Below are 57,671 nucleotides of genomic sequence, written 5' to 3'. Positions count from 1 at the left end.
TTTTACCGGAGGTGAGGATGACATCATCAAGAAGATAGAAGCGGGGAATGTTAGCTTGCCCTTAAATACCGCACTGATCACCGGAACTCAAGCGCTGTTCGGTATCAAAACACAGCTACAGTTTGGTAAACTTACCGCAACCAGCGTTTTTTCACAACAGAAATCGCAATCCCGGGAAATTCGCATTGCGAATGGTGCGCAGCAGAACGAGTTCAGGATTAGCGGCGACAATTACGAAGCAAACAAACATTACTTCTTAGCACAATATTTCAGGAACAACTATAACAAAACACTGGCGAACCCGCCGACCATCAATTCGGCGATCAACATCACCAAGTTAGAGGTTTGGATTACCAACAAAACTGGCACCACCACCGACTCCAGGGATGTGTTGGCGTTTATGGATCTGGGAGAGAACAGTCCATATAACACCGCCTTAATTCAAGGAGGCCCTGGCTACTCGACGGTGCCATCGGGTTTCATTGCACCTAATTTTCCACGGGCTTCCAACAATTTGTTGGAAAGGTTACCTGCTGGTGCCCGTTCTACAAATTCGAATGATGTGATTTCATTTTTCCAGGCCAATGGAGCTACCGACAACTTCGCTAAACTGACCTATGCGAGGAAGCTTACCGACCGGGAATATACTTTCCATCCGCAACTGGGTTATATTTCATTAAACAATGCTTTAAATGCAGACGAAGTCCTGGCTGTGGCCTATCGGTACACGTTCAATGGTGTAGAGTACCAGGTGGGTGAGTTCTCAACAGACCTCGCCTTCAATCAGGGTACGCCAAATGTCCTTTATGCCAAGTTGCTGAAGAACGAAACCACGAAGACGAACCTGCCAACCTGGGACCTGATGATGAAAAACATTTATTCCATTGGCGGCTATCAGATATCACGGCAAAATTTCAAACTGGACATTTTCAGGATTGATGAAAACTCCGGGATTGAACGCCCAGCGATTACGGAAGGCCAGCGAACACAAAACAGGCTTTGGATAGACATTACCGGACTAGACCGGCTAAACCAGCAGGAGGAGAAAAAACCGGACGGTTTCTTTGACTTTCAAGCTGAGGAAATGCCTTTTGGCAGCAACAGCTCAACAACATCTAATGCATCACTAACGGATTTCGCATCAAACAATCGTAAAGGGTACATCACCATAGATCCTTTAAACGGGCGCATCATCTTCCCGGTGATTGAGCCTTTTGGAAATGATCTTGCAGCGCAGTTTAGTCCTGCGGAAGCCCAGCTCGCAACACAATACACCTTCCCAGCACTATACGATTCCACACAAGTTGTTGCACGTCAATTGTTCACCCGACAGAACAGGTACATCATCAAAGGCGGTTATCAGAGTGAAGTTTCCTCTGATTTCAATCTGAATTCTATCAATGTACCTGAAGGCTCAGTAAAAGTATTTGCGGGAAATATTCCCCTGCAGGAAGGTAACGACTACACGGTAGACTATATGGCCGGTCGGGTTAAGATCTTGAACACGGCGATCTTGAATTCGGGGCAGCCGATACGGATCACCACCGAGAACAGTGAGCTTTTTGGCTTGCAGCAGCGTTCACTTTTTGGAACAAGGTTAGATTATCGTGCAAACAACAAGCTTAATCTCGGGGCAACGATCATGAACCTTTCCGAGAAGCCACTAACGGCAAAGGTGAACTTCGGCGAGGAGCCGATCAACAATACCATCTGGGGTATGGACTTCAACTACAGCAGTCCTTCGCGGTTCCTGACACGGATGGTGGATAAACTCCCGTTCATCTCCACGAAGGCACCCTCTGCGGTAACGTTTTTTGGTGAGTTTGCACAGTTGATTCCCGGACATCCGAAAGCCTTGAATGCGGATGGTAGTAAGGGAGGCACCAGCTACCTGGATGATTTTGAAGCTGCACGCTCGGTCATTGACTTAAAAGGGGCGATTTCCTGGCAGCTATCCGGAACGCCGCAGATGTTCCCGGAATCCCAACTTATAGACAATCTGACCTATGGTTATAACCGCGCTAAGATTGCATTTTATAACATCGACCCGAGCTTCTATAATCGTACTGCATCCACCTTGCCATCATACCTGAGGGCGGATCGTAACGAACTGTCAAATCATTATGTACGCGAGATCATTGAGCAGGAAGTTTTTCCCTTCAAGGAGACGGCCACCGGCCTTGCTGTAAACCTGCCGACGCTGGATGTTGCCTTCTATCCAAATTTGCGTGGGCCATATAATTATACACCGACCGGTTTTGGTGCTGATGGCAAACTAAACAATCCACGTTCGCGCTGGGGCGGTTTATTCCGGAAAATTGAAAGTAATGACTTTGAATCCCTGAACATTGAATACCTGGAATTGTGGGTGATGGATCCCAACATCTACAAGCCAAATAATCCGAATGCCGGTGACCTGTATTTTAACCTGGGCAATATCTCGGAGGATATTCTGAAGGATGGCCGGAAATCATTGGAAAATGGGCTTCCTGCAGATAATGATCCATCGAAGTTCGATGAAACGAACTGGGGCAGGGTGCCGAAGCTACAGCCCGTAGTTCAGGCTTTTGACAATAACCCTGATGTTCGACGCGCGCAGGATGTAGGTCTTGATGGTTTATCGGATCTTCAGGAGCAGCAGAAGTTTAATGCGGCATTGAACCAGATCAAGGCACAGCTAAATCCCGATGCATCTGCGGCTTTGACGGCAGATCCATCTTCGGATAACTTTTCTTTTTACCGTGGGCCAGCATTAGACCAGGCACGTGCAGGGATATTGAAACGTTATGAGAACTATAATGGTCCGGACGGGAACTCTAAAACCGCCCAGCAATCGATGGCTGATCTGGGACTGGAGAATTCGGCTTCAACCTCCTTGCCTGATGGCGAAGACGTGAACCGGGATAATAACATGACGCAGTCTGACGAGTATTTTCAATACAAGGTTTCCATGCGGCCCGGTGATCTTGAAGTGGGCAGGAACTATGTGACCGATAAAGTGGTTTCGCAGGTTAAACTTGCGAATGGGCAGACGCAACCCGTAACCTGGTACCAGCTTCGTATTCCGCTGGCGAACTACGATCAGAAGTATGGAAATATTCAGGACTTCAAGTCCATCCGCTTTATACGGATGTTCCTGACCGATTTTGCAGATACCACCGTATTGAGATTTGCGAAGATCCAGCTGGTGCGGGGCGACTGGCGCCAGTATAATGCGAACAACACCGGCATGGAGCTGATTGTAGATCCTGCACTTATCCCAGCGGCGCCGGATAATTCCACTGTAGAGCTGGCAACGGTGAACATTGAGGAGAATGGTAAACGGACGCCTATTCCGTACGTGGTACCCCCAGGCATTGAGCGTGAACGTGACTATAACAACTATCGCGGTGATACCCGTCAAAACGAGCAGTCGCTGTCGCTGAACGTCCGAAACTTGCGTGACGGTTATGGACGGGCAGCTTTCAAGACCGGAACCAATGATTTCAGATCTTACAAGCGGCTGGAGATGTATGTGCATTTGGAAGCGCTTGGTAGCAGGGTGTTGAATGATCAGGACGTAAGCGCCTTTATCCGCATTGGTACGGACAATCAGGACAACTATTACGAATATTCGCAGCCGCTATACGTGACTCAGCCAAATACCAGTGACCCCAACGCGATCTGGCCCGAGCGGAACAAGCTGGATATTGAACTGGAACTATTTCAAAAAGCTAAGATTGCGAGAAACAATGCTAAGCTACCAAATGGGCAGGTATGGCCAGTGAACGTGCCGTTCGACTACACAGATGGCAACAGCACCATCACGGTAAAGGGGCAACCAGACATGAGTAAGGTGCGGCTCTATATGCTTGGCCTAAAGAATCCACTTCGCAATGTGGATCTGCGCCCCGGTGATGATGGGTTGGAAAAAGATGCACAGGTATGGTTCAATGAGCTGCGTTTAACGGAGTTCGACGAACGTGGCGGATGGGCGGCTACAGCGGGTATGTCGGCTAAACTGGCTGACTTTGGAGATATAAACATTTCCGCGAGTAAGTCGACCGTGGGTTTTGGTTCTATAGAGAAGCGGGTTTCGGAACGTAACCGCGCAGATAACACGTTTTTTGATGTGTCCTCGAACCTGGAACTCGGTAAGTTCTTTCCGAAGAAGAGCGGACTGGTAATTCCGATGTTTGTAAGCTCCTCTGCGCAGATCAGCACGCCGCAGTATGACCCAAGAACACCGGATATCGAGCTAAAGAATGCCCTGGATGTTGCATCTAAGGCGGAGAAAAAAGCAATACTGAATTACGCACAAGATTATACGACCCGCAACAGTATTAACTTCAGCAATGTGCATAAGGAGCGTACCGACCCGGATAAAAAGGTTCGGTTATGGGATATTGAAAACTTGAACCTCAGCTATGCCTATACGAAATATTTCCACCGGGATTTTATCAATGAAAATAATATTCAGCAAAGCTACCGTGCTTCACTGGAATACCGCTACGCGGCACAGGCAAAGTCTTATCAGCCCTTTGAAAAGCTGATTAAGTCGAACACACTGGCGCTGCTTAGGGACATTAACTTTAGCTTGCTGCCAAGCGCCATTAATTTCCGGATTGACTTCGATCGCTATTACTCTGAAAACAGTTTACGCAACAATGATCCGGCGAACTCTATTCCGGTGAATACGACTTATAACAAGAACTTTTTGGTGACGCGGGTGTATGGTATTTCCTGGAATCTTACCCGGTCGCTGACGCTGGATTTCGATGCAACCAATTACTCCATTATCGATGAGCCGGAAGGCCGCATCAACGGGCTGAAGACAGACACCCTTTGGCAGAACCTGAAGCGCCTGGGTAGAACAACGGATTACAATCACGATGTGAACATCACCTACAACCTGCCGATCAACAAGATCCCTGGATTGAACTGGGTCAATGTGGCAACGAGGTATGGTACGAACTTCAACTGGCAGACTGAACCTTTGTCGACCTTAAGAGACCCAAATATCAGCCTTGGTAACACCATTCAGAATTCGAGGAACATACAGGTAAATCCGACATTAAACCTGAACACCTTGTACAACAAGTTCGGCTTTATCAAACGGGCCGTTGCGGCAAAGGAAAACACGGGAACAAAGTTTTTTGTAGGACTGCTGACCAGTATCAAGACGGTGAATGCGGCGTTTACACAGACAAAGGGAACCTTCTTGCCGGGCTATTTACCGGAGGCAGATTACCTGGGTATCGACGATGTGACGGGCGCGCCGGGGCTTGGCTTCGTACTGGGAAGCCAGCGGGACCTGCGGGCAAGTGCATTGGCTAAAGGTTGGTTGACCCGGGATACACTGCAGTCGCAATTGTATGTAAACACCTTACGGGAAGATCTGAGCCTCACCAGTACGGTAGAGCCTTTCCGGGATCTGCGGATCACCTTAACGGCGAACCGCAACCGTACCATGAACTACTCCAGTAATTTCCGCTACAGCAATGAACTTGGAGGCTTCGAAAACCTAAGCCCTTATACTACGGGTGACTTCAACATCTCTTTCATTTCCCTGAGAACCGCCTTCTCCGATAAGAATGGCAGCACAGCTTCCGGACTGTATCAAAAGTTTATGGCGAACCGGGCGGTTATATCGCAACGTCTGGGTGCTGAAAATGTAAACTCGGCGGGGCGGAATGGGGCTTTTGCCGATGGCTATAATGAGCATGCACAGGATGTTATCGTGGCATCCTTCCTGGCGGCATATACCGGAAAAGATGCATCGGGGGTGCGGCTGCATGGCTTTCCAAAGATTCCATTGCCAAACTGGCGGATCAACTACGGTGGGCTGTCAAGGCTGGCCTTCATGCAGGAGACCTTCAAGTCCATCGATATCAGGCATTCTTACCGATCCACCTATGCGGTAAACAGCTTTAATTCTTTGCAGCAATACCAGGAAAGTAATGGCTCGGTAAGCAGCAGGGATCTGAATGATAACTTCCTTCCGCAGTATCAGTACAGTCAGGTGACGATCACGGAACAGTTCGCTCCGCTGATCGGGGTAGATACACGTCTGAAGAATAACCTCACGGCAAACTTCGAGATCGGCAAAAACCGCTTGCTGGGGCTAAGTCTCGCGAACAATCAGTTGGCGCAGCTGTCGGAGAACAACATGGTATTTGGTCTGGGCTATCGTACCAATAAGTTCCGCTTCCCGTTCGGGCTGTTTCAGCAGATCCGCATGGACAACAATATGGACATTAAACTGGATGTTGCGGTTCGTGATAATAAAACGGTGATCTACCGCGCAGATGTGGATGAGGCGGAAGTATCCGCTGGAGCGAAAAACATCGCCCTGCGTCCAAGCGTGGATTACATGTTGAACCAGCGTTTTAATGTGCGCCTGTTCTATGATTCTAACATTACTAAACCCTATACTTCGCTGAGCTATAATACGGCATACAGCAACTTTGGATTTAGCCTTCGGGTGACCTTAAACTAGCATTTGCAGAATGAATTAACATTTGCAGAAAGGACCAGATTAATTACCTTTGACAAAAACAAAACACGATATGAATTTTCCAGCAGAGTTGAAATACACAAAAGACCATGAATGGGTTAAGGTTGATGGCGAACAGGCTATTATTGGAATTACGGATTTTGCACAACGTGAGCTTGGCGACATCGTCTATGTTGACATCAACACCGTTGGTGATGAAGTAACTAAGGATGATGTTTTCGGTACTGTAGAGGCTGTAAAAACTGTTTCTGACCTTTTCATGCCGGTTACCGGAACGATTTTGGAAACCAATCCTGCGTTAAACGACAATCCTGAGCTGGTAAACACTGACGCTTATGGCGAAGGCTGGATGGTAAAGGTTTCAATTTCAAACCCTGCAGAACTTGATGGTTTATTAGATGCTGAAGCATATCAGGCTTTAGTTGGCGCTTAATAAATGCAGCTGATAAAAGAATTAAAGTACCAGGCATGGGCAATTGCCTGGACTGTTCTTATTTTGATCTTCTGCTGCATGCGAACTGACGGTGCATCAAGCAGCGGCCTGTTCTTTGAGGGCTTCGATAAACTTGTACACCTCGGCTTTTTTTATGTGCTTACCGTGCTGATGTTTTATGGAAAGATAAACTATCAGCATAATTACCGCTTTCGCTCTTTAACCATCTTCAAGATCATCCTGATCACAGCAGGTATAGGTGCCGGAATCGAGTTCTTACAAGCCACTTTCTTTACTTATCGCTCTGCCGAATGGTGGGATTTTGGTTGTGATATGATTGGCGTGATGATGGGCGTATTCAGTTATGTCCTTTTGCATAAAATGGATTATGAAAAATAGTATCAAAATTTTCCTGGCCTGCTGCTTATTAAGCAGTTTAACGGCCTGCAGAATTTTTAAGTCCGGCTGCGATTGTCCTAAGGTGAGCAGCAGCAAAACCAAGGCACATAGCGCCCATAGCTAAACAGCTTCTGTGGCAGTTATTTACTGCTGTGCTGTGAAATTCGCTTCACAGTGTTTGCGCAGCTAAGTACATTGTATTTTAAATGTTACTTATTAATTTAATCGTCTATAGTAAACCTTAAAGGGTTTGTGCAGTCCTAATGGGGTACTTTTACATTAGGTCATACATGAAAACTTTTACGAAACCCTTTACACTATTTCTCTTATTACTTATTGGCTTTTGTGCCCGTGCCCAGGACCGCAATGGTTCTGTGACCGGAAAGGTTAACAACGCTAAAGACAAGTCTGCGGTAGAATATGCGACCGTTGCGGTCAAAAGTCTCCAGGATTCCAGTGTGGTTGGCACCACGACCACCAATGCACAAGGTGTATTTACCATCAATGGATTGGCGCCAGGGGCATACCGGTTATATGTAGCCTTCCTTGGGCTGCAAAATGTAAACAAAGATTTCAGCATCACCACAACATCAGCTAACGTGAATCTGGGCGAGCTTTCCATGGGAGATGATGGTTTAAACCTCAATACTGTTGAAATTAAAGGGGATGCGCCGCCTGTGATTGTTAAAAAGGATACCCTGGAGTTTAATGCGGGTTCATTTAAGGTTCGTGAGAATGCCGTTGTAGAAGACGTACTGAAGAAGGTACCTGGAATGGAGGTGGATAAGGATGGCTCTGTGAAGGCGCAAGGTGAAAGGGTGACCCGGGTAAAGGTAGACGGCAAGGAGTTCTTCGGAAATGATCCGCTATTGGCTACCAAGAACCTTCCCGCAGACATGATTGATAAGATCCAGGTCATTGATCAGCTATCTGACCAGGCACAGTTTACGGGTATCGATGATGGTAACCGGGAGAAGATCATCAACATCACCACCAGAAAAGATAAAAAGAAAGGTTATTTCGGGAACTCCAGTGTGGGCTATGGCACGGATGAACGTTATGACGCAAACATCAATGTGAACAAGTTTGATGGTGATCAGCAGATGTCTGTTGTAGCCCAGTTTAACAACGTCAACAAGCAAAGCTTCGGTGGTGGTGGTGGCGGTTTCGGTGGAGGCGGTGGTCGCGGCGGCATGATGGGCGGCGGAGGCGGTACACAGCAAGGTATCACCACGACCAATGCAGCGGGTTTTAACTTTGCGGATGTTTACAACGAGGGTAAAACCCAGTTTAATGGTAGTTACTTCTTTAACAATACTTCCCTTTTTAATGAGCAAAACAGCTTCCGTCAGAACTTACTTGGAAACACGGTAACCACTTTTGATGAAGATCTTACCAGTACGACGGAGCGTCTAAATCACCGTTTGAATTTTCTTTTTGATACAAAACTTGATTCTTTAACTTCCATAAGGATTCAACCGAATCTAAGCTACACCAACATAGACCTGGTTCGTAGTAATGCTTACATCAACAACTATAATGAGTACACCACGGTAGGTACACAGAACTTTGAGAACAAGGGAACAACGCCGTCACTTTCCAACAACCTACTATTGAGAAGAAAGTTCATGCGCCCTGGAAGAACACTCTCTCTGAATGTAAATACCAGTGTAAATAACAGTGACTCTGAAAACTACAACAGCATAGAGAACAATACCACCAATGAGACCGGTACCTCCCAGGAATTTACCAATCAGTTCAATGATCAGAATGGTAAGTCTTTCGGAAATACCTCCAGATTGGTGTATACAGAGCCCTTATCTAAAACGATGAGCCTGGAGGTAAACTATGAGAACCGTTACAACTACGACAACTCGGAACGGTTTACCTACAACTTCAACGAGGTAACCTCCAGGTATGACCTGCTTGATCCAACTTATACCAACGCCTATGAAAATACAACCTTCACCAATGCGCTGGGCTTTAGCTTCAACCAGACAGCGAAGAAGTACACCTGGAACGCGGGGTTAGCAGTACAAAACACCGATAGGAAGAATGAGAACCTGAGCACTGGAAACATCATCAATCAGAACTTCTATAATCTTACGCCAAGTGCGCAGTTCCGTTATACTTTCAGCAACAGCAAACGCTTAAGAATTAACTATCGCGGTAGGACTCAACAGCCTTCAATTTCACAGATTCAGCCAGTGTTGGATAACTCTAATACACAGACCATTGCAATTGGTAACCCCGAACTGAAGCCTTCTTTTACCAATAACCTCAGTATATTCTATAATAACTTTGACTTTAAGAACTATCGTTCATTGTTCATCTTTGCGAACATCAATCAGACGGTAAATGCCTTTGGTAACAACAGCTCCATCATTACCGATGAAAATGATGAGAACTTTGGTAAGATTGCCGTTCGTCCGGTTAACGTTGATGGTGTTTATCAAGGTAACTTGTTCGGTAGCTTAGGCGTCCCAATTATTCCGGGAAACAAGTTAAACCTGAACATTAATCTTGGTGGTGCTTATGCAAGAGGGGTAAACATTACCCGCGGGCTGGAGAACATCACCAATGATGTTAGTCTAACCAATGGTTATAAGCTTGTAGCAACGTTCGACAAGTTCGACTTTACTGCCGGAATCAATGGTTCCCTGAACCGAGCAACATACTCTGCACAACCTGAACAAAACACAACTTACTACACGCTAAATCCAACCTTGGATATCAGCTATGTATTTCCAGGTAACATCCGCCTTGCGGCAGATGTGGACTACTTCCAGAATACTGGTCGAGGAGAAGCGTTTGATACGAAGTTCACCCTGCTGAACGGTTACATAAGTAAGCAGTTCTTCAAGAATAGAGGAACGTTCAAGCTTGCGGTTAATGATGCCTTGAACCAGAACAAAGGGATACTGAGAACGAGCAGCGACAACACGATCACTGATTTGAATTTTAACGTACTTAAAAGATACTACATGCTTTCCTTTACTTACTCGCTAAATAGAATGGGGGGTAAAGACATGCCGCCAATGGATGGTCCGGGCAGACGAGGTCCAGGTGGCCCAGGCGGCGGTGGCAGGATGCGCATGTAATCCGCTAGCCTAATATCTTGTTTAAAAAGCCACTTCATGTGGCTTTTTGCATTTATACCACTATTGTAATATTCATGGTAGATGGCTGATTACACTGGCTTTATTTGGAATTATTATAGATAAAGGCTAAATTGCCCACTAATTCACGATATGAAACTATCACAGCTAAACCCAGGACAAAGCGGTACAATAGTAGAATTTACAGACCTAGAAATGTCGGTAAAATTGATTGAAATGGGCTGCCTTCCGGGAGAAGTTGTAGAAGTTGAGCGCATCGCACCTCTTGGAGATCCTATCGCCATTCGCGTTGCAGGATATCAACTTTGTTTACGCAAAACTGAAGCTTCAGTTATAATAATCGAATAGAATCTTGACGTCCACTATTAAAATTGCCTTAGTTGGTAATCCTAATACGGGAAAATCAACGTTATTCAACATACTTACAGGTTTAAACCAGAAGATTGGAAACTTTCCCGGTATAACTGTAGATAAAAAACTAGGATATTGTAAGTTACCTGGTGGCCAACAGGCGGAAATTATTGATCTTCCAGGAACCTATAGCCTGTATCCAAAGAGCCGCGATGAGCGTATTGCTTTTCAGGTACTCGCAGACAGCCGTAATCCGAGTTATCCGGATATGGTTGTGGTCATTGCAGACGCAACCAACTTAAGACGTAATTTATTGCTGTATACCCAGGTTGCTGACCTTGGTTTACCTGTGCTGCTTGCCTTGAACATGACCGACATGGCCAAGAAGGAGGGCATAGACATCAATGTAGACAAGCTATCGGAACGTTTGGGGGTTCAGGTGGTACCCATTTCCGCAAGAAGCAACCAAGGTATTGACAAGCTGAAAGCCGCCATGGCTAACACCAGCATGGCAACCCAACTACCTGGTGCTGACATGGACCATTTGGCACCTGAAGCACTGCAACATACCCGGGAATTACTAAGTACGGATAATACCTACCTGTGCCTGCAGGTGCTGCACCAGCATGAACATTTGTCCATGTACACGGAGATTGAGCACGAGGCTTTGGAGGAAATTAAACGTACCAACGACTTTGATGCGAGTAAATTACAAGCTGCTGAAACCATTGCACGCTACCGCTACTTAAGTGGTGTACTCAGCGGGGTAGTGGTAGATACCGGTGCAACAAGGAAATTCGCTTTCAGCGATAAGATTGATGCGGTATTAACCAACAGATTCTGGGGTTTTATCATCTTTTTCCTGATCCTATTTTTCATATTCAATGCCATATTCTCCTGGTCAACTTTCCCGATGGACCTCATTGAAGGTGGATTTGGCTGGTTAACCGAGTACGGACATGAACACCTGCCGGAAGGCCTTCTAACAGATCTATTCCTTGATGGTATTCTGGCTGGATTGGGTGGTATTGTGATCTTTATTCCACAGATCGCCATTCTTTTTGCCTTTATCTCCATTTTGGAGGATACGGGATATATGGCCCGGGTGACCTTCATGATGGACAAGATCATGCGGAAGTTCGGTTTAAGTGGTAAATCCGTGGTGCCAATGATCGGTAGTTTGGCCTGTGCGGTACCATCGATTATGAGTGCCAGGAATATTGAGAACTGGAAGGACAGGATCATCACCATCATGGTTTCTCCATTGGTGAGCTGTTCTGCGCGTTTGCCCGTTTACACCTTGCTGATCTCGTTGATCATCCCGGAGAAGATGCTGTTCGGATTCATCAATCTACAGGGGCTTACCCTGATGGGGATGTACCTGATTAGTATTGTTGCTGCTATTTTAGTTGCCTGGGTGATGAAGATTATCATCAAAGCTAAAGAGAAGTCCTACTTCATCATGGAGCTCCCGGTTTACCGGATGCCGAGGTGGAAGAATGTGATCTTTACCATGTACGAGAAATCGAGGACCTTCGTGTTTGAAGCAGGTAAAGTGATTATTGCGATTTCCATCGTACTTTGGGTGCTTGCCACCTATGGTCCACCTGCACGTTTCGCCGAAATTGACCGTAAGTACGAGCAGATAGAAGCACAGGAGATAGAGACTGAAATCGCCACACTGGAACGTGACCGCTCCGCGGAAAAGCTGGAAAACTCCTACGCGGGTATTTTAGGCCATGTGCTGGAGCCGGTGATCAAACCACTGGGCTTCGACTGGAAGATCGGGATTGCGCTGGTAACCTCCTTTGCGGCGCGGGAAGCCTTTGTCGGTACGATGGCCACCATCTACAGTGTAGAAGGCGGTGAGGAGGGCTCAACCATTCGTAGTAAGATGCTTGCTGCCCGCAACCCGGATACCGGCTTACCAGTATTTACCTTCGCTACAGGCTTCTCTCTGATGTTGTTCTACGCCTTTGCCATGCAATGTATGAGCACCGTGGCGGTGGTATTCAGAGAGACGAAAACCTGGCGCTGGCCGATCATTCAAATCGTGTACATGACGGCATTAGCCTACGTAGCCAGCCTAATTGCCTACCAACTGCTGAAATAAAACCTGGAGGAACATTCAAGGTAAATCAAATGACAGACAAAGTTGAGGTATTAGCGCGTTACATGCCACTTTCGGCTGCGCCGATTATTGCAAAGTGGATCGATTACTTTCAATGCGAGTTCAAGATCTCTAAAACACGTACAACCAAACTCGGTGACTACCGGCATCCGTTCAAAGAAGCCGGGCATAAGATCTCGGTGAACAATAACCTGAATGCTTATGCTTTTCTGGTTACCACGGTACATGAATTTGCGCATCTGGTTACCTGGAACGATCATAAGAACAAAGTGAAACCACATGGGTTGGAATGGAAAAGGAATTATCAAAAGATGATGAGTCCTTTTCTGGAGTCGAAGCTTTTCCCCCAGGATATTGAACATGCGATAACAAACTACCTTCAAAACCCTGCAGCGTCCAGCTGTACAGACCTGAACCTTTCCAGGGCACTACGTGCCTACGATAAACCGCACAAGTATGTACGCCTGGAAGAAATCCCACAGGATACGGTATTTAGCATCAAAGACGGCAGGAAGTTTAAGAAAGGACCGCGACTAAGAAAGCGCTTCCGCTGTGTGCTGCTCAGTAATGGGCATGTTTACCTGTTCAATCCGCTCGCAGAAGTCGAAGTGCTTCCAGAAGGCACATAGATGGCCTGCATATCTTCAACTTTCCAGTTGAAGTTGATCCTGTTATTTCGGAAATGTCCAGGGTCACGTAGCAGACTGTCTACAAAGACATCTGCATCTTGCAGCTCAACTTGCGCCGTGTAGCCATTTGGATTTACACTCTTTAAAGATATAAAACTTGCATCCGGAAAGCGGGTAATCTTGTCGAACACCAACTCAAATTCGTGCTTCCGTTGTAGTGCATCAAATAAGCGTTCAACAGAGGCTTTATAATCTTCCAGCGGGCCGGTGCCCACAGGCTCAAAGGGAGCTGTGTTTAATTCAGCAGCACTATTCGCTACCTTACTTTCCCTTTTGAAGACCGTGTAGTTACGTAGATAGGTACGACTTTCTTCATAGGACTTCTCGTTACCTTCTATGTGCTGTGCACTTGTCGTAACCAGTATCAGACTATCGTTTTTGAAGTAATACCTTTTACTCGACTCCGCCATTGAAGGTAAGGCTTGTTCGTGTGCGATCAGCACCTGATCACCATGATCATTAAAGTACTGCTCTACGAAGAAGTTCTCCTGCCCGCGTTTATACACCAGGCTGGACAACTTCTTCAGGTTATTTTTACCATGTTCGATGTCTTCAGCAAATGCAATTACACCTTGTTCATCCAACCCGGTAGCAGAAGATTGGTTAATCAATCCCGCTTGCGGGTGCTTCGGCTTCTGCTGGCAGCTGCTCAGTAGCAGCATTAAGCAAATTAAGCTGTAAAGATTTGTTTTGAAGTTCATCGATAGTTTTTGTTTTTATATTCCAGCATGTACCGCTATCTCTAACAGCCATTCAAGTGTACAACTTGTTCTGCCTAGTAAGACACTACTAGGGTACCTTTAACCACTTGCAGATTTTAGTCCTTACCCTTGTTCTGCTCGTCCCAAAGTTTTGCAAAAGACTTCGGTGCAACCTCTGGTCTGGCGCGGTGTTTACCCCATATATTACGGAACAAGTTTTTCAGAAAGAAGTTCTTGATTTTTCCGCCAACCATATCCATGCGACTTCTTTTAGACATGCCTGTCTTCCAGGCTTTCCAACCCAGGTCTTCCGATTTGCTATTGTCATGTTCTGCAGTAGCGTCCCTGCGGTTTAACAGTAACATCTTGTGGATGTCGATTTTCACCGGGCAAACTTCCGAACATTTACCGCAGAGGGTAGAGGCATAACTCAGGTGTTTAAACTCCTTCATGCCCTGCATATGCGGAGTAATCAAAGAACCAATTGGTCCGCTGTAAGTTGTCTCGTAAGTATGGCCACCCACGTTCTTGTACACGGGGCAGGCGTTCAAACACGCGCCACAACGGATGCAGTACAAGCCCTGACGCTGGTCTTTTTGCGCCAGCAGATTGGTCCTGCCGTTATCCAGCAGAATTACATACATCTCCTCGGGGCCATCAGTTTCATCCGCCTCACGAGGGCCACTGATCAGACTGTTGTACACCGTCAGGTTTTGGCCGGTACCATGACTGGCAAGCAATGGCCAGAAAAGGTCCAGATCTGCCATAGAAGGAATGATCTTCTCTATTCCGGCTATAGCGATGTGAATTTTAGGAAAGGTCGTACAAAGCCTCGCATTGCCTTCATTTTCTGTTAACGCTATACTTCCCGTATCCGCAACCAGAAAATTGGCTCCCGAGATACCAACGTCTGCTTTAAGGTATTTTTCGCGTAGCAACTCACGGGCTTTTTGAGTGAGTTGTGCCGGTGTGGCATCAATGGGAGTGCCGAATTTCTCGTGGAAGAGTTTTGCAATTTCTTCCTTGCTCAAGTGCATGGCGGGGGTAACGATGTGATATGGTGGTTGCCCAAGCAATTGTACGATGTACTCCCCCAAATCACTTTCCAGTGACTCAATATCATTCTTCTCCAGAAAGTCGTTCAGGTGCAGCTCTTCCGTGGTCATGGATTTGGATTTGATCACAGTTTTACCGCCAGCCTTTTTGATGATGTTCAGGATCTCCCGCTGGGCTTCCGCTGCATCATTGGCCCAGATCACCTTACCACCACGCTTTTGGAAGTTTGTTTCAAATTCCGGCAGGAACTTATCCAAATTCTCCATCACACGCCACTTAATGACATGTGCTTTCTTCTTAGACTGCTCCAGGTTTTCAAACTTTGATAAACCTCTTTCTACGGCAACATTGTACTTGCCAATATTATGATTGATGGTTTTTCTGTGGTCTAAGTCAAACACCTTTTCGTCCGACTTCTCCAAAAACGCTTCAGCACTTTTCGTCATGTTCAAATATAAATATATATAAAGAGATTTGGCATTAATTAACCTGCCTGCTCTATAACAAAAAAACCTGCCTTTAGGGGGCAGGTTTCTATAACGTTTTAGAATGCAATTATCGTGCAGGTGTAGTATCAGTTTTGTCTACCACTGGTCTTGTTGCTCTGTTTGCAAGTTCCCATGCAGTGTAGTAAGCCAACTGCGCACGTTTCGCCAATAACGGGAAGTTAATTTTACTTACCTCATCACTTGGCTTGTGGTAATCCTCATGTACACCATTAAAGTAGAAAATGATTGGAATACCATGTTTAGCGAAGTTATAGTGATCAGAACGGTAGTAGATACGCTCGGTATCATTCGGATCGTCAAATTTGTAATCTAAGTGCAGCTTGGTGTATGTCTTATTAGCAGCCTCACTGATCTGACGTAGTTCAGTACTTAATTTATCAGAACCAATCACATAGATGTAGTTTGTAGAATCTGGTCTGGTTTGATATTCTGTACCTGTACGACCAATCATGTCGATGTTTAAATCCGCAATGGTGTTCTTCAATGGGAAAATAGGATTTTCAGAATACCAGTCTGAACCCAAAAGACCTTTTTCTTCACCAACAACAGCTAAGAATAAGATACTTCTTTTCGGACCTTTACCCGCCTTTTTAGCTTTTGCAAAAGCCTCTGCCATCATGATTACGCCGGTGGTTCCAGAACCATCATCATCCGCACCATTGAAAACTTTATCGTCGCCAGAAGTAGTCAGACCTTCGTGGTCATAATGTGCAGAAATCACAAGAACCTCAGACTTCAGTTTAGGATCAGAACCTTCAAGGAAACCAAGTACGTTATCTGCACGCAGTTTTTCCTCTTTTTTCATTGCACTAGCAGAAACATCAGCTTTGATTACTTTAGTCGCTGGTTTTCCTGCAGCGGTGATTTGCTTTTGCAAAGCATCTACCGTTAAGCCTGAAGCCTTAAGAATCTGGTTTGCAGTAGCAGTATTTACACTAACTACATTAGGCAGTTTCTGGTTCTGCATGCGTTCCACGTTTGCAGCTTTTAATAACACCATCTGACCAGCACCTTCATATCTTGCTTTCATTTCGGGGCTGATATTATCCAAAGCTGGATCGATCAGAATGATACCTGCAGCATTGTTATCCATTAAATAGCTCAACTTAGCCTGACGCTCTGCCATTGCTTTACGCATTGCAGCACGGTCTGCCGGAGCAGCAGCATCTTTTTGGGTCGGATCGCCAGAAGCGAAGATCATAACCACTTTGCCATTTACATTTTGTCCTGCATAGTCATTGTATTCGCCTTTGTTCAGGCCGTAACCTGCAAAAAGTACTTCAGCAGCATTGAATGTAAAACCTTTAAGCCCTACATAGTTTGGCTGGATAACGAAATCCTTCATAGATTCCATCGGCGTACCGTTAATGGTAAACACAGTCTGCGAAAGGCTGTATGTTGCCAATCCAACAGGCTGGAAATAGCTGCCATTTACTGGCGCGGTTAATCCTAAGCTCTTAAACTGTGTGCGGATATAATCGGCTGCCATCCAGGCACCCTTTTTACCTGTCTCCCGGCCTTCATACTCGTCTGAAGCCAATACGGATAGATGCTTATATGCATTATCCTTTGAAATGCTTTGGCTGAATTTTATTGCGTTTCTGTCCTGAGCACAAGCCCCGAAACCAAGCAATAAAGCCAAGCTGGTGTAAACAATCTGTTTTTTCATTTATCTGTTTTTGTAGTTCTTTTGATGAAGCTCTCCCGGTTATTGAAAGTCCGGGATCAGCTGCGGGTATTTTAGTTTAACAAGCAATTTTATCAACGCGGTTCCCATGTCTGCCACCTTCAAAGGCGGTGTTTAAAAAGGTCTTCACCATGTCTTTTGCCAATTCCGGCGAAACAAACCTTGCTGGTATACAAATCACGTTTGCATTGTTGTGTTGCCTGGCCAATGCGGCAATTTCATTCTCCCAACAAATGGCTGCACGGATCTGCTGGTGTTTATTTGCGGTAATTGCAACACCATTTGCGCTACCACAAACCAGGATGCCGAAATCAGCAGTAAGGCTTTCTACGGCTTCTGCCACTGGATGTGCAAAGTCGGGATAGTCTACTGAAGCTGCGGAATGGGTGCCATAATCCTTAACCTCGTAGGCCAAGCTGGTGAGCATTTCCTTAAGCATTTCCTTGTACTCAAATCCGGCGTGATCCGCACCAATGGCAATCTTTGTTGTCGAAGACATTTTCAAATCTAATTAGAATATAACAGTTGGGTCGTAAAATATTTGTTAGACATTCGGAGTTGTCGTTCCGAAGATTTCTTTGTTCTTCTTCTTCTCAATCGCTGCGGAGATATAAATACTTAGCTCATAAAGCAGGAACAATGGCGCTGCAACAATAAGCATGGTATATGGATCTGCGGTTGGTGTTACCACTGCGGCAACGATCAGGATCAATACCGTTGCATACCTTCTGCTTGCACGCATGAAAGCAGGTGTCATCACACCCAGTTTAGAGAGGATGTAAATGATCACAGGTAACTGGAAAATCACACCTGCACCTAAGGTCAGGGTCATGACCGAAGACAAATACGAATCTATGGTGAATGTGTTTTCAATATCCGGACTCACGGTGAAGTTGGTCAGGAAGTTGATTGATAGGGGGCAGATCAGGTAGTACCCGAACATAATGCCCAGGAAGAACAAGCTGGATGCGAAGATCACAAAACCACTTGCTGACCTACGTTCATGCTCATGCAAAGCAGGTTTTACAAACAGCCAGATTTCAAACAACAGGTAGGGAATACCCAGAATAATGCCGACCATCACACAGGAGTTCAGTTGTAAGGTAAACTGACCCGCCATTTGGGTGTTGATGATCTTGGCGTCTATCTTCGTGATACAAAATTCAGGGCCAAAAATGGAAGGGTAATTCTCCACCAGTTTACACATCATGCGGTAGGTCCAGAAATCTGGATTCTTCGGGCCCATGATGATCTCATTGAATATAAAGTCTGTAAAATAGAACGCACCAATTGTAAGTACTAAAACTACTGCCACGACGCGTAACAGGTGTTTTCTCAAAACATCAATGTGGTCAAAAAAAGACATTTCTGCTTCCAGCGTTTTGCCTTTCTCCTTTATAGAATCTATTAGTTTTTGCGTCTTATTTTCACTCATGTAGGTAACTTGAAAAACAAAAATACCATTCTAATCGAGATTTAGAATGGTATTTACGTTTAATTATAGTCAATAGTTTGTCTATTCAGAAAATTGAAAAGTTTCCATGAACTTGGTGGTAAAATTACCTGCACGGAAGTTCGGATCTTTCATCAATTTCAGGTGGAAAGGGATCGTTGTTTTAACCCCTTCAATCACAAATTCACTTAATGCACGCTCCATGGTGCTGATGGCTTCTTCCCTGGTTTGTGCAACACAGATCAGTTTAGCGATCATGGAATCGTAGTTCGGTGGAATCTGGTAACCTGCATATACATGTGTATCTACACGTACCCCATGCCCACCCGGAGAGTGGAAGTTGGTGATCTTACCTGGTGAAGGTCTGAAGTTATTGAATGGATCTTCCGCATTAATCCTGCACTCGATCGCGTGCATATCCGGATGATAGTTTTTACCACTGATAGGAACACCAGCAGCAACCTTGATTTGCTCTTTGATTAAATCGTAGTTGATAACTTCTTCCGTAACCGGATGCTCTACCTGGATCCTGGTGTTCATCTCCATAAAATAGAAGTTACGGTGTTTGTCAACCAGAAACTCAATGGTACCTGCGCCTTCGTAACCTACCGCTACAGCACCTTTGATGGCCGCTTCACCCATTCTTTCGCGCAGCTCTGGCGTCATGAAAGGAGATGGTGCCTCTTCAACAAGCTTTTGATGGCGACGTTGAATCGAGCAGTCACGCTCAGAAAGGTGACAAGCTTTTCCATATTGATCGCCAATCACCTGGATCTCAATGTGACGTGGATCTTCGATGTATTTCTCCAGATAAAGGCCGTCATTACCGAAGGCTGCACCAGACTCTTGTCTTGCGCTATCCCAGGCATTCTCAAACTCTTCATCTTTCCATACTACACGCATTCCACGGCCACCACCACCGGCAGTTGCTTTAAGAATAACCGGGTAGCCCATTTCATTAGCAATAGCGATACCTTCTTTAACACTTTCCAAAAGTCCTTCAGAACCTGGAATGGTTGGTACACCAGCTTTTTTCATGGTTTCTTTGGCAGAAGATTTATCTCCCATGGAGTTGATCTGCTCAGGTGTTGCACCTATGAATTTAATCCCGTAATCACGGCAAACAGAAGAGAACTTCGCATTTTCCGACAAGAAGCCATAACCAGGGTGGATTGCATCCGCATTGGTTAGTTCAGCTGCAGAAATGATATTAGGAATACTTAAGTACGAGTCTTTACTTGGAGGTGGACCGATGCACACCGCTTCATCTGCGAACCTGACATGTAAGCTTTCCCTGTCCGCAGTTGAATAAACAGCAACGGTTTTAATGCCCATTTCTTTACAGGTACGGATGATACGCAAAGCGATTTCGCCCCTGTTGGCAATTAGTATTTTTTTAAACATAGAATGGTTAAGATGATAAGATTGCTGTTAAGCAAAATTACATGGGTTCAACTAAAAATAACGGTTGGTCATATTCTACTGGCGATGCATTCTCTACCAATACTTTAACAATTCTACCAGACACTTCACTTTCAATCTCGTTGAATAACTTCATTGCTTCAATAATGCAGATGATTTTTCCGCTGCTCACTTCATCACCAACATTAACGAAAGATGGTTTATCCGGGCTTGAAGAACGGTAGAACGTACCAATCATCGGAGACTTAATGGTAATGTATTTAGATGCATCTGCTGCTTCTTTAGACTCTGCTGGAGTTGTAACCGGCTGTGGCGCTGGCGCAGGTGCTGCTGGCAATACTGCTGCTGCAGGCGCTGGAGCTGGAACAGTCGTGTTGATCACCGTCGGCGTCTGATTGGTTTTAATCGTAATTTTGAAGTTTTCCTGCTCAATAGCAACTTCATTCACGCCAGAACGAGAAACAAATTTAATGAGTTCCTGAATTTGTTTGATATCCATTTTCTAGATGTTATTTTTTTGAAAAAATTATGTCTTAGAACAAACTAAGTTAAGATTAATTATGGTATTAAATTAATATGCCCACTTTAAGTAAACGGATCCCCAGGTAAAACCACCGCCAAATGCAGCAAGGATCAGGGTATCACCTTTGTTAAGCTGGCTTTCCCATTCCCATAGGCACAAAGGTATCGTACCATTGGTGGTATTGCCATACCGGTCAATGTTTACCATCACTTTTTCACTGCCTACGCCCATGCGGGAGGAGGTGGCATCGATGATTCTTTTATTTGCCTGATGTGGTACCAGCCAGGTTACATCATCAGCGGTCAGGCCATTTCTGTCCATGATCTCTGCAGCAACGTTAGCCATATTGGTCACCGCAAATTTGAATACCGCCTGACCTTCCTGGTACACCACGTGTTCATTGGCATCTACCGTTTCATGCGATGCAGGTCTTGCCGAACCACCTGCTTTTTGGTGCAGGTAAGGCATACCATTGCCATCACTTCTCAGGATGGAGTCCATCACGCCGTTACCTTCTTCGTTCGGTTCCAACAACACGGCACCACAGCCATCACCAAAGATGATGCAGGTGGTGCGGTCCTTGTAGTTTACGATAGAAGACATCTTATCACCACCAACAACCAGTACTTTCTGATGTTTTCCGGCTTCGATAAATTGTGCAGCTGTAGAAAGTCCGTAGATGAATCCGGAGCAAGCGGCATTAAGGTCGTAACCCCAGGCGTTCTTCGCGCCAATCTTTGCGCCTAATATATTTGCGGATGCAGGGAAGGGCAGATCTGGTGTGGTGGTGCAGAAGATGATCAGGTCGATCTCCTCTGCAGAAATGCCTCTTTTTTCCAATAAGCCATTAACGGCATGCACCGCCATGTCGGAAACACCTAGCCCTTCACCTTTTAATATTCTTCGCTCTTTAATACCCGTTCTAGATACGATCCACTCGTCAGTTGTTTCAACGATGGATTCGAGTTCCTTATTTGTTAAAATATAATCAGGAACATAACCATGTACTGCGGTAATGGCAGCGTGAATTTTACTCATTTTAATGTTTTTATTTGAACGCGGCTTGTATTTTTTCTACCAAGCCGGTAGCAATCATATCTCTGGATTGCATGATCATGTTTTTTACAGCAAGAGGGCTGGAAATTCCATGGCCGATGATTACAGGCGCATTAACACCCAAAACAGGGCTGCCACCGTAGTTTTCATAATTAAAGCGGTCAAAAAACTCGTCCTTTATGCCTTTTTTCAAGGTAACGATATAAAAAGACTCAGCAAGCTTTAACAGTACATTCCCCGTAAATCCATCGCAAACAATAACATCTGCTTTATCATTGAATAGATCGCGTCCTTCAACATTTCCAACGAATTGGAACAGACAGGTATCTTTCATTAACGGGAAAGTCGCCAGGCTTAACATATTTCCTTTTTCATCTTCCTCGCCGATATTCATCAAAGCGACTTTAGGACTGTTGATCTGCATCACGTGTTCGGCATACAGACTTCCTAAAGCACCAAATTGAAGCAAGGTGTCTGGTTTGCAGTCCGCATTAGCACCTACGTCGAGCATTACGCCCACGCCACCACTAAGTTTTGGAACATGCGTACACAAACATGGCCGAATGATGCCAGGAACCGTTTTTACACTAAAAACAGCACCGACAAGCATAGCGCCAGAGTTACCTGCACTTGCAAATGAATCGAGTTTACCTTCTTTTAAGAGATTATAGCCGACAGCTATACTAGAATTAGGCTTTTGAAATATAGCCTTAGTGGGGTGTTCGCCCATACCAATCACTTCGTCGGTATGAACATATTCGAACTTATCCGGATCGAAGCCGGCTTCAACGATTAGGGGCTTGAACTGCGCTGTGTCACCAATCAAAACAAGTTGTTCATCCGGGGACAGTAATTCATGGGCAGCTATTGCTCCCAAAACATTTGCTTTGGGAGCATAGTCTCCACCCATTATATCGAGACCTATTTTCATAGTAAAAATCAGTATGTGTTAAGCAGCTTTATTGCGCCAATTAAAAGGGTCTAAGTTAAACTTAAAGCCTGTTAAAACACAAACTATTTTTTAAGAAAATTACCCTATAGAGGTGTTTTCAATAACCAATTTACCGTTGTAGTATAAGTTACCATCAACGTTGTATGCATGGTGAGGTACATGTATCGCACCAGTAGTTTGACAAGTAGCTAAAGAAGGCGCTACTGCTTTATAGTGGGTTCTTCTTTTGTCTCTTCTACTTTTAGAGATCTTGCGTTTTGGATGTGCCATTGCTTATTTTATTTAATTATTATTTTAATTTTTTTAAGGCTTCCCACCGTGGGTCGTCAACTGTTTTCTCTTCTTCTGCTTGATTACTTATCGAAAGCTTGTTTAACCGTTCAATCATTTCCTGGTCGCACTGCACTCCCGTACCGTTCTCTTCACAAATCTTTATATATGGAACCGAAACTGTGATGAATTCATATATCATTGTTGAAACATCAATTTCGCTTTCACTTCTATTCAGCATAATGATCTCCAGATCATCACTCTCTAATTCGTCCTCCGCAAACTTTACAATCTGGCGCTCCTTAACGTCTATTGGGGCAGCAAATTCCGATAAACACTTGTCACAATCCAATTCAATCGTTCCAAAAATATGAAACTGAAGAATCAGCATGGTCTCCTGCTTATCCATTTCAAGCGCAACCTTTAAGTTCCCTTTCTTTACTAAAGAGTACTCAAAAGCGTCAAAAAAGCTGTTATCAATTTCAAATTCAAACTGATGTTTGCCAATTTTTAAGCCTGTGAAGGGGATTGAAAATTGTTTTAGCGGTTTCAATTTTACTTAAATTTTAGCCCGCAAATGTATGAATAATTTTGTTAGATAAAAACTAATGTTTGTTAATTAACAAACTATTTAGAAAAATTTAAGATCCTAGTTCCCATCATCTTTAATGTCCGCAGCGGTCTCAATCAATCGGCCTCCCGGACGTAATCTGTTATCGAACAAGGCCTGTTGCTCCCGTCTGCTTTTTACGATGTGAACCGCAGCGAACAGCGCTTCTGTAAAGGATGATGGATCGGCTACATTTTTCCCGGCAATGTCGTACCCGGTGCCATGATCTGGCGAGGTGCGCACAAACTTCAGTCCTGCGGTAAAATTCACCCCGGTTCCAAAGGCAATGGTTTTAAATGGTATTAAACCCTGATCGTGGTACATGCCCAGCACGGCGTCAAACTGCTTGTAAGTGCCATTGCCGAAGAAACCATCAGCAGGGTAGGGTCCAAAGCAGATCACGCCTTTATCAAAGGCCGCCTGAATGGCCGGTGCAATGATCTCCTGATCTTCTTTGCCCAATAAGCCATTATCGCCGGCATGTGGGTTCAATCCCAATACAGCGATCTTTGGTTTCTCAATCCAGAAATCCTTCTTTAAGCTGTCGTTCATCATGGTCAGCTTGCGGATAATCTTTTCCGCAGTGACCTGCGAAGGTACTGCGCTTACCGGAATGTGTCCCGTAACCACACCTACACGTAGGTTCTCACTTACCATAAACATAAGTACTTCCGAGCTGCCGCTTTTTTGCTGCAGGTACTCGGTATGCCCTGGAAAGTTAAAGGTTTCCGATTGGATGTTATGTTTGTTGATCGGTGCCGTAACCAAAGCGTCGATTTCACCATTGGTCAGGTCTTCCGTTGCTTTCTCCAGGGATAGTAAAGCATATTTTCCACCTGTTGGCGTCGACTGCCCAAGTTCAATCTTCACATCTTCTTCCCAGCAGTTGATCAGGTTCACGCGCTTCGGATTTGCCGCCGCAGCGTTTGGAATCACGTTGAAGGTCAAGTCGCCCAAGCGTAAAGCCTTGCGGTGGAAGGAGGTTACCTTAGTGTGTCCATATACAATTGGAGTGCAGTAGTTCAGAATTCCAGGCTCTATAAGTGTCTTCAAAATCACTTCCAACCCAATACCATTAATATCGCCTATGCTTATTCCTATTTTTACTTTCTCACTCATTGTAATGCTTTAGAATTTAGCGCAAATTACAGAATTTGGCTTAATCTTACGATGATACTGGCAAAACTTTAGTTATTTTGCGGTTTAATCAGGAGATATGAGTTTGGTAAAGGCGAAGAAACATTTAGGGCAACATTTTTTAACCGATAAAAAGATTGCCGCTAAGATTGTTGAGGGCTTAATTCATACAGATCAATATCAAAAGGTGCTTGAAGTTGGTCCCGGAATGGGGATCCTGTCCGATATTCTGCTGGAGAAGGAGAACTTCGAAACCTACCTGATCGACATCGACCGCGAGTCCTATCAGTTCCTGGAAGAAAAATATCCGCAGCTTGGCGAACGTCTAATCCTGGGCGATTTCCTCGCACTCGACCTTCGCACCATCTTCCCGGAAAAGTTTGCCATCATCGGGAACTTCCCTTATAACATCTCTTCACAGATTCTTTTCAAAGTGCTGGAGCACCGCGATAATGTCGTCGAGATGGTCGGCATGTTCCAAAAGGAAGTGGCAGAACGTTGTGCTTCGAAAAGCGGCACCAAAGAGTATGGCATTTTAAGTGTGCTGATCCAGGCATATTATAATATAGATTACTTGTTCACGGTGAAGCCGGGGACCTTTAATCCGCCACCCAAAGTAAACTCCGGCGTGATCCGCCTGAGCCGCAATGATGTCGCGGAACTACCATGTGACGAAAAGCTCTTCTGGAGGGTTGTAAAAGCAGGATTCAACCAACGCCGCAAAACCTTACGCAATGCGCTTTCTGGCACCATCCCTAAAGAGAAAATGGATGATCATGCCTTTTTTGATAAAAGGGCAGAGCAACTCAGTGTGGCCGACTTCATCAGCCTCACCCAACATTTAACCATGCTAAACCAATAAATAATGAAAGGAAAGATTCTAATTGTCGACGATCTGCATCCAGTGTTCAAAGAACGCGCAACTGCTCTGGGTTTCGAAGTAGATGATCTTCCCAACATTACCCGCCAGGAAACCCTGGATGCGATAGGAAACTATACCGGCATTGCCGTGCGTACAAAGTTTAGAATCGATGCGGAGCTTTTTGATGCAGCACCAAATCTGAAGTTCGTGGCAAGAGCAGGAGCGGGTCTGGATAACATCGATGAGGCCTATGCCGCTGCACGCAACATCAGTCTGATCAATGCGCCCGAAGGAAACTGCGATGCGGTAGGGGAGCATGCCATCGGTATGCTCTTGAGCCTGGCCAATAACTTCAGGCAAGCAGATATGCAGGTGCGTACCGGTATCTGGGACCGTGAAGGCAATCGTGGCTGGGAGCTAAAAGGTAAAACCGTCGGCATCATTGGCTACGGCTTTATGGGCAGCAGCTTCGCCAGAAAGCTCTCAGGCTTCGGCGTAAAGGTGATTGCCTATGATAAATATAAAACCGGTTTCTCCGATGCATACGCTACTGAGGTAAGCATGGAAGAGATCGTTAAACACAGCGATGTTTTAAGTTTACACATTCCTCTAACTGCAGAAACACGGCAGATGGTGGATGATGAGTACTTCTTCCACTTCAAAAAACCTATTTTCTTCATCAGCACCGCAAGGGGAGAAGTGACCAATACCAAGGCGGTTTTGAACGCCATTCAAAGCGGTAAGATCATGGGGGCAGGACTGGATGTATTAGAAGTGGAGAAATTCCCTAAGCTGGCCGAACAGGCCTGGTATCAGGAACTGGTGAATTCCGGTAAAGTATTGTTGACGCCACATGTGGCGGGCTGGACCTTCGAATCTTATCGGAAGATATCGGGAGTGCTGGCTGATAAGCTTGCAGCACTCCCGATCAGCTAGAATCGATAGGCCTTATCTCAGGCCTAGACGTCTTGATATAGTTTAATATAGGCACCGACAACTTTACTTACAGAGAAGTTGTCCCTTGACTGAATACGAGCTTTTTCACAATAGACTTCATATTGCGCTGGATCTGAAATCAACTTTAGCATACCTGCGGCAAGGTCGTTTGCATCGTTGATGTTAACCAAAACCCCACCTTCCTGATTCTCCCCAATCACCCAGGGTACAGCACCACTAGATTCGCCCCCTACTACAGGGACACCAAGTCCCATGCTTTCTGTTAAAATGTTTCCAAATGTTTCTTCTTTAGAGGGGTGCACAAGCATGGTGTATTCTCTTAGTTCCATCATGAGATCGGTGAAGTTTCGATAACCCATGAACCTCACATTTTCGGACATGCCCTTTTCATCCGCCCAGGCCTGTGCAATTTCGCCTTCTTTGTAACCATGTCCAAATAAATGCAATTCAGCACTAGGATAGGTCTGTCTGAAAATTTGAAAAGCACGGATGCCCGTTGTAACATTCTTTCTATCGTCAAATCCATTATTGATCATAATGATCTTTGGATTTTTAAGATCTTTGTTGCGTATTATTTCAGTTTCAAAAATCCAGTCGGGCTCGAAGTTTGGAATTACGTGAATTGGCACGCCCACTCCAAATTTCTTGAGTTCATCTGCCAGGTATTTTGAGGTGGCAGTAACCGTCTTCGCTTTCTTCAAGACAATGTAAGCTATGATCAATCTCAAAAAGCGGAGTAAGTTTTTGTAGTAGAATAGAACTTTAACGGGACTGTCGCGGCAGGTAACGATTGTCCTTATTCCACTGTCAATTGCAGCCCAGGCATACTCATATTGCCAATGTGCATGTATTAAATCAGGCTTTACTGCCTGCATTTTTTCCTTCAAATACCTCCGTTCTTTACTGTAAAAGTCAGAAGTATAGTGCCTGGCACGTAAACGTTTAGGGAAGTAGTGTATCGTCAGGTTTTTACCCCTCACCGTTACTTCTTGGGTTATATCCCTAGATAAGGAGAAAACGGTGATCTTATATCCCAGTTTGAGTAACTCAATAATCAACAAATTTGGAGCAGTTGCACCTTCTGTTCCATCTGGTTCACCACCTGTTAAATCAAGGTGCTCAGCAAGCTGAAGGGTTGATACAGGACTTGAGAATCCGATATGGCTATATTTCATAAATTTTTTAAAAATTGGAACGATCTAGTAATTTCAAGTGATGTCAGCCGTCTGCTCCGCTAAGTGCACAAATTATGCCACCTGGCATAGGTCAGCCACACTGCAATATAAATATGCATGAAACTGTGTATACAACACAGTATTTTGTTCCTATTTTTCCCAGGTATTATCTGCAGGGGTAGCATCCATAAACAAGCCTCCTTCAATGCTGATGGATCTCAAGTTTGCTGCGCCGTTTACGCTAAAGCTTGCCGCTTTCATATTTTCCTTCCAGATGGCCGGTGTTTTATGAACCACGGTTTGTTTGCCATCTTCAAAGCGTAAGATCACATCAAAGGGCACAGCAAAGCCACCAACATTCTTCAGGTTGATGTTATAACTGTTGCCTTTGATCGATACCTTATCAATGGCAAGGTCTATATAGTTGTTGCTGAAAAACCAGTTGTTCCAATACCAGTTCAGATCCTGCTTTAAAGCATCATTGAAGCTGTTGAAGAAATCCCATGGCAATGGGTGTTTACCATTCCATCGTGCCATATACTCATGTAGCGCTTTCATGAATTGCGCTTCACCAAGCAGGTCCCGTAATCCAAGGTAGGCCAGGGACGGTTTTACATAAGCATTATTGCCGTAACCTGAACCGGAAACCTGTGTACCCAGTGAGATGATCGGCTGATCCTGCTCTGCCGAAGGATCCAGGATCCAGCGTTTTACCCGAAACGCTTTATACAGGCTGTCGGCCGCAGCTTTGCCAAATTGGTGGGTATTAATGAAATATTCCATCGTGGTTACCCAGCCTTCATCCATAAACGGATAATTGGTCTCGTTGGTGCCCATGTAAAAAGGGAAGTAGGTATGCGCTACCTCATGGTTCAGCACAAACTGGGAGAATTGCAGATCCGGTGTGGAAGTGTCGTTCACCATCATCGGGAACTCCATATCTGCATAACCCTGAAAGGCGGTCATCTTCGAATATGGATAAGGTACCGCTGGCATCTTGTTGGAGAAGAAATCAAGTGCCTGCTGTGTCCACTTCGCCGCATGTGGGAAGTCTTTCGCTTTAGCATCATAGGCAGCCTGTACACTGGCTCTTCTTGCAGTTTTCTTATCTACAATTACACTCCCGGCATCCCAAACATAATGATTACTCAAGCCGAAAGTCACATCGGTAATGTTGTTTACCGCAAACTTCCAGGTGTTCCATTCCTGCTGTTTGGTGACCTGCCCCTTTTTCATTTCTTCCGCAGATGCGATGTTCGTGATCTCATTAGAGGCATAAGAACGGGTAAGCTTGGCCGCGTATGCGGGTTGCAGCACTTCATTGGGGTTCAGCAGATCGCCGGTACCCCATACCACATAGTTCTTGGGTACTTTCACTGCGAATTTATAGTCGTTGAAGTCGTTGTAGAATTCGTTTCGGCCAAGGTGCGGCAACCAATCCCAGCCATCGGCATCATCGTAAACGGAAATACGTGGGTAGGCATAAGCCACGAAGAAGGTGGTGCTATCGATCTGACCTTCGCGACCGCTTTCCTTCGATAAAGGATAGCTCCAGCCAATGGCGAAGGTGGCAGATTGGCCGGGGAGTAATGGCTTTTTCAAGGGCACGCTGGCAACGGTACCCCAGTTTTTACCATCGATCTTAATTGCCTCTCCATCTACTGCAAAGTAGTTGATCACCAATCCAGAGGTTAGGAAGTCCTTGCCGGCATAACTTGCCCGCGGTGCCTCGGTTTTATGAACGTTATTTACGAAGCGGATCATCACCCGTTTCAGCGTGTCTTTACTGTTGTTGCTGTATACAATGGTTTCTTGCCCATCAACCATGCGTGTCTGCGGGGTCACTTTGATGGTCATGTCGTATTTACCACGATTTTGCCAATAGCCTTTAGCCGGACGGCCATCCATTGCTCTGGTGCCGGCCTGGTAAGCATTCTTAATGTTCCTTGGCATATAAAGCTCCTGCGCCTTCAGGTCTGTAAGTCCCAGTAAACACAAAGCTATAAGAGAGATACTTTTTAATTGCATCGAAATTCTGGTTGGTGTATAAAAATGTAAGGAAGCTAACTTACATAAAATATTAAAATATCAGAATAGCAGCGCTTTCAGCCTGGCTTCGGATCAAAGGCACATGAAACGCAGATCAAACCCAGATGAACCGCACATGAACCACATTGCGAAAGTGTGTTTGATCTGGATCTGATGTGTTTTGCAACTGGTGTTTATCCTTGTTTGTAGACAACCGGTTTTATGTAGATTTACAATTTACTTTGGTGCAATGAAAAAACTTCTAACGCTCTTCCTCTTTAGCGCGATGCTGATTATAAAATTTGACAGGTTACACGCTCAACCCAGAAGTGGGCTGGGCCTTGGCGTCGGATTTAATACCTCGAACGAAGGGCAGGGTTATGGGGGCATTTTCTATGGCGAAATTAAGGTGGCCTCCTCCGTTTCAATTGTGCCGGCAATTGGACTCGAAATTCCGCATGGCGCTTATTTCTCGCTGAATGGGCGATACTATCCCAAACACGAAGTCTATGTAAATGCAGGTCCTTTAATCCACTTGGGGAGTCTGGAAACTGGCGATAGTGGTGTAGGTGGCTCAATAGGTTTGGGTTTATACATATGAGTAATGTTTTAAGGCCGGTTGTTGGATTGCGCATTGCTTTTCAGGGTATATTTTAGGGCATGTTAACCTGGACTTGCACTTCCCTTGTTTGCCGGCGCTTCACTAAAAAGATTTGCATTTGTAAATACAGGCTGTTATCTTCGTTTTCATTGAAGCAAGACTATGTAGGCGAAGAGCCGATGTAGTCTTGTTTGTTTTTTATAGGAATCATAAAATAAATTGAGCTATGACAGAGGTTACTTATTATACCCAAGATGGTTTAGATAAACTAAAGCAGGAATTACAGTATATGAAGACGAAGGGGAGGCAGATGATATCTAAGCAAATAGCTGAAGCACGAGATAAAGGTGACCTTTCCGAGAATGCGGAATACGACGCAGCCAAAGAAGCGCAAGGCTTGCATGAAGCAAAAATTGCAAAGCTCGAGGGCACGCTTGCCAATGCACGTCTGATTGATGAGTCCAAACTGGACACTTCAAAGGTGCTTGCATTATCTATCGTAAAGATTAAGAATGTAAAAAACGGCGCAACCATGACCTATCAGTTGGTAGCGGAAACCGAAGCGGATCTAAAGACCGGAAAGATCTCCGTGAAATCACCTATCGCACAGGGACTGCTTGGTAAATCTGTAGGCGATAAGGCAGAAATTCAGGTTCCTGCAGGTAAAATGGAGTTTGAAATATTAGAAATCAGCAGGTAAACAAAGACATATGGCAACCATCTTTTCAAAAATTGTAGACGGCGAAATTCCCGCACATGTTGTTGCAGAAACGACAGAATTCCTGGCATTCCTGGACATCAACCCTTTAACGATGGGGCATGTGCTGGTGATTCCGAAGAAAGAAATAGATTACATTTTTGATATGGACGAGGAAAGCTATTTCGGCTTAACCTTGTTTGCAAAGATTGTAGCTGGCGGTATCAAAAAGGCATTTCCTTGTATCAAGGTTGGTATGGCGGTAATTGGCCTGGAAGTGCCACATACGCATATTCACCTGATTCCAATGAATTATGTAAGTGATATGAACTTTAGCAAGCCGAAGCTTAATCCTACACAGGAAGAGCTGGAGGAAGCTGCACAAAAGATCAAAGCAGCGTTGACTTTGTAAAAGTTTGCTGTAGAAATATAAAGGAAAGCGCCTGATCGATGATGATCAGGCGCTTTTTTTTTACCATTCTTCCAGGATTAGCATCGAAAGAAGTCAGTAGTTTGGTGAATCATCTTCAAAGTCGGAGTTTTTTATTGTTATTTGTGTACCAACCTTGGTACACAATGAAAGGAATAGTAGAAACGACTAGTAGACAATTTCGTGAGCGTCAAAAGGATTTTTTTGACATGGCTGACACGGGGAAGAAGATTGTTATCCGACGTGGAAGTAAACAAGCCTACGTGCTTACCCCGGTTTCACCAGATGATTTATACTTTACTTCTGAAATGATTGAAAGAATAAAAAAGTCTCAGCAAGAAATTAAAGAAGGTAAAAGCGTGGTTCTAAAAAGCAAAGAAGACTTGGAAAGCTTTTTTGAGGGCTTATAATCAATGTACACCATTGTTATTTCTCAAAAGGCACAAGATGATCTTAAGGCATTGAAGAAATCAGATCCACAGGCGTACAACAAAGCTCGCCTGCTAATTGAGGAACTTGCAGTGCATCCTAAAACTGGCAGAGGTAAGCCCCATTGAAAAAATATAATTTAGAAGGGTTTTACTCCAGAAAGATCACCGACAAACATCGTCTTGTTTATTCAGTCAATGACGAAATCATTACAGTAGATGTCGTTTCGGCAAGAGGGCACTATGACGATAAATAGTTACCCCCATAATATTTAATGCTTCTCTTACTTTAGCTTCGGATTATTATGGTGCCTGTCGGCATCACGGATGCTTTTCTTTTGCATGTTCTGCTCCAGCGCTTCCGTAAGATCGATTCCGGTCTGATTGGCCAAGCAAATCAGCACAAACAGTACGTCCGCCATTTCTCCACCCAGGTCTACCGCTTCATCGCTTTTCTTAAAAGACTGCTCACCATATTTCCTGGACATGATCCTGGCCACTTCACCAACTTCTTCCATTAAAATGGCGGTGTTGGTCAGTTCGTTGAAATAACGTACACCGGTTTTGTTGATCCACTGGTCAACGGCTTCTTGCGCTTCTTTAATGGTCATGTTATTCTTTGTTTTTAGTATCTATCGTGATGGTTACCGGGCCATCGTTCAGCAGCCTGATCTTCATGTCAGCACCAAACACGCCGGTTTGTACTTCTTTGTTAATCAAGGAAGACAGTTTCCTGATCATGCTTTCATACATGGGAATGGCTTTATCCGGCCGGGCAGCGCGTGTAAAACCAGGACGGTTTCCCTTCTTGGTCGCAGCAAACAGCGTAAACTGGCTAATCAGTAAAATGTTGCCATCTACATCTGCCAGGGATTTGTTCATCAGTCCATTCTCATCACTAAAGATCCTCATGCCGGCAATTTTCTGTGCCAGCCATTCCAGATCTTCCTGCTCATCGGCATCTTCAACACCCAGCAGTACCAGAAAGCCTTGTGCTATGGCACCTGTAACTTGTCCTTCTACGGTGCAGCTCGCCTCCGTAACCCTTTGTATAACTGCCCGCATGGTTAAGCCCTGGTTTCGTTTCCGTGATAAATGCTCAGGTAACTCTCGTACCTGCTTAGTTCAATTTCGCCTTCTTCTACCGCTTTGATCACCGCACAGCCGGGTTCATTTACATGCCGGCAATTATGGAACTTGCACTGGTTTAGCAGCGCACGCATCTCTACGAAGTAGTGGCCCAATTCTTCTGGCCGGATATCGAATATGCCCAACTCCCGGATACCTGGGGTATCGATCAGATAGCCTCCGAAAGGCAGTTCATGCATCTCCGCGAAAGTAGTGGTGTGTTGACCTTTATCGCTTGCTTCAGATACCTCCCCGGTTTTAATGTCCAGATCCGGCATCAGTGCATTGATCAGGCTCGACTTACCTACACCGGAATGGCCGGAAAATAGGGTTGTCTTATCTTTCAGCAAATCTTCAATGATATGGATGTTTGTGCCCTCCAGTGCAGAAACGGTATAACATGGATAACCAATGTTCTCATAGATGGCTTTATAGTCTTCCAGTATTTCCAAACCTGCATCATTAAACAGATCGAGCTTATTAAAGATTAGCACGGCAGGGATACCGTAAGCTTCGGCTGTTGCCAGAAAGCGGTCGATAAAGCCTAGTGAAGTTCGGGGGGATGCGAGTGTAACCACCAGAAAAGCCTGATCCATATTGGCAGCGATGATCTGCGCCTGTTTGGACAAGTTGATGGATTTTCTAATGATGTAATTCTTGCGGTCATGAAGTTTATCAATAACGCCATTACCCGAGTTCGGCTCGAGTTCGAAGTTCACCTGATCGCCTACAGCTATAGGATTGGTGGTTTGTATGCCCTTGATCCGGAACTTGCCTTTGATCCGGCAATCGTAAATCTCGCCGTCCTCTGCATGTACCTGGTACCAGCTTCCTGTTGATTTGATAACTAATCCTTGCATATATAAAGTAAAGGTAAGAAAAGCATGCCTTTTTGCTCAGATTTAAACGCTGCTGCGCTAATTCAGTTTATAATTAATTGAATTTCATTTGCTAATGTAAAAAATATCACTTTACTTTATGTCAGACGACATCGTGTACAAAATACAATGAACAACTTAAGAACCATTACCAGCATTATTATTACAACCACCGGGACTAACCGGAGGGTGGTAATCTAATGTGTTCATTAAATTGATAAACAACATAGAAAGCGCCTTCCTCTAAAACGGGAAGGCGCTTTTTTTTAACCTAAAAAACGAACATGAAGATTTTAAAATTTGGAGGTACATCAGTAGGTACAGTAGACAGCATTCGGGCACTACTGCACATTCTCGAACAGGAAAAGGATCCGGAGCGGCCCGTTGTGGTACTCTCCGCATTCAGTGGAGTAACCAACCAGCTCATTGACATTGCGGAGAAAGCCAGGCAGGAACAGGATTATACGGCCGACCTGAAAAGCATTGAGAACCGCCATTTTGATATGGTTCGAGCGCTACTGCCAGTGACTGCACAGAATCCGGTGTTTAGTAAGCTGACCATTTACTTCAACCAACTGGAGGATATTCTGCAATCGGTAGCGGTGCTGAAAGAGCTGAGTCCCCAAACCCGTGATCTTATCCTCAGCTTTGGGGAACGCTGCTCCACTTTTACGATCTCGCATATTGCCAAGCAGTACTTCAGAGATGTGCTGGCAGTAGATGGTTCGGAATACATAAAAACAGATGCAGCGTTTGGGAACGCCAGGGTGAATACCGGGCTTACGGAACTGCTGATCCAGGATTTCTACCGCAGTCATAAAGCTTGTTTATTGTTCGTGACTGGTTTCATATCCAGCACTGAAGACGGCCGTATAACCACCCTAGGCCGTGGCGGAAGTGACTATACAGCTTCCATCTGGGGTTCATCGCTTGCTGCGGAAGAGATCCAGATCTGGACCGATGTAAATGGCATGCTTACTGCCGATCCGCGGATCGTAGAAAAAGCTTTCTCGCTGAAGGAGTTGAGTTACACGGAAGCCATGGAGCTTTCGTATTTCGGTGCCAAAGTGGTTTACCCGCCAACCATGACGCCGGCATTCCTGAAAAAGATCCCCATTGTCATCAAAAACACTTTCAACCCCGAATTTGAGGGTACCTATATACGGCCTATTACACAACCTTCGGATCTGCCGATCAAAGGGATTTCATCCATCAACGATGTGACTATACTAAACTTATCAGGCAGCGGTATGGTGGGCAAATCAGGTTTTAGCGGCAGGCTGTTTTCATTGCTTTCGCGCGAGCAGATCAACGTGATCCTGATCACCCAATCTTCCTCTGAGCACAGCATTACTTTTGCGGTGAAACCAGAGGATGCTTTGAAGGCACTCAAGATGATCAACAAGGAATTTGAGCTGGAGCTGCAAACCAATAAGCTGGAGTACCCGAGTCTGGAGAGTAACCTTTCGGTGATTGCTATTGTAGGCGAAAACATGCGCCACACGCCTGGCATGAGTGCAAGGTTATTCAATGCGCTAGGCCGCAACGGGGTAAATGTGCGCGCCATTGCACAGGGCTCTTCGGAGTACAACATCTCCGTGATCCTGGCAAAGGATGATCTTTCAAAAGCGGTAAATGCGGTGCATGATGCTTTCTTTTCACAGCTTAAAAAGACCTTGCACGTGTTCTGCCTGGGTACCGGAAATATTGGTAAAACATTGTTCAGCCAGCTTTACAGCCAGATGCCTTATCTGGCACAACATAATGACCTGGAGGTAAAGGTGATGGGCATCAGCAACAGCCGCAAGATGCACCTGAGCATGGAAGGGCTGGACCTTTCCGCATGGGAGTCTACACTGGAAGAATATTCCGAGAAGGCTGATCTGCCACTTTTTGTCAAGCGCATGCGCGCGATGAACCTGCCGAACTGCGTGTTCGTGGACAATACCGCCAGTGAAGAACCCGTAGCCTTTTATGAGCAGGTGCTGAAATCCAGTATCTCTGTGGTGACCTGCAATAAGATCGGAAATTCCGGTGATTACAGCCAGTACCTGGCTTTTAAAAAGGCTGCAAGGACCTTTGGGGTGGATTTCTACTATGAGACCAATGTCGGTGCCGGACTGCCGATCATCAGAACCCTGCGGGACCTGATGCTTAGCGGGGATGAGATCAGCAGGATTGAGGCTATACTTTCTGGTACGATCTCTTATATTTTTAACAACTTCAAGGGCGACCGGAAGTTCCATGACGTGGTACGGGAAGCACAGGAAAAGGGTTTTACAGAGCCCGATCCACGTGATGACTTGAATGGAAAGGACTTTATGCGTAAGATGCTGATCCTGGCACGTGATGCCGGCTACCAGATGGAAGCAGCTGATGTGAGCATTGAAAACATGCTTCCGGCTTCTTGTATGGCAGCTACGTCAGTCGCAGAATTCTATACTGAACTTGAAAACAATGCCAGCTACTTTGAGCAGTTAAAAAATCAGGCGGAAGCGGAAGGGAAGGTGCTGCGCTATATCGGCAAGCTGGAAAACGGCAAGGTGGAAATTACCCTGCAGACCGTTGATGAAAGTCATCCTTTCTACATGATGTCGGGCAGTGATAACATCATCTCTTTCACCACCAACCGTTATGCACAACGCCCGATGGTGGTTAAAGGCCCTGGTGCAGGTGCAGAGGTCACTGCTGCGGGTGTATTTGCGGACATCATAAACATTGGCAAAAGATGAGTGCGTCGGTAAAGGTTTTTGCGCCCGCGACCGTGGCAAATGTGGTCTGCGGTTTTGATGTCCTGGGTTTCGCGATCAACGCGCCAGGTGATGAGGTGATCATGAGGAAGGTTGCCGCGCCAGGCATACGAATCACAAAGATATCCGGTGATGAAGGGCGACTGCCTCTGGATCCCCAAAAGAATACCGTGAGTGCCAGCGTGCAGCACTACCTGAATCACATAGGACAGCCCGACCTGGGGCTTGAAATTGAACTCCACAAGAAGATGCCTATTGGTAGCGGTTTGGGCTCCAGCTCTGCCAGTACGGTAGCTGGCTTATTCGCCATCAATACCCTGATGGATGGCTTGTTGAGCAATCACGACCTGATCCCTTTTGCGATGAAGGGGGAGGAACTGGCCTGTGGATACGGCCATGCGGATAATGTGGCACCAGCGCTGCTTGGCGGCTTTGTACTGATCAGAAGTTATGAACCGCTGGATATCCTGCGGCTCCCTTTTCCGGAAGAACTGTATGCCGCGGTGGTTTACCCGGAGGTAGACGTGCCAACCAAGGACGCGCGGGAGATGATACGCAGCAAAGTGCTGCTGAAAGATGCGGTAACGCAGATGGGGAATGTCGCCGGACTGGTTTCCGGGTTATTCCTGAAAGATTACGACCTGATTGGCAGGAGCATGCAGGATGTGCTGATCGAGCCGATCCGATCGATATTAATCCCTGACTTCTACCGCATGCGCGAACTGGCCCTGGCAAATGGGGCAATAAGCTTTGGCATCTCTGGCTCCGGCCCCTCTGTTTTTGCGCTGTGTAAAAGTTTGGAAACTGCGGAAAGTGTTACCGCCGTCTTGCAATCGCAATTAAAATCCAGTGGTATAAAAAGTCTGTCCTTCGTTTCCAAAGTGAACGACGCAGGACCGCAAGTCATCTCCTAATCCACCTCAAACATGAAACTATATAGTACCAATAATCAGGACCAGCTGGTCGACTTTAAAACTGCTGTTTTCAACAGTATGCCCCTGGACAAGGGCTTGTACATGCCTGTTGACATTCCCCAACTGGATGCGGCATTCCTTGACCGTATTGATCAGTATAGCCTGCAGGATATCGCCTTTGAAGTGGCTTCGGCCCTCATTGGTGATTCCATGCCTGCTACTGCATTGAAGTCCATCATAACAGATGCCCTATCTTTTGAGGCGCCGCTACAGCGGCTGGACAGTCACACGCAGGTGCTGGAGTTGTTTCACGGACCCTCCCTTGCTTTCAAAGATTTCGGCGCACGCTTCATGAGCCGGGTGATGTCGTACTTCCTGGAGGAAGGGGAGCAGATGCTCGATGTACTTGTAGCCACTTCCGGGGATACCGGCGGTGCGGTGGCGCTGGGCTTTCTGGGCGTACCAAACACACGGGTAACCATTCTTTTTCCCAAGGGTAAGGTGAGTGAGATCCAGGAGCTCCAGCTTTGTACCAACGGACAAAACATTCATGTGCTGGAGATTGATGGCACCTTTGATGATTGTCAGCGGCTGGTGAAGGAAGCTTTCGCGGATGCAGAATTAAATGCGCGTTTGCGCCTGACCTCTGCGAATTCGATCAACATCGCCAGGCTCATTCCACAGACGTTCTATTACTTCAATGCCTATGCTCAGCTGCGCAGGCAAGGCGTGGAGAAGATGGTGGTTGCCGTGCCCAGTGGTAATTTCGGGAACATCGCCGCGGGCCTGCTGGCGCAGCGCATGGGCCTTCCCGTAACGCAGTTTATCGCCGCAACGAACATCAATGATACCGTGCCGCGCTTTTTGGAAACTGGCGTGTATGAAACACGACCTTCTGTGCAGACCTACGCCAACGCCATGGATGTCGGTGCGCCAAGCAATTGGGTGCGCATTATGGAGTTGTTTAAAGGTGATTTGAATGCGCTGAAAGCTGTTCTTAACGGGTATCGCTTTACAGATGAAGAAACGATTTCAGCGATTAAAAAGCTTTGGGAGCAGCATGGCTATATCGCTTGTCCGCATACGGCGATTGCATGGCTGGCAACGCAGGCCTACCAGGCTGCACATCCTGGATCTGAGGCGGTAGGTGTCTTCTTATCTACAGCACATCCCTGCAAGTTCCCGGATGCATTACCACAGGAAGTTGCTTCCAAGATCGTAGTGCCAGAAGCGGTGAAAGGTTTGAAAAACAAACAGCGGCAAGCTACGGCCATGACCGTCGACTTCCCGCTGTTCAAGGAATATCTGCTTAATATGCCAAAAGCTTAAAATATGGCTTGTGCAATCTTTCTGGTGGGCTCCGGATTACTCATGGTGTAGAAATGCAGCACGGGTACGCCGAGCTCCATCAGTTCTTTGCATTGTGCGATCATCCACTCCACGCCAAGTTCTTTTACCGACGCTTCATTCTTGCAATCTGATATGGCTTCGCTTAGATCTTCCGGCAGGTCGATATGGAAGATTTTCGGTAAACTGATCAGCTGCTTCGATGAGGTAATTGGCTTCAGTCCAGGGATAATGGGTACGTTAATGCCGTTTTCGCGACAGCACTTTACAAACTCTACATACTTCTTGTTGTCGAAGAACATCTGTGTAACGATGAATTCTGCACCCATATCTACTTTTTGCTTCAGGTATTTGAAGTCAGTCTTCATATTTGGCGCTTCGAAGTGTTTCTCCGGATAGCCGGCAACACCTACACAGAACTCCGTCTTAAAAGCCGAGTGATCTTCGTAGAGATACTTCCCGTGGTTCATTTCGATCACCTGATTCAATAGCTCTGTAGCATAAGCGTGTCCTCCCGGGGTGGGCACGAAGTGTGCATCTGCGTGGCGCGCATCGCCTCGTAGTACGAGCACATTGTCAATACCAAGAAACTGAAGATCAATCAAAGCATTTTCAGTTTCCTCTTTGGTGAAACCACCGCAGATCAGGTGGGGTACAGCGTCAACTTTATAGCGGTTCATAATCGCCGCACAGATCGCCACCGTTCCCGGACGCTTGCGGTAGGTTAGCTTCTCCAGCAGTCCGCTGTCGTGCTGCTTGTAGATATAATCCTCCCGATGGTACGTTACATCAATGAAGGGTGGGTTAAACTCCATCAAAGGGTCAATTGCATTGTAAATGTCGTTGATGCTTTTCCCTTTGATGGGTGGAAGTAGTTCAAAAGAAAATAAAGTCTTGCCTGCGGCTTTGCTTATATGTTCGGTGATTTTCATGTACGTTTAGATGGTATGGTTAGTAGGCTAAGTTTGGTCCGAGCCAGCGTTCTGCTTCTTCCAGCGACATGCCCTTGCGGACGGCATAGTCGGCTACCTGATCTTTGTCTATTTTCCCCAGGCCGAAGTACCTGGATTGCGGATGTGAGAAATAGAAGCCGCTCACGGCTGCGGTCGGGTACATCGCATAGCTTTCGGTGATCTTCAGGCCAATCTGTTGCTCGGCATCAAGTAACTCGAACAGCGTACCCTTTTCTGTATGATCTGGACAGGCCGGATAACCTGGCGCAGGGCGGATACCCACATATTTCTCTTTGATCAGTTCTTCATTGCTGAAAGCTTCCTCAGGAGCATAACCCCAGTATTCGGTACGTACCAGCTCATGCATCTTCTCAGCAAAGGCTTCGGCAAGCCTGTCTGCAAGTGCCTTCACCAGGATGCTGTTGTAATCATCATGGTTACGCTCGTATTCAGCAACCATTTCATCACAGCCGATACCTGCCGTTAAAGCAAAACCGCCGAAGTAATCTTCCACACCGGATTCCTGCGGTGCAATGAAGTCAGCTAGTGCATAGTATGGATCTCCAGCTACTTTCTCCCCTTGCTGACGTAAAGTATGGATAGTAACCGGTTGCCCGTTTACATCCAGTTGGATATCATCACCGATGGTGTTTGCCGGCCAGAAGCCGATCACCGCTTTCGCTTTCAGGCGCTTTTCAGCTACAATCTGCGCCAGCATGAGCTGCGCATCCGCATAAAGCTTCTTTGCAACATCACCTACGTAAGAATCATCAAAGATCTTCGGGAAGCTGCCTCTTAACTCCCAGGTATGGAAGAAAGGTGTCCAGTCGATATAAGGCACCAGTTCTTCCAGTGGGAAGTCCTGGATGATCTTCGTGCCCAGGAACTTTGGTTTAGGTGCGACCTTTGAAAGGTCGATCTGGTATTTATTTGCACGTGCCTCTTCAATGCTTTTGAAGCGCTTGTCGGAACGTTTATTTAAGTGTGCTATCCTTGCTTTTTCATATTCCGCACGGATGCCACTGACGTATTCGTCTTTCGATTGTGGGTTGAGCAAGGAGCTGCAAACCGTCACACTTCTGGATGCATCCAACACATGGATGGCAGGTCCGGAGTAGTGCGGTGCCACCTTTACGGCCACGTGGATCCTTGAGGTCGTTGCACCACCAATGATCAACGGAATGGTAAACCCTTCACGCTCCATCTCTTTCGCGAAATGCACCATTTCATCCAGAGAAGGAGTGATTAGTCCGCTGAGGCCAATGATGTCTGCATTGATCTCTCTGGCTTTCTTGATGATGTCCTGTGCAGGCACCATCACACCCATATCCACCACCTCGAAGTTGTTGCAGGCAAGTACTACGCCCACAATGTTCTTCCCGATGTCATGAACATCCCCTTTTACGGTAGCCATAAGCACCCTGCCCGCAGAAGAACTTTGGTTCTCATCAGGGTTGTCCAGCTTTTCCTGCTCTATAAAGGGCAGTAGATAGGCAACGGCTTTCTTCATTACGCGGGCAGACTTCACCACCTGCGGCAGGAACATCTTTCCGGCGCCAAACAGGTCGCCCACGATGTTCATACCGTCCATCAAAGGCCCTTCAATAACCTGGATGGGTTTAGCATATTGCTGACGAGCTTCTTCAACATCGTCATCCAGGTATTCTATAATACCTTTTACCAGGGCATGGGATAGTCTTTCTTCGACGGTACCTTTGCGCCAGGCTTCATCACGCACCACTTCCTTGCCTTTACTTTTAATCGTATCTGCATATTCCACCAGGCGCTCTGTGGCATCATCGCGACGGTTGAAAAGGACATCTTCCACCAGTTCCAATAGTACTGGAGGAATTTCTTCATACACCTCCAACATGCCCGCATTCACGATACCCATTGTCAGGCCAGCCTTGATGGCGTGGTACAAAAACGCGGAGTGCATCGCTTCACGCACGGTGTTGTTGCCGCGGAAAGAGAAAGAGATGTTGGAAACACCACCACTCACATGTGCATGCGGCAGGTTTTCCTTAATCCAACGGGTTGCGTTGATGAAGTCTACCGCATAGTTGTTGTGCTCTTCCAGGCCAGTACCCACGGTCAGAATGTTCGGGTCAAAGATGATGTCGGCGGGGTAGAAGCCCACTTCGTTCAGCAGGATGTCGTAGGAACGCTGACAGATCTCAATCCTGCGTTCCAGGTTGTCTGCCTGTCCTTGTTCATCGAAGGCCATCACCACCACAGCTGCGCCATACTGCATGATCTTCCTTGCACTCTCCTTAAACTTCTCTTCACCTTCCTTCAGGGAGATGGAGTTCACAATACCTTTTCCCTGGATACACTTCAAACCTGCTTCAATAACCGTCCATTTGGAGGAGTCGATCATGATGGGCAGTTTCGAGATGTCCGGTTCAGAGGCGATCAGATTAAGGAACTTGGTCATGGCAGCCTCCGAATCGATCATACCCTCATCCATGTTCACATCGATGATCTGGGCACCACCTTCCACCTGCTGGCGGGCTACACTAAGTGCTCCCTCATAATCACCTCCAAGGATCAACTTGGAGAATTTAGGCGAACCGGTAATGTTGGTCCGTTCGCCGATGTTTGCGAAGATACTCTCCGGGGTGATGGTAACAGGTTCCAGTCCGCTGAGACGCAGGTGCATGTCAATGGACGGAATCTTCCTTGGTTGTACATTTTTCGCTTTCCCGGCAATGCACTTGATGTGATCAGGCGTGGTGCCGCAGCAACCACCCACGATATTCACAAAGCGATGCTCAATGAAATCTTCCACGAAGTGTGCGGTTTCATGTGGCTGCTCGTCGTAGGCGCCGAACTCATTTGGTAAACCTGCATTCGGATAAGCAGAAATGTAGCAGCCTGCTTTTGCGGAAAGCTCTTCAATGTGCGGCCGCATTTCTTTCGCACCCAGGGCACAGTTAAAACCAATACTTAACGGTTTGGCATGCGCAACCGAGTTTAAGAATGCTTCTGCCGTTTGGCCAGATAGGGTCCGGCCGGAAGCATCCGTAATCGTGCCGGAGATCATGATCTCCAGTTTACGGCCTATTTCATGTTCATACTTTTTGATGGCCACGATGGCAGCCTTTGCATTCAGCGTATCAAAGATGGTTTCAATCAGAAGTACATCAGCACCGCCGTCAACCAGTCCACGTACCTGCTCGGTATAGGCGGCTTCCAGCTCGTCGAAGTAAATGGCGCGGAAACCAGGGTCATTCACATCGGGCGACATGGAAAGCGTGCGGTTTGTCGGGCCAATGGCCCCAGCCACAAAACTCCTGCGCTCCGGGTGTTCAGCCATAAACTCCCTTACGGTTTCCTTGGCAATTCTTGCACCTTCATAGCTCAGTTCGTAAGACAGGTCTTCCATCTGGTAATCGGCCATGGAGATCCGTTGTGTGCTGAAGGTATTGGTTTCTATGATATCGGCACCTGCTTTCAGGTACTCCAGATGGATCGCCTTGATGACATCAGGGCGTGTAAGGTTTAATAAATCGTTATTCCCTTTCAGGTCGCAAGGATGATCCTTGAACCTTTCTCCTCTGAAATCAGCTTCTGTAAGCTGGTAACGTTGGATCATGGTGCCCATAGCACCATCGATAATCAGTATGCGTTTTTCGAGTTCTTCTCTAATGCTCATTTCCTAGGTAATTAAGCATACCTGCTTCGCAGATCATTGCAAAGGCGTGTATACTAAAGGCTTAATCAAGATTCCGGGGTAGGATTCGAATCACTTATCTTTCTGTAGCCGCGATGAAATGGCTCCAGTAGAATGTAGCACCTTGTAAGCACAGGTTGCTAAGACTTCGCAGGGTCTGTCCCTCCATCTTTCTCTATAAGCAGCTACAAAAATGCAACAAAGAATACTATAAAACAAGAAAAATGGATTTTAGGCCAATTAAATTGTAAACGGCGTCCAACCAGTTGCTCTGCTCCAAATATTATTCTGAACCTGGTTGCTTCCCTTTGGATAGGAGCGTCTATCTTTACCTAAAATTACCAGCTATGAAAAACCTTAAATTTCTTTGTATAAATGTCCTTGCCTGTATGCTGTTTGTGGTAACAGCTAATGCGCAGGGCCTCAGCCTGAAAAAGCAGGTCTGGCCGGATAAACATCTGATGCAAACCAAGACTTTGGTCGACATTCTTCAGAATCCAAGGGCGGCGAAGCCGAACATTTACAACATCGGATTCGTGAGTAACATCCAGGGTGCAAAGAAACTTGCTGCGGCAAGTAAAGAAGAAGGGCTGGCACAGCTTAAATCCGAATTAAAGGATAAACCGAAGACCAGCCCGATTGTCATTTATTGTGGCTGTTGCCCCTTTGAGCATTGCCCGAATGTAAAGCCCGCTTTTAATATGCTGCAAAAGCTAGGCTATACCAATGCCAAGATCCTGAACCTTCCAACCAGCATCAAAGCCGATTGGACGGATAAAGGTTATCCTATGGCAAAATAGTTACAGGTTGTTGTAACTGCATTGACTTAAGAAATCCATGCCAGGCATGCCGATTGGTGCGCCTGGCGGCATTTCAGTAGCTTCAGGAGTTACAAACTTGTTGGGTTCCCGTTTAAATTCATCTATTTGCGACAGCGCGAACAGGTAGGTCGACTTATCCCTTGCATCAGCATTGGGCAGTTTGTTATTCATCCAGGTTTTAAGTTCTTCAAGTTCATACAAGGCCTGCCCGCGTACAACTTCAGAAGCTCTGGTATTCGCTGCAAGCATGATCAGGTATTTCAGCACCTGGTTATTCACCACGGTCTGTAGTTCTCCTTTATAGCCCTTTTCTTTTCCAGTCTTCCAGGTTTTTTCAACTAGCCGGTCAGCAACTTCTATAAAGCTTGGGTTCTTTTTGTCTCTGGCATTATACTCGATCAAGCGGCTCGCCCGTTCAGCATCCAGCAGGTAAGACAGCGTAGTACTGGCGGCTGATTCGGCTGCAGCGATCGGGTCGAATGTTGGTCCGGTATGTCCTTTAAACGTCTCTATGGAAGCCGGATAACCGGAAGGACGTGGTGGAATCTTTTGGATCAGCTGCTCAGGCAGCGCCAATGCATCGGGTGTAATGGTCGACATCAAGGACTCGAATGCCTGCCATTGCACTTTCGGGTCTACCATCCGTGTGGTTACTTGTCCGTCGTTCTTAACGGCGTGCGTGAAATACAAGCCACCTATGGACTTCGCTACCGCTTCGATCTGAAAGCGGTGCAGCAAATATGCCGGCACCAGAACTTCTTCCAGGGTTGACATGGGTTCACCATCACGGATTGCTTTTTCAGAAAAACGTTCCAGTACAGCCGCTCTGACGGTCATGATGTTCGTCATCTGGTCGATCGGATTTTCCCCATCATCCCACTGGTGCGAAGTCGGATGTGCATTGCCGCCAATATCCGGGATGTAAACGAAGCCCTGCGCAAGCGTTTCTTTCATGATCTGATCAAGGCCTTTCTCCTCTGCTGCGGCATCGTTGAATTGCGCATAACCCCACATGATGGCACGCTTATCCCAGCTGCCAATGCCAGAAGCATAAGCATTGGAAAGATCGACTGTACCATCTGGTCGCAGCGAGAACCTTGGATATGGGTAATCCATTACAGAACCACGTTCTTTCGGACTGGCGGCGAAGTTGTGGTTTAAGCCTAAGGTATGACCAATCTCGTGTGCTGACAGCTGCCTGATCCTGGCCAATGCAATTTCTTCCATTAAGCTAGGCACAGGTTTTCCAGTTTCATAAGGTTGCAGCAGTGCTTCTGCGATCAGGTAATCCTGGCGGTGGCGGTCGGAACCAAGCGTTACCACCCCTTTGATGATCTCGCCAGTACGTGGGTCGGTGTAAGAAGAGCCATAAGAAAATGCCCGCGTTGGGCTGCCAGATCTTGTAATCCAGTTCACCATGTTATACCGCATGTCCATCGGATCGGCACCTACAGGCAGCTCCTCGATCTGAAAGGCGTTTAGATATCCTGCAGCTTCGAAAGCCTGATTCCACCAGGCACCTCCATCGAGTAGTGCCTTCTTGATCGGCGCAGGAATACCACGGTCCACATAATAGCGGATGGGGTTAACCGCCTCACTTTTCGCCGCTGAAGGATCTTTCTTCTGCAGGCGGTGCCGGCGGATAAATCGCTTTACAATGGGCTCCGACATTGGTGCGGAGAAATCCATATAAGAAAACTGCTGAAAAGAAGAACGGCTGTCGAACTTTCGCGGTTTATAGCCGTCATCAGGCAAGGCCACAAAAGATTGATGCATATTCACCGTTACGGCGGTGGCGTCAGGTGCAAGGCTGCTTCGTCCGCCAGCAGTGCCGCCCGTGAAGGTTAACATGGCTTCAAACTCCGTATTCTTCGGGAAGTTCTTCGTATTATCCATAAACACCACCGAGCGGTTTTCGTCAAGCTTATACGAACTGCCATTTGAAACCGAGCGGCTACCGAAGGTGCCCGTTACACCCAGTCTTGCGGCAATACCTTGATTATCGCGGATGATAAAAGGAGTAAGGTCTACCAGGTATCTCCCGCCGCTGCTGGAAACCGGTGTAAAAGCGTAGGTTACGGACTTCGCGAAATTCTGTTCAACCGCTTTCACCTCATCCTTATTGTCACTAATTGCCCGGTAATTATAAACGGGCTCTACCATCAGGATCTTTGGCCCTGCTTTAATGAACTTCGCGATGGTTGCAGCAGCTTGTCCACGTTCCGGTCCGCCGTTACCTACACCAGAAGCCAGCGATCTGAAGTATAAAAACTCCTGATCCAGCTTGTCTATCTCCAGGTAAATTTTGCCTGACTTCTCCTCATGGTAAAAATTAAAGTAACCTTCGTACTTCTTAAGTTTAGATAAATCAGGCGAAACATTGCTTGAAGTTGATTTAGCGCCCGGAGCAGCAGCTTTCGTGGGCGGATCTTGTGCATAGATCAGATTGCTTAATGTAATTAGGCCTGCAAGGATTGTAAACTTTTTGGTCATAAGCGGATTTTGAAGGTTGACGGAATGAAATTTAACCTAAAATATGTTTTTTATCGACTTGTTTTAATAATAGATTAGATTTTTACCGTAACGATGCCGTGATATTATTGATCAGGCATAAAAAAACCGGAACAATTAAAGTGTTCCGGTTGTAATCAACTAAAATGCGCTTTGAATGGTGCTTAAATATTCAGGTTCTTTATCGTTTGCTCCTCTTTTAAAGCATCAACATTGTTTTTAGCTCCAAAATTGTCTTTCTTTTCATCAAAGTATTCCAAAATGGAACCAATGGTGTCCAAATTATCCGCAACACGCTGATGCATATCAGGAAGGTCTTGTTCAAGACGCTTATCGCCCAATTCGATATTGTCTACTTCTATTTTGCCTAGCTTTTGAATTAATGCTTGTTGTGAATTTTGCAAATCAATCAATTCATTTGCAATCTTCTGCATCAAGTCAAACTTTTTAATCGTATCCATATCCTTTGGTTTAAGTGTAGAAAATGAACTGTCCAATTACCAAGCCAAGAACTGCCTCATTAACAATTAATTACTACGCATAAGGGTTTGCTGCAGCGAAATGCTTTGTATTGACCGCCTTTGGTGAGCCAGATGATTGTCTATAAATAGGTTTGTTCAAGCTCCTTGCTCATTTCATCCAGCCTTGCCAAACGTGCTTTCTGCTTGCTGCCATCGCGAAAGGAAACGATAAGCAGAAACAGGGTAGTTAAACCCATGGCGGAGTATCTAAACACTGCAGTGCCCGGGCTTGTAATTTCCCAGATGTACATCATCACCGCTAGCCAGAGCAGTACCATATAGATCCAGATGTACTGACTGATGACCTTACGCTGCCAATTAATTTTCTTCAATTGATATGCTACAAAGTCATTGCTGCTAATTTCCAGATTATCTTTCTTAAAATCATAGCTCCTCCAGGCGATGGCTGCAAAAACGATCATCAACAGGCAGGTAGAAGCAAGGCTTAGCTTAAAGGCCAGCCCAAATTCCGCCTCAAACTTGATATACACCGTTACAATGGCGATCGTTGCGGCAAGGAACCCGAGGGACATGCAGAGGTTGGTACGATAAAGGCTGCTCTGGTACTTGTTCCACTTGGAGTCCAGGTTTCTTTTCAATTCATTCAGCTCCATTCCGGAGTTTACAGGCTGGGTTTGCCAGCTACTTTTTAGTTCTTCAAAGTTCATAATGCTGCGGTGTTGACATCAGTTTTAATAATCTACCTTTAATTCTGTTGATCTTGACTCCAACCAGATTTGCATTGTTCCCGGTGATTTCTGCAATATCTTTATAGCTTTTGTCTTCAAGTACCAGCGAAATAATCAGCCTGTCTGCCGGCTCAAGTTGATTAATGCAATACCTCAGGTGATCAAGCCTAACTTCAGATTCCTTTTTGTCTTCCATGGTATCCTCGTATGCTACAGGAAAAAAATCAGGGATTGGTTCATGCTGGTGGCGCTTGTTTTTCAGGTTAAAACTGATCGCGGTATTTACTGCAATCCGGTAAACCCAAGTGCTCACTTTTGCATGTCCTTTGAAATTCTTGATGCTTTTCCAGATCTGAAACAGGATCTCCTGATACAGATCATCGGCTAACGAGGCGTCATAAATGTATGCACGGCAAATGCGATAGATACTTGCGCGGTTCGATACGACTAATTTGGTAAAGGTTTCTTCGTCGGGCTTCTCCATATACGGTATTAGTAGGAGCAATCACTGCAATATTACAGGCCCTTAAGATAAATTTTTTAAATAGCATCAATGCTGCGGCGGAGGGCAGCAGCATTGATGCTTATAAACTTTGTGGAAGGACAACTTCGAATGCCGTGCCTTTGCCGGGAGCAGAGTTTACGCTGATCAGGCCATTCAAAGATTCCACCAGGTGGGATACCAGGCTCAGGCCAAAGCCATAACCTCTTTCACCTCCGGTGCCTATGGTCGTTTGTGCCTTTCCAGCGAGGACCTGCTGAATGACCGCTGTATCCAGACCCACGCCGGTGTCAGTTACCGTAATGGTTAATAATTTCTCCGTTGTACTCAGGCTTAAACCCAGATGAACGGAGACTTTTCCGCCTGCTGCGGTAAACTTGATGGCATTGGAAATTAGATTTCCTGCAATCTGCAACAGCTTGTTCTTTGAAAATGGGACGGACTCATGACCTGCATTCAGGCTGATTTCAAGATCAACGTTTTTGAATTTCGCCTGCGGCTGATAGAGTTTTTGAAGCTTGTCTTTAAATAAAGGTAAGTTGAACTCGTTTTCTGCCAGTGTTTGTACCTTTTCTTCGGATAGGATTTCATCTGCCAGGTCGAGCAGTGAACGTCCGCTCTTATTGATCATGTTTATATATTCCATGAATTCCGACACATCTCCCTTGGCACCCTGTTCTGCGATCAAGTCCGACAGTCCGATAATGCCCCCAAGTGGACCTCTGATATCATGCGCCGCCTTCTTTTTGGATGCATTGGATTCGTTGAGCTTTGCACGCAAAAGTTCAAGTGCCTGAATGGACTTCAGCCGCTTTACAACCGTCTGTGCGATGATTTCCAGCAACTCAATCTTTTCCGCACTTAAGGCTTTCACCTCTTTGTCCAAAACGCAAAGTGCGCCCACATTCAGGCCCGGCGACAGTTTTAACGGCATACCAAAGTAGTACCGTAGCCCCTCGGGACCTTTCACGTAGAACTTTGTACTAAAGCGCTCATCAAGCGTCAAATCCTGAACTTCAAAGGAAGTGTCTGACATGATCGTGTATTGGCAAACAGATTCCTCCCTGGGCATTTGCTCCAGTTCGATACCCTGGTTCGCAATGGTCCACTGCGTAAAGGAGTCAATGATGTTGATCAGGGAAATCTCCGTTCCGGTAACCTTGGTCGCCAGCAGGGTAAGATCCTTGAAATTGTCTTCGATATTGGTAAAGTCTAAATCAAAATTGGAAAGAGCAATAATTCTTTCCAGTTCATTATGAGGTATTGGGGACGAGTTATTTGCCATGCATATGTTTTGAACTTACCATAACGACCTTCTTGTCCTGGATATTATGTGCTGGCTTAGCTGAGATGTTCCCTGATGGTGCCAAGCAGTACGTGCAGGTCAAAAGGCTTATTTAGAAAAGCGTTTGCGCAAGACTCCTTACTCATGAGCTCTGCTGGTGCATGGGCCGACATCAGGATCACAGGAATTTGACCCGTTCGGGTGTTGTTTTTGATATAAGTACATACATTGATGCCGTTTCCGTCGGGTAGCATTACATCAATTAAAAAAAGATCTGGGCAGCTTTTCTCAAAAGCCATATTAAAATCCGCAACGGTTGGGAACAGGGAAACATTGTAACCTTCGTCTTGTAAAAAGTAGGTTAAAACGTATCCAATATCCTCGTTGTCTTCAATGATATAAATATCACTTTTACTCATAATGAGGTAGGTTAAGGACGGTTTATAGGGTACTGCAAAGTATCAACTTTCAGGGAATTATTAAAGGAAATTTTAAAAAAATGTTTAGTGGCGATAATAAATAAGTACATATACCGTTCGCGGAAATTCCTGGATAACATGTTTATTTTTGAGTATAAAATTTCGCCGATGAGATTACCTCTTGAACTGCTTGTAGCCAGTTTCCTTTTGCTTGGACTTAATAGGCCATTGCATGCACAAAATTATAAGTCAACTAATCTGGAGATTATCCGCCTGTCGGATCATGTCTTTCAACATATTTCTTACCTGAACACGAAGGATTTTGGAAAGGTGTCCTGCAACGGCATGATCGTGGTTGATGATCATGAGGCTCTGGTTTTTGATACACCAGCGGAAGATCAGGCTACACTGGAGCTGATCAACTGGATCAAAACGAACCTCAGCAGCAAAGTAAAAGCAGTAGTTGCCACGCATTTTCACGCAGACTGCCTGGGCGGCCTTGAGACTTTTCATGCTGCTGGCATTCCATCTTATGCACAGGTGCAGACGCTTGAATTTGCAAAACAAAAGCACTTTCCGGTTCCAAAGCATGGATTTAGGAGCTCGCAGGTACTCTCAGTGGGTGGCATGTCCGTCCAGGTAGGGTATTTTGGTGCCGGGCATACCCGCGATAATGTGGTCGCCTATGTGCCTTCAGAGAAGATCATGTTTGGCGGCTGCCTGATCAAGGAGATCGGCGCCAGTAAAGGTAACCTGGAAGATGCGGACGAAAGCGCCTGGCCCTCAACGGTACAGAAAGTCAAAGCCAGATATCCGGCAGCAAAGCTGATCATTCCGGGACATGGGAAAGTTGGTGGTGCTGAATTGCTGGATTATACCAGCAGCCTGTTTGAAAAGAAAGCAACAGCTAAATAATTGACAGCAGACGGCGCATTGCTTCAGCTTTCAGCCGGGGTTGACAGGCCCTTGATCCGGCTCGGGGCGAGTCAACCCCGGTTCGAGGGCGTATCAAGGCCGGGTTGAGGGCGAGTCAACCTACAGCCTATCTTGTCCTTGTCTTCTGTTCTACACCCTCATAAATGCACAATATGCTTTTCTTGTCTTAAAATAAATGCCATGGAAAAAAGAAACAATAAATATCACCTTACACTGGAGTTGAAACATTATGCAAATGGGGAGACTGAACCAGCTAAATCAATGGAAATTGATTTCAGCAATCACGATGAAGTGTTTGCGATTATCGAGAGAATACGGGAAAAAGATCCTTTTAAAGATCAGGAGCAGGCCACTGAATTTGCACTGGGTTTGAAGCTGTTCTCTGAAGTGATGATCAAGAACCGGAATAATCCACTTTTCGAGGAGCTTAAAGAGGCTTTCCCGCTGTTTATGAAACGCCTGAAAAGTTTATAGTCAGGCCTGCTGGATATCGGAATTCCTGTTCAAAACAAATTAGCAGGTATTTACCTTATGGTAGATACAAAGCAATAGTATGGACTTCGACTGGCATCGGATTTTTTTTAGCGATCAGGAATACGCCTTCTTCTGGGAGATACTTTTCCGGACTCCAATCATGTTTCTGGCGGTTGTAATCGTGCTCCGGTTTACTGGCAAGCGTGGTGTACAGCAGCTGTCGATCTTTGAGATGGTAATGATCATCACCCTGGGCTCTGCTGCGGGAGATTCCATGTTCTATGATGATGTAGGGATGTTGCATGCCCTGGCGGTCTTCGCGCTGGTATTGGCCGTTTACCGGCTTATCATCTGGCTCATCACTAAATTTGAATGGTTTGAATTCCTGATGGAAGGTAAGCCCATTTACATCATCCGCGAAGGCAAGATGTGCCTGGATGAGCTGAACTCCAAAGAGCTTGGATCGGATGAATTTCTAGGTGCACTTCGTGGGCAACATGTCGATCAGATGGGGCAGGTAAAATATGCGGTGCTGGAAGATACCGGCAGCTTGAGTGTGTTTTATTTTCCCGATGAGGAGGTGCTTCCAGGTTTGCCGATCCTGCCGGATGAATTTGAAAGCAAGAGCACAAAGATCTCAAAATCTGGTTTATATGCCTGTTCCAAATGTGCCCGGACCTATCATCTGGAGCCCGCGGTAGACGTGCCTTGTGAAACTTGTAAAAATATGGAATGGGTGGAAGCGGTTTACCGGAAAAGGGTAAGCTGATCCTCAGGTTTGAAAAGGAAAATACTTCAATGCATTGCGCAGATACTGCAAGGCCGTTGTGAGCTGGTTTTCCACGGTCCGTTTAGAGATGCTTAACTTTTCTGCAATCTCGTCATTAGAGAGCTGATTCGTCCTGCTGAGTGTGAATATCTCGCGGCAACGCTTTGGAAGTTTATCCAGCGAGCCTTGTAATGCAGTTTCCAGTTCCGCCGTATTGATGTTCTCGTCGCCCATGTTCTGACTCTGTCGGCCGTCGTTAAGTTCTGTATAGTCCTCCACATACACCAGGTTACTGGCTTTTCTGGTCTTCAAGGCCTTGAAAACATGGTACCTTGCAGCTGTGCTAAGGTAGGCGCTGAACTGCATGATTTCATATTCATGCCGTTTACGCCAAAGGTTCAAAAAGATGTCGTGTACAATCTGGGAGGAAGCATCCTCTTCTTTGAGGTAGGCGAATGCGGTGTTATAGATCAATGTCCAGTAGCGTTCAAACAGCGCATCAAAGGCCTTTTTGTCATCGAGACAAATGGCACTCCATAATTCTGCGTCTGTACGTTCGTTCAGGGGCATAAGGTTATAATTGGTCGAATAAACGTAAATAAAATATTTTAATAATCTATGTGTGTGCTGCGCTAAAAAAGGATCTGATAGTATATAACCAAATATAATATCATGACTCCAGAGGAGCTTTTTAGATTGCAGGAGAAGTATCTCGCCGGCTTATGCAGCGAAGAGGAAATTGCGTTGCTCAAGCAGCATGAGCATGACTTTCAATTGCTTGAACATCCCTGGCAACCTGAACAAGGCAATCAGGAACAGATAAAAAGCCGGATCCTGCAAAGTCTCCACCAGGAGATGGAGCAAAGCCCATCCAGGGCTAAAACATTCCGATATTACTATGCAGCAGCGGCAGTACTGCTTATCGGACTGTTCGCTGTTTTCTTCGCTCTGCAGCCAAAACCACAGGTGGATCTTCTAGCGAAACAATCTAAAGCTGGCCCGGCTGCAATTGTAAAACCAGGATCAACAAAAGCGACCTTAACTTTATCTAATGGTACGGTGATAAACCTTGACGACGTTCAAAATGGCGTCATTTCTGAACAAGGAAATGTTACGGTTGGTAAAACGGCGGAGGGTAAACTCATCTATCAGGTGAAGCCAGCTACAGGCCAGGCGCTGGTTTACAACACCATCAGTACACCCCGTGGCGGCGAGTACCAGGTGGTACTTCCAGACGGCACCCATGTTTGGCTAAATGCCGCATCTACACTGCGCTTCCCATCGGTTTTTTCGGCTGCGGAAAGAAAAGTAGAGCTAAAAGGGGAGGCTTATTTCGAAGTCGCCAGGAACAAGCAAAAACCATTTAAAGTAACGGTCAATAATATGGGCATTGAAGTGCTGGGTACGCATTTCAATGTCAATGCTTATGACGATGAAGCGCAGATCAAAACCACTTTGCTGGAGGGCGCTGTGCGTCTGAGTGCCGGCAATAATCATCAAATGCTTAAACCCGGTCAACAAGCACGCTTAGGTAAACAGTCGGACTTCAGCATTGCTGAAGTAAACGTAGAAGAAGCGATTGCCTGGAAGAAGGGCTATTTCATTTTCGATAACGAGAACATTGAGAGTATTATGCGAAAGGTTTCGCGCTGGTATGACGTGGACGTTACTTATCAGGGCAAAATGGATCAGGGTCGCTACGGCGGTACTGTTTCCCGCTTTGACAGCGTAGAAGGCGTGTTAAAATCTTTGGAGCTAACTGGATCCGTTCATTTCAGAATGGAAGGAAGGAGGATTGTCGTGATGCCATAAGTACAAGACAAACCAAACGCTCATGCAATTCGCATACTAATAACAACCAAATATTAAACTCAATATAATGAATAAGGATAGAAAATCTTTAAAGTACCTGATGGTGATGAAACTTTTACTTGTATTTGTTTTGTCGACCATCTTTCAGGTTAACGCTGCCACCTATGGCCAGAATGTGACCTTAAATATTAAAAATGCCTCACTAAAGGAGGTGCTTGACGTGCTTCGTAAACAAACGGGTTACCACTTCCTTTATAGGACGGAAATGCTGAACCAGACCCGTCAGCTGAGCATTAACGTTACCAATGAACCATTAACCAAAGTTTTAGAGCTTTGCTTCGAAGGTCAGCCATTGACCTATTCCATCAACGAGAAAACGATTGTTTTACGTGAAAGACCTGTTTCTCCAATCAAGAGCGTGCAACAAGCCCGGATCACAGGAACCGTGACTGATGCTACAGGTTTAGCCATGCCGGGCGTAGGTATCAAAGTAAAAGGTACGAGCACGACCGCGGTAACCGATACGGAGGGTAAGTATGTGGTGAATGCCGGTGGAAACATCACCCTTGTATTTTCTTATGTGGGTTATGAAACCCAGGAAGTAGCGGCAAACGGGCGTACAACCATCAACATCACCCTTGCTGAAAGTCAGGCAGAGCTGAGTGAAGTTGTGGTGATCGGTTATGGTACGGTTCGCCGCAAGGATCTTACCGGTTCTGTAGCTTCTGTGAAAGGTGCGGACATCAAAGCCCAGGGCGTTAGTGATGTTACCCGTTCTCTGCAGGGCAGGATGCCGGGTGTATCGATCGAATCTGCGGGCGGTGATCCAGGTGCTGGAACAAGGATCCTGATCCGTGGGGTAGGTTCATTGAATAATGCTACACCACTTTACATTGTGGATGGGGTGCAGGTAGCGAACATCAATAACCTGAACCAGACCGACATCGAGTCTGTAGACGTGTTAAAAGACGCTTCCGCAGCCGCGATCTATGGATCAAGAGCTGCAAACGGTGTGGTATTGGTGACCACGAAATCCGGTAAAAGTGGTGCTCCGGTTGTGCAGTTGACGGCCAACGTTGGTGTACAAAGTAAAGCCAGCAACATTGATGTGCTGAATGCACAGGAATGGGCTACCGTGCACAATCAGGCACATGCGAATGCAGGTTTAACACCGCTGGAGCTGGCGGCTAATCCAGCAGCCTTAGGCGTTGGAACTGACTGGCAAGATGCCATCTTCCGCGCTGCACCTATTCAGCAGTATAACCTCTTGGTTAGTGGTGGTAGTGAGGCCAGCAAGTACAGTGTGTCTGGTGGTTATAATGACCAGCAGGGTATCGTAGATGTAACCGGCTATAAACGCTATAACCTTCGTGTGAAAACAGAAACCACCAAGGGTAGACTGAAATTTGGGGAAACGGTATTGTTATCGAGGGAAAAATTCGTGAACATGCCAGCTGGCTGGGGTGGACAAGGTGGTAACCCGGTGGGATCTGCCATCAAAATGATTCCTGCTTTTAAAATCTATAATCCTGAACTGATCGGTGGCTATGACGGTGCATTTGGTTCTGTTGTAAACATCGCCAACCCCGTAGCACAGCTGAATCTGGAAGATATCACCCGTGAAAATACGAGCATTCTGGCAAATGCCTTCGGGGAGCTTACCATCATCGAAGGTTTAAAGTACCGCTTGAATCTTGGTTATACCAATGTTTTTAACAGCAACTATGATTATCACAGACGCTATCAGGTAGGCGCATTGTTTACCCACCCAACCAACGACATCAGCCTAAGCAAAGACCAAAATGTGCTGTTGTTGTTGGAGAATACATTGAACTACGACAAGGTATTCGGAAAACACAGCATTCAGGCATTGGCAGGATATACCTACCAAAGCAATAACTATAATTACACCAGTACAGCACGTACGGACCTGCCAGATGGTATCGATCAGATTGATGCAGGTGCCGGTATTGCAACCAACTCCGGTAACCGACTTGAAAACAACTTGATCTCGCTGTTGGGACGTGTGATCTATTCTTATGATGATCGCTATCTTTTAACGGCAAGTTTCAGACGTGATGGTTCCTCAAGATTTGGTGCAAACAACCGTTATGGTAATTTCCCTTCTGTGGCTTTGGGCTGGAACATCATGAATGAAAGCTTCTTTGAACCGCTGGAGAAAACCTTCTCAAACCTGAAACTAAGAGCCAGTTATGGTGTATTGGGTAACCAGGAGATCGGTGATTACCAGTACAACGCTGCGGTGGCATCCAACGTTAACTATGTTGTCGGTAACGCGCAGCAAAGATGGTTCGGTTCCATTCAAACCGCTTTTGCTTCTCCAAACATCAAATGGGAAACTACAAAAACCATGAATATTGGTGTTGACGCGGGTTTCTTTGGCAACAAGTTGAATTTAACGGCCGACTATTTCGTTAAGAAAACTACTGACGTTCTGTTGAACGTACCGATCCCGGGATCTGCAGGTTCTGTATCGAACCCGGTTGTAAATGCCGGTACGCTTCGTAATAATGGTGTGGAGATTGGCCTGAACTATGGAAATACGGTAGGCAAATTGAACTACAACGTATTCGGAACGATCAGTGCGGTGCGCAATAAAGTGATTGAACTTGGAACAGGTTCGCAGCAAATCTTCGGCGGTCAGCCAAACCACCACGGTGCTACCAGTACCTTAACGGAAGCTGGTGGCTCTATCGGTTCCTTCTACCTGATCCAGGCGCTGGGCATCTTCAATTCACAGGAAGAGATCAACGCTTATGCTAAAGACGGACAGTTGATCCAGCCAAATGCGGCGCCAGGTGACGTAAAGTTCTTTGATAAAAACGGCGACGGACAGATCAATAACCTTGACCGTGTAAACCTTGGTAGCCCCTTCCCAGATTTTGAGTATGGCTTAGGGTTTAATGCGAACATGCACAACTTTGACCTTGCTGTATTCTTCCAGGGATCACAAGGCAACAAGATTTACAATGGTCTGGCACAGGATCTACAGAGTACAAACCTGCAGATGAACTATGCAAAATCTACCCTAAACGCATGGACACCGACCAATCAGTCGAACATTCCGAGAGTAGTAGCGAATGACCCGAACTT

The 57,671-nt window shown here is 45.9% G+C and carries 49 protein-coding genes and 1 riboswitch (2 of these 50 cut by a window edge); of the genes, 23 read left to right on the top strand and 26 right to left on the bottom strand.

Annotated features, from left to right (window positions below; genetic code table 11):
* The 7 genes from sov to AC5WJX_RS08710 form a co-directional block, all read left to right on the top strand.
* Nucleotides 1-6,478 carry the 3' portion of a T9SS outer membrane translocon Sov/SprA gene (gene sov, locus AC5WJX_RS08740; protein WP_494484206.1) on the top strand. The gene continues 656 nt to the left of window position 1, outside the view, so only the last 6,478 of its 7,134 coding nucleotides appear in the window; its start codon lies beyond the left edge, outside the window; its stop codon occupies nt 6,476-6,478.
* 70 nt (nt 6,479-6,548) lie between these two features.
* The gene (gene gcvH, locus AC5WJX_RS08735; RefSeq protein ID WP_494484205.1) at nt 6,549-6,929 is read left to right on the top strand and encodes a glycine cleavage system protein GcvH; all 381 of its coding nucleotides are present in this window, start codon (nt 6,549-6,551) and stop codon (nt 6,927-6,929) included.
* Between the two features lie 3 nt (nt 6,930-6,932).
* Nucleotides 6,933-7,328 carry a VanZ family protein gene (locus AC5WJX_RS08730; RefSeq protein WP_440431415.1) on the top strand — a complete coding sequence of 132 codons (396 nt, stop codon included), beginning with the start codon at nt 6,933-6,935 and terminating at the stop codon, nt 7,326-7,328.
* Between the two features lie 290 nt (nt 7,329-7,618).
* A complete protein-coding gene (locus AC5WJX_RS08725; RefSeq protein ID WP_494484204.1) occupies nt 7,619-10,429 on the top strand; it encodes an outer membrane beta-barrel family protein in 2,811 nt (936 codons plus the stop codon).
* A gap of 150 nt (nt 10,430-10,579) precedes the next feature.
* Nucleotides 10,580-10,795 (top strand): FeoA family protein, encoded by a 216-nt coding sequence (locus AC5WJX_RS08720; protein WP_151154154.1) that lies wholly within the window; start codon nt 10,580-10,582, stop codon nt 10,793-10,795.
* Between the two features lie 4 nt (nt 10,796-10,799).
* A complete protein-coding gene (gene feoB / locus AC5WJX_RS08715) occupies nt 10,800-12,911 on the top strand; it encodes a ferrous iron transport protein B (RefSeq protein ID WP_494484203.1) in 2,112 nt (703 codons plus the stop codon).
* 29 nt (nt 12,912-12,940) lie between these two features.
* Entirely contained in the window at nt 12,941-13,558 is a 618-nt protein-coding gene (locus tag AC5WJX_RS08710; RefSeq protein WP_494484202.1) for a SprT-like domain-containing protein, read from the top strand.
* Here AC5WJX_RS08710 and AC5WJX_RS08705 read toward each other — a convergent pair.
* The 12 genes from AC5WJX_RS08705 to pdxA all read right to left on the bottom strand — a co-directional run bounded on the left by AC5WJX_RS08705 (nt 13,507) and on the right by pdxA (nt 24,976).
* Nucleotides 13,507-14,280 (bottom strand): hypothetical protein, encoded by a 774-nt coding sequence (locus tag AC5WJX_RS08705; RefSeq protein WP_494484201.1) that lies wholly within the window; start codon nt 14,278-14,280, stop codon nt 13,507-13,509. The two genes, AC5WJX_RS08710 and AC5WJX_RS08705, sit on opposite strands and share 52 nt — an antisense overlap.
* A gap of 155 nt (nt 14,281-14,435) precedes the next feature.
* Nucleotides 14,436-15,821 (bottom strand): LutB/LldF family L-lactate oxidation iron-sulfur protein, encoded by a 1,386-nt coding sequence (locus AC5WJX_RS08700; protein WP_494484200.1) that lies wholly within the window; start codon nt 15,819-15,821, stop codon nt 14,436-14,438.
* Between the two features lie 109 nt (nt 15,822-15,930).
* Nucleotides 15,931-17,553, bottom strand: a complete 1,623-nt coding sequence (locus tag AC5WJX_RS08695; RefSeq protein ID WP_494484199.1) for a M20/M25/M40 family metallo-hydrolase — start codon at nt 17,551-17,553, stop codon at nt 15,931-15,933.
* 76 nt (nt 17,554-17,629) lie between these two features.
* On the bottom strand, nt 17,630-18,070 hold the full coding sequence (rpiB, locus tag AC5WJX_RS08690; RefSeq protein ID WP_494484198.1) for a ribose 5-phosphate isomerase B: 441 nt from the start codon (nt 18,068-18,070) through the stop codon (nt 17,630-17,632).
* A 45-nt stretch (nt 18,071-18,115) separates the two neighbouring features.
* Entirely contained in the window at nt 18,116-19,006 is an 891-nt protein-coding gene (gene tatC / locus AC5WJX_RS08685) for a twin-arginine translocase subunit TatC (protein ID WP_440431428.1), read from the bottom strand.
* A gap of 81 nt (nt 19,007-19,087) precedes the next feature.
* Nucleotides 19,088-20,428 carry an acetyl-CoA carboxylase biotin carboxylase subunit gene (accC, locus tag AC5WJX_RS08680; protein WP_151154161.1) on the bottom strand — a complete coding sequence of 447 codons (1,341 nt, stop codon included), beginning with the start codon at nt 20,426-20,428 and terminating at the stop codon, nt 19,088-19,090.
* Nucleotides 20,429-20,465: 37 nt separating this feature from the next.
* Nucleotides 20,466-20,945 carry an acetyl-CoA carboxylase biotin carboxyl carrier protein gene (accB, locus tag AC5WJX_RS08675; protein ID WP_440431430.1) on the bottom strand — a complete coding sequence of 160 codons (480 nt, stop codon included), beginning with the start codon at nt 20,943-20,945 and terminating at the stop codon, nt 20,466-20,468.
* A 72-nt stretch (nt 20,946-21,017) separates the two neighbouring features.
* Nucleotides 21,018-22,007 carry a beta-ketoacyl-ACP synthase III gene (locus AC5WJX_RS08670; protein ID WP_440431432.1) on the bottom strand — a complete coding sequence of 330 codons (990 nt, stop codon included), beginning with the start codon at nt 22,005-22,007 and terminating at the stop codon, nt 21,018-21,020.
* Nucleotides 22,008-22,017: 10 nt separating this feature from the next.
* Entirely contained in the window at nt 22,018-22,956 is a 939-nt protein-coding gene (gene plsX, locus AC5WJX_RS08665; RefSeq protein WP_494484197.1) for a phosphate acyltransferase PlsX, read from the bottom strand.
* 99 nt (nt 22,957-23,055) lie between these two features.
* A complete protein-coding gene (gene rpmF / locus AC5WJX_RS08660) occupies nt 23,056-23,247 on the bottom strand; it encodes a 50S ribosomal protein L32 (RefSeq protein WP_073238280.1) in 192 nt (63 codons plus the stop codon).
* A gap of 19 nt (nt 23,248-23,266) precedes the next feature.
* Complete coding sequence (locus AC5WJX_RS08655) at nt 23,267-23,800, bottom strand: YceD family protein (RefSeq protein ID WP_440431436.1); 534 nt, start codon at nt 23,798-23,800, stop codon at nt 23,267-23,269.
* Between the two features lie 96 nt (nt 23,801-23,896).
* Nucleotides 23,897-24,976 carry a 4-hydroxythreonine-4-phosphate dehydrogenase PdxA gene (gene pdxA / locus AC5WJX_RS08650; protein ID WP_440431438.1) on the bottom strand — a complete coding sequence of 360 codons (1,080 nt, stop codon included), beginning with the start codon at nt 24,974-24,976 and terminating at the stop codon, nt 23,897-23,899.
* Nucleotides 24,977-25,073: 97 nt separating this feature from the next.
* Here pdxA and rsmA point away from each other — a divergent pair, with 97 nt between their 5' ends.
* Together rsmA and AC5WJX_RS08640 are read left to right on the top strand one after the other, a co-directional pair.
* The gene (gene rsmA, locus AC5WJX_RS08645; protein WP_494484196.1) at nt 25,074-25,856 is read left to right on the top strand and encodes a 16S rRNA (adenine(1518)-N(6)/adenine(1519)-N(6))-dimethyltransferase RsmA; all 783 of its coding nucleotides are present in this window, start codon (nt 25,074-25,076) and stop codon (nt 25,854-25,856) included.
* A gap of 3 nt (nt 25,857-25,859) precedes the next feature.
* Nucleotides 25,860-26,792 (top strand): 2-hydroxyacid dehydrogenase, encoded by a 933-nt coding sequence (locus tag AC5WJX_RS08640; protein WP_494484195.1) that lies wholly within the window; start codon nt 25,860-25,862, stop codon nt 26,790-26,792.
* 23 nt (nt 26,793-26,815) lie between these two features.
* On the opposite strand, the gene AC5WJX_RS08635 is transcribed toward AC5WJX_RS08640, so the two are convergent.
* Nucleotides 26,816-27,988 carry a glycosyltransferase family 4 protein gene (locus AC5WJX_RS08635; protein WP_494484194.1) on the bottom strand — a complete coding sequence of 391 codons (1,173 nt, stop codon included), beginning with the start codon at nt 27,986-27,988 and terminating at the stop codon, nt 26,816-26,818.
* Between the two features lie 150 nt (nt 27,989-28,138).
* Complete coding sequence (locus tag AC5WJX_RS08630) at nt 28,139-30,016, bottom strand: M1 family metallopeptidase (RefSeq protein WP_494484193.1); 1,878 nt, start codon at nt 30,014-30,016, stop codon at nt 28,139-28,141.
* Between the two features lie 250 nt (nt 30,017-30,266).
* Here AC5WJX_RS08630 and AC5WJX_RS08625 point away from each other — a divergent pair, with 250 nt between their 5' ends.
* The 5 genes from AC5WJX_RS08625 to AC5WJX_RS08605 all read left to right on the top strand — a co-directional run bounded on the left by AC5WJX_RS08625 (nt 30,267) and on the right by AC5WJX_RS08605 (nt 32,429).
* Nucleotides 30,267-30,617, top strand: a complete 351-nt coding sequence (locus AC5WJX_RS08625) for a hypothetical protein (RefSeq protein ID WP_494484192.1) — start codon at nt 30,267-30,269, stop codon at nt 30,615-30,617.
* 226 nt (nt 30,618-30,843) lie between these two features.
* On the top strand, nt 30,844-31,317 hold the full coding sequence (gene greA / locus AC5WJX_RS08620) for a transcription elongation factor GreA (RefSeq protein ID WP_151154170.1): 474 nt from the start codon (nt 30,844-30,846) through the stop codon (nt 31,315-31,317).
* A 10-nt stretch (nt 31,318-31,327) separates the two neighbouring features.
* A complete protein-coding gene (locus tag AC5WJX_RS08615) occupies nt 31,328-31,726 on the top strand; it encodes an HIT family protein (RefSeq protein ID WP_151154171.1) in 399 nt (132 codons plus the stop codon).
* Nucleotides 31,727-31,890: 164 nt separating this feature from the next.
* Nucleotides 31,891-32,154 (top strand): hypothetical protein, encoded by a 264-nt coding sequence (locus tag AC5WJX_RS08610; protein WP_494484191.1) that lies wholly within the window; start codon nt 31,891-31,893, stop codon nt 32,152-32,154.
* A 143-nt stretch (nt 32,155-32,297) separates the two neighbouring features.
* Entirely contained in the window at nt 32,298-32,429 is a 132-nt protein-coding gene (locus AC5WJX_RS08605) for a type II toxin-antitoxin system YoeB family toxin (RefSeq protein ID WP_494484190.1), read from the top strand.
* Nucleotides 32,430-32,456: 27 nt separating this feature from the next.
* Here AC5WJX_RS08605 and AC5WJX_RS08600 read toward each other — a convergent pair whose 3' ends face one another.
* The 3 genes from AC5WJX_RS08600 to rsgA are packed head-to-tail and all read right to left on the bottom strand — an operon-like array spanning nt 32,457 to nt 34,160.
* Entirely contained in the window at nt 32,457-32,783 is a 327-nt protein-coding gene (locus AC5WJX_RS08600) for a nucleotide pyrophosphohydrolase (protein ID WP_440431448.1), read from the bottom strand.
* Nucleotide 32,784: 1 nt separating this feature from the next.
* Nucleotides 32,785-33,237, bottom strand: a complete 453-nt coding sequence (gene dtd / locus AC5WJX_RS08595; RefSeq protein ID WP_494484189.1) for a D-aminoacyl-tRNA deacylase — start codon at nt 33,235-33,237, stop codon at nt 32,785-32,787.
* A 2-nt stretch (nt 33,238-33,239) separates the two neighbouring features.
* On the bottom strand, nt 33,240-34,160 hold the full coding sequence (rsgA, locus tag AC5WJX_RS08590; RefSeq protein WP_440431452.1) for a ribosome small subunit-dependent GTPase A: 921 nt from the start codon (nt 34,158-34,160) through the stop codon (nt 33,240-33,242).
* A gap of 302 nt (nt 34,161-34,462) precedes the next feature.
* Here rsgA and thrA point away from each other — a divergent pair, with 302 nt between their 5' ends.
* From thrA to thrC, 3 genes are read left to right on the top strand one after another with little or no spacing between them, the layout of a single operon-like run.
* The gene (gene thrA / locus AC5WJX_RS08585; protein ID WP_494484188.1) at nt 34,463-36,910 is read left to right on the top strand and encodes a bifunctional aspartate kinase/homoserine dehydrogenase I; all 2,448 of its coding nucleotides are present in this window, start codon (nt 34,463-34,465) and stop codon (nt 36,908-36,910) included.
* A complete protein-coding gene (locus AC5WJX_RS08580; RefSeq protein WP_440431456.1) occupies nt 36,907-37,842 on the top strand; it encodes a homoserine kinase in 936 nt (311 codons plus the stop codon). The genes thrA and AC5WJX_RS08580 overlap by 4 nt, the downstream gene beginning before the upstream one ends.
* A gap of 12 nt (nt 37,843-37,854) precedes the next feature.
* Nucleotides 37,855-39,171, top strand: a complete 1,317-nt coding sequence (gene thrC / locus AC5WJX_RS08575) for a threonine synthase (protein ID WP_494484187.1) — start codon at nt 37,855-37,857, stop codon at nt 39,169-39,171.
* Here the strand turns inward: thrC and metF are convergent.
* Together metF and metH are read right to left on the bottom strand one after the other, a co-directional pair.
* Nucleotides 39,168-40,121 carry a methylenetetrahydrofolate reductase [NAD(P)H] gene (gene metF / locus AC5WJX_RS08570; RefSeq protein WP_494484186.1) on the bottom strand — a complete coding sequence of 318 codons (954 nt, stop codon included), beginning with the start codon at nt 40,119-40,121 and terminating at the stop codon, nt 39,168-39,170. The two genes, thrC and metF, sit on opposite strands and share 4 nt — an antisense overlap.
* A gap of 19 nt (nt 40,122-40,140) precedes the next feature.
* Entirely contained in the window at nt 40,141-43,800 is a 3,660-nt protein-coding gene (metH, locus tag AC5WJX_RS08565) for a methionine synthase (protein ID WP_494484185.1), read from the bottom strand.
* A 91-nt stretch (nt 43,801-43,891) separates the two neighbouring features.
* Nucleotides 43,892-44,002, bottom strand: a riboswitch (SAM riboswitch).
* A 163-nt stretch (nt 44,003-44,165) separates the two neighbouring features.
* Here metH and AC5WJX_RS08560 point away from each other — a divergent pair.
* Nucleotides 44,166-44,618: a rhodanese-like domain-containing protein gene (locus AC5WJX_RS08560; RefSeq protein WP_494484184.1), complete on the top strand. Its 453-nt coding sequence runs from the start codon at nt 44,166-44,168 to the stop codon at nt 44,616-44,618.
* Here AC5WJX_RS08560 and AC5WJX_RS08555 read toward each other — a convergent pair whose 3' ends face one another.
* The 6 genes from AC5WJX_RS08555 to AC5WJX_RS08530 all read right to left on the bottom strand — a co-directional run bounded on the left by AC5WJX_RS08555 (nt 44,619) and on the right by AC5WJX_RS08530 (nt 50,566).
* Complete coding sequence (locus tag AC5WJX_RS08555; protein WP_494484183.1) at nt 44,619-47,132, bottom strand: zinc-dependent metalloprotease; 2,514 nt, start codon at nt 47,130-47,132, stop codon at nt 44,619-44,621.
* A gap of 182 nt (nt 47,133-47,314) precedes the next feature.
* Entirely contained in the window at nt 47,315-47,611 is a 297-nt protein-coding gene (locus tag AC5WJX_RS08550; RefSeq protein WP_440431468.1) for a hypothetical protein, read from the bottom strand.
* Nucleotides 47,612-47,751: 140 nt separating this feature from the next.
* Nucleotides 47,752-48,339 (bottom strand): hypothetical protein, encoded by a 588-nt coding sequence (locus AC5WJX_RS08545; protein ID WP_494484182.1) that lies wholly within the window; start codon nt 48,337-48,339, stop codon nt 47,752-47,754.
* Nucleotides 48,329-48,844 (bottom strand): RNA polymerase sigma factor, encoded by a 516-nt coding sequence (locus AC5WJX_RS08540; RefSeq protein ID WP_440431472.1) that lies wholly within the window; start codon nt 48,842-48,844, stop codon nt 48,329-48,331. The genes AC5WJX_RS08545 and AC5WJX_RS08540 overlap by 11 nt, the downstream gene beginning before the upstream one ends.
* 100 nt (nt 48,845-48,944) lie before the next feature.
* A complete protein-coding gene (locus AC5WJX_RS08535) occupies nt 48,945-50,147 on the bottom strand; it encodes a GAF domain-containing sensor histidine kinase (RefSeq protein WP_494484181.1) in 1,203 nt (400 codons plus the stop codon).
* 56 nt (nt 50,148-50,203) lie between these two features.
* Nucleotides 50,204-50,566, bottom strand: a complete 363-nt coding sequence (locus tag AC5WJX_RS08530; protein ID WP_494484180.1) for a response regulator transcription factor — start codon at nt 50,564-50,566, stop codon at nt 50,204-50,206.
* 168 nt (nt 50,567-50,734) lie between these two features.
* Here AC5WJX_RS08530 and bla point away from each other — a divergent pair, with 168 nt between their 5' ends.
* From bla to AC5WJX_RS08515, 3 genes are all read left to right on the top strand, one after another.
* Nucleotides 50,735-51,481, top strand: coding sequence for a subclass B1 metallo-beta-lactamase (bla, locus tag AC5WJX_RS08525; protein WP_494484179.1), 747 nt, complete (start codon nt 50,735-50,737; stop codon nt 51,479-51,481).
* Nucleotides 51,482-51,682: 201 nt separating this feature from the next.
* On the top strand, nt 51,683-51,976 hold the full coding sequence (locus AC5WJX_RS08520) for a DUF3861 domain-containing protein (RefSeq protein ID WP_440431479.1): 294 nt from the start codon (nt 51,683-51,685) through the stop codon (nt 51,974-51,976).
* Nucleotides 51,977-52,055: 79 nt separating this feature from the next.
* Nucleotides 52,056-52,745, top strand: a complete 690-nt coding sequence (locus AC5WJX_RS08515; protein ID WP_494484178.1) for a DUF421 domain-containing protein — start codon at nt 52,056-52,058, stop codon at nt 52,743-52,745.
* 3 nt (nt 52,746-52,748) lie between these two features.
* Here the strand turns inward: AC5WJX_RS08515 and AC5WJX_RS08510 are convergent, their stop codons facing one another.
* A complete protein-coding gene (locus AC5WJX_RS08510; RefSeq protein WP_440431482.1) occupies nt 52,749-53,315 on the bottom strand; it encodes an RNA polymerase sigma-70 factor in 567 nt (188 codons plus the stop codon).
* Nucleotides 53,316-53,417: 102 nt separating this feature from the next.
* Here AC5WJX_RS08510 and AC5WJX_RS08505 point away from each other — a divergent pair, with 102 nt between their 5' ends.
* Together AC5WJX_RS08505 and AC5WJX_RS08500 are read left to right on the top strand one after the other, a co-directional pair.
* Nucleotides 53,418-54,557 carry a FecR family protein gene (locus AC5WJX_RS08505; RefSeq protein ID WP_494484177.1) on the top strand — a complete coding sequence of 380 codons (1,140 nt, stop codon included), beginning with the start codon at nt 53,418-53,420 and terminating at the stop codon, nt 54,555-54,557.
* A 67-nt stretch (nt 54,558-54,624) separates the two neighbouring features.
* Nucleotides 54,625-57,671, top strand: partial view of a TonB-dependent receptor gene (locus tag AC5WJX_RS08500; protein WP_494484176.1) — the 5' portion only. 283 nt of this gene lie beyond the right edge of the window; the window shows 3,047 of its 3,330 coding nt (coding positions 1-3,047); the start codon lies at nt 54,625-54,627; its stop codon lies beyond the right edge, outside the window.

The organism is Pedobacter sp. NEAU-ZC8 (assembly GCF_059278965.1).
The sequence above is the reverse complement of the archived record's forward strand: the minus strand, read 5'-3'. Positions and strand labels throughout refer to the sequence as shown.

What these genes read in the sequence shown, in the direction of transcription:
- gcvH (WP_494484205.1), top strand. Translation starts at nt 6,549, where the DNA reads ATGAATTTTCCAGCAGAGTTGAAATACACAAAAGACCATGAATGGGTT.
- AC5WJX_RS08730 (WP_440431415.1), top strand. Translation starts at nt 6,933, where the DNA reads ATGCAGCTGATAAAAGAATTAAAGTACCAGGCATGGGCAATTGCCTGG.
- AC5WJX_RS08725 (WP_494484204.1), top strand. Translation starts at nt 7,619, where the DNA reads ATGAAAACTTTTACGAAACCCTTTACACTATTTCTCTTATTACTTATT.
- AC5WJX_RS08720 (WP_151154154.1), top strand. Translation starts at nt 10,580, where the DNA reads ATGAAACTATCACAGCTAAACCCAGGACAAAGCGGTACAATAGTAGAA.
- AC5WJX_RS08710 (WP_494484202.1), top strand. Translation starts at nt 12,941, where the DNA reads ATGACAGACAAAGTTGAGGTATTAGCGCGTTACATGCCACTTTCGGCT.
- AC5WJX_RS08705 (WP_494484201.1), bottom strand. Translation starts at nt 14,280, where the DNA reads ATGCTGCTACTGAGCAGCTGCCAGCAGAAGCCGAAGCACCCGCAAGCG.
- AC5WJX_RS08700 (WP_494484200.1), bottom strand. Translation starts at nt 15,821, where the DNA reads ATGACGAAAAGTGCTGAAGCGTTTTTGGAGAAGTCGGACGAAAAGGTG.
- AC5WJX_RS08695 (WP_494484199.1), bottom strand. Translation starts at nt 17,553, where the DNA reads ATGAAAAAACAGATTGTTTACACCAGCTTGGCTTTATTGCTTGGTTTC.
- rpiB (WP_494484198.1), bottom strand. Translation starts at nt 18,070, where the DNA reads ATGTCTTCGACAACAAAGATTGCCATTGGTGCGGATCACGCCGGATTT.
- tatC (WP_440431428.1), bottom strand. Translation starts at nt 19,006, where the DNA reads ATGAGTGAAAATAAGACGCAAAAACTAATAGATTCTATAAAGGAGAAA.
- accC (WP_151154161.1), bottom strand. Translation starts at nt 20,428, where the DNA reads ATGTTTAAAAAAATACTAATTGCCAACAGGGGCGAAATCGCTTTGCGT.
- accB (WP_440431430.1), bottom strand. Translation starts at nt 20,945, where the DNA reads ATGGATATCAAACAAATTCAGGAACTCATTAAATTTGTTTCTCGTTCT.
- AC5WJX_RS08670 (WP_440431432.1), bottom strand. Translation starts at nt 22,007, where the DNA reads ATGAGTAAAATTCACGCTGCCATTACCGCAGTACATGGTTATGTTCCT.
- plsX (WP_494484197.1), bottom strand. Translation starts at nt 22,956, where the DNA reads ATGAAAATAGGTCTCGATATAATGGGTGGAGACTATGCTCCCAAAGCA.
- rpmF (WP_073238280.1), bottom strand. Translation starts at nt 23,247, where the DNA reads ATGGCACATCCAAAACGCAAGATCTCTAAAAGTAGAAGAGACAAAAGA.
- pdxA (WP_440431438.1), bottom strand. Translation starts at nt 24,976, where the DNA reads ATGAGTGAGAAAGTAAAAATAGGAATAAGCATAGGCGATATTAATGGT.
- rsmA (WP_494484196.1), top strand. Translation starts at nt 25,074, where the DNA reads ATGAGTTTGGTAAAGGCGAAGAAACATTTAGGGCAACATTTTTTAACC.
- AC5WJX_RS08640 (WP_494484195.1), top strand. Translation starts at nt 25,860, where the DNA reads ATGAAAGGAAAGATTCTAATTGTCGACGATCTGCATCCAGTGTTCAAA.
- AC5WJX_RS08635 (WP_494484194.1), bottom strand. Translation starts at nt 27,988, where the DNA reads ATGAAATATAGCCATATCGGATTCTCAAGTCCTGTATCAACCCTTCAG.
- AC5WJX_RS08630 (WP_494484193.1), bottom strand. Translation starts at nt 30,016, where the DNA reads ATGCAATTAAAAAGTATCTCTCTTATAGCTTTGTGTTTACTGGGACTT.
- AC5WJX_RS08625 (WP_494484192.1), top strand. Translation starts at nt 30,267, where the DNA reads ATGAAAAAACTTCTAACGCTCTTCCTCTTTAGCGCGATGCTGATTATA.
- greA (WP_151154170.1), top strand. Translation starts at nt 30,844, where the DNA reads ATGACAGAGGTTACTTATTATACCCAAGATGGTTTAGATAAACTAAAG.
- AC5WJX_RS08615 (WP_151154171.1), top strand. Translation starts at nt 31,328, where the DNA reads ATGGCAACCATCTTTTCAAAAATTGTAGACGGCGAAATTCCCGCACAT.
- AC5WJX_RS08610 (WP_494484191.1), top strand. Translation starts at nt 31,891, where the DNA reads ATGAAAGGAATAGTAGAAACGACTAGTAGACAATTTCGTGAGCGTCAA.
- AC5WJX_RS08600 (WP_440431448.1), bottom strand. Translation starts at nt 32,783, where the DNA reads ATGACCATTAAAGAAGCGCAAGAAGCCGTTGACCAGTGGATCAACAAA.
- dtd (WP_494484189.1), bottom strand. Translation starts at nt 33,237, where the DNA reads ATGCGGGCAGTTATACAAAGGGTTACGGAGGCGAGCTGCACCGTAGAA.
- rsgA (WP_440431452.1), bottom strand. Translation starts at nt 34,160, where the DNA reads ATGCAAGGATTAGTTATCAAATCAACAGGAAGCTGGTACCAGGTACAT.
- thrA (WP_494484188.1), top strand. Translation starts at nt 34,463, where the DNA reads ATGAAGATTTTAAAATTTGGAGGTACATCAGTAGGTACAGTAGACAGC.
- AC5WJX_RS08580 (WP_440431456.1), top strand. Translation starts at nt 36,907, where the DNA reads ATGAGTGCGTCGGTAAAGGTTTTTGCGCCCGCGACCGTGGCAAATGTG.
- thrC (WP_494484187.1), top strand. Translation starts at nt 37,855, where the DNA reads ATGAAACTATATAGTACCAATAATCAGGACCAGCTGGTCGACTTTAAA.
- metF (WP_494484186.1), bottom strand. Translation starts at nt 40,121, where the DNA reads ATGAAAATCACCGAACATATAAGCAAAGCCGCAGGCAAGACTTTATTT.
- metH (WP_494484185.1), bottom strand. Translation starts at nt 43,800, where the DNA reads ATGAGCATTAGAGAAGAACTCGAAAAACGCATACTGATTATCGATGGT.
- AC5WJX_RS08560 (WP_494484184.1), top strand. Translation starts at nt 44,166, where the DNA reads ATGAAAAACCTTAAATTTCTTTGTATAAATGTCCTTGCCTGTATGCTG.
- AC5WJX_RS08555 (WP_494484183.1), bottom strand. Translation starts at nt 47,132, where the DNA reads ATGACCAAAAAGTTTACAATCCTTGCAGGCCTAATTACATTAAGCAAT.
- AC5WJX_RS08550 (WP_440431468.1), bottom strand. Translation starts at nt 47,611, where the DNA reads ATGGATACGATTAAAAAGTTTGACTTGATGCAGAAGATTGCAAATGAA.
- AC5WJX_RS08545 (WP_494484182.1), bottom strand. Translation starts at nt 48,339, where the DNA reads ATGAACTTTGAAGAACTAAAAAGTAGCTGGCAAACCCAGCCTGTAAAC.
- AC5WJX_RS08540 (WP_440431472.1), bottom strand. Translation starts at nt 48,844, where the DNA reads ATGGAGAAGCCCGACGAAGAAACCTTTACCAAATTAGTCGTATCGAAC.
- AC5WJX_RS08535 (WP_494484181.1), bottom strand. Translation starts at nt 50,147, where the DNA reads ATGGCAAATAACTCGTCCCCAATACCTCATAATGAACTGGAAAGAATT.
- AC5WJX_RS08530 (WP_494484180.1), bottom strand. Translation starts at nt 50,566, where the DNA reads ATGAGTAAAAGTGATATTTATATCATTGAAGACAACGAGGATATTGGA.
- bla (WP_494484179.1), top strand. Translation starts at nt 50,735, where the DNA reads ATGAGATTACCTCTTGAACTGCTTGTAGCCAGTTTCCTTTTGCTTGGA.
- AC5WJX_RS08520 (WP_440431479.1), top strand. Translation starts at nt 51,683, where the DNA reads ATGGAAAAAAGAAACAATAAATATCACCTTACACTGGAGTTGAAACAT.
- AC5WJX_RS08515 (WP_494484178.1), top strand. Translation starts at nt 52,056, where the DNA reads ATGGACTTCGACTGGCATCGGATTTTTTTTAGCGATCAGGAATACGCC.
- AC5WJX_RS08510 (WP_440431482.1), bottom strand. Translation starts at nt 53,315, where the DNA reads ATGCCCCTGAACGAACGTACAGACGCAGAATTATGGAGTGCCATTTGT.
- AC5WJX_RS08505 (WP_494484177.1), top strand. Translation starts at nt 53,418, where the DNA reads ATGACTCCAGAGGAGCTTTTTAGATTGCAGGAGAAGTATCTCGCCGGC.